Consider the following 57,671-nt stretch of genomic DNA (forward strand, 5'->3'; position numbering starts at 1 on the left):
TGCCATATATTTACATTTGTTTATGATAAAATGAAAAAACCCCAGTTTTAAGGGAAAGTTGATAACGGAATTACTTAAAAAATAGAGATATAAAAATGCAAAATTTACATTTGACAGCACAACAAATTCGCATTTTTGAGTCAGTTGCTCGTAATAAAAGCTACACAAAAGCGGCAGAAGAACTTTATTTGTCTCAACCAGCAGTTTCAATTCAAGTCAAACGTATTGAAGAAAACAACGATGTTAAATTGATTGAAGTTGTTGGAAAACGCTTATATCTGACTCGAGCGGGTGAGCAGATGTATAAAAGCTGCCAAAAAATTCTCGATGAACTGAAAGACCTCAATATCAGCATCAAATCCGCTCAGCAAAAAATTGAAGGTGAACTCACCATGGCAGTGGTCACACCTGCCAAATATTTTATGCCCTATATTTTGAAAGCGTTTTTGAACCGTTTTCCAGGTGTTATTCCTCGCATTACCGTTATCAATCGCCGCCGCATCTTGGATGAACTGAAACAAAACCAATACGATTTAGCGATTATGGGGCGCGTACCGGAAGAGTACAAAATGGAAGCCTTTCCTTTCTTTAAGAGTGATTTGGTTGTGATAGCACCGCCAAAGCATCCGCTTGCAAAGGTTAAAAACATTACCCAAGATCAGATCGCTAATGAAAACTTTATCTTGCGAGAAAAAGGGTCGGGCATTCGCATCGCAACAGAAGAACTGTTTGCACAGCATGGCGTTCAAATAGAACCTTATATGGAATTGGGAAGCACTGAGTCGATCAAACAAGCTGTGATGGCAGGATTGGGTATTTCCGTTATCCCACAGCATGCAATCCGCATTGAATCGAAACATGGGCATTTAGAAGTTTTGGATGTAGAAGGCTTTCCACTGAATCGTGACTGGTATGTTGTGAAATTGGAACAAAAAACACCGCCACCGCCAGCTCAAGCCTTTTTAGAATTCTTAAACTCGGTAGACATCAATAAACTGTTAGCTCGCTCTGACACTCGTTAAAAACCATCCTAGAAAGGCAGTTTCAACTCTGGCGCTAAGACCAATAATCTCTGCTTAAAGCGTTTTTGTATCTTTTCCAATCCCTGTTGTGTGGTCGCCTCGAAACGAATCGTTAACGTCGATGTCGTATTCGATGCTCGCACCAAACCCCAGCCATCCTTATACTCAACTCTCACACCATCAAGCGTAATGATTTCTTTGATTTCACTATCAGACTCCTTCATAAAACTCTGACACAGGTTCTCTACCAACAAGTTAGCTTCACCTTCAGGCACATCAATGTGAAGCTCCGGCGTGCTCTGCCATTGTGGTATTTTGGCAAATAACTCGGCTGCCGTTTGTGATTGACGGGCAAGCAACTCAACCAGTCTAGCTGCAGTGTAAATTGCATCATCAAACCCATACCAACGGTCTTGAAAAAATAAATGCCCTGACATTTCTCCGCCAAGTAGCGCACTGGTCACTTTCATCTTAGCTTTCATCAACGAATGGCCGGTTTTCCACATAACTGCCTTTCCATTAGACTTTTCAACTTCTTGCGCAACCAGAGCGGAACACTTCACATCAAAGATGATCTCTCCACCAGCACGATTTTTCAAAATATCTCTAGCAAATAAAATCAACTGCCGATCCGGCTCTAAAACCAGCCCTTGATTATCGATTACACCACAACGATCCCCATCACCATCAAATGCCAGCCCTAAATCTGCTTGATGTTCAAAAACAGCGGTTTTTAAATCCGTTAAATTTTCCAATTTGGCAGGGTCAGGATGATGATTAGGAAAATGGCCATCCACCTCACAAAACAACTCGATGACCTCACAACCAATAGATCTTAAAACTTCTGGCGCATAGCGTCCTGCCACACCGTTTCCAGCATCCACCACCACTTTTAATGGTCTGTACAACTGAATTTCACTGGCAATACGCTGTCGGTAATCGGAAAAAATAGAAAGGTTTTGTGCTGAGGAGTTACCCCAGCCTGGTAGATTTTTAACTTGCTTGAGCGTTTGATCAAAGCCCTCTGACCCAATGCGTTTGCGCAATGCCTGGATTTGCTGACCATACAAAGCTTGTCCTTGTGTAACAAGCTTAATGCCATTGTCTTCTGGTGGATTATGCGAGCCAGTGATGACTGCACAAGAGTTGACGCCCTCTAAAGTTTCCGCTGCGAAATAAACCATGGGAGAAGTCACTTCCCCCACATCAATAATTGAAACCTTCTGGCTGGCCACACCTCGCATAAAAGCCTGTTGTAATCGCAAACTGGATAAACGCCCATCACGTCCGACGACCAAACACGTTTCACCGTAAGCAATTAACTGTTCCGCAAAGGCAATACCAATAGATTCCGCAGCAGATTCATCAAGCGAAATATCAACCTTTCCGCGAATGTCATAGGCTTTAAAAATCCTAGAAAATGCTTCCCGCATAACAATCTCGCCCTTACAGGCCAGGCGCTTTCCACATCGAGTCGGTCAACCCTTGTTCGACCAAGGCCAGCTGCGCTTGATAGACGGATTGCCACTGCTCCGAAATATCGGTATAACGCTGAGTATGCTTAGGGTTAGGGGTAAAAGTCTTTTCCCACTTCACAACACTATTTGCCGCTTGCTTCATCGAACCATACAATTCAACCCCTACACCAGCAGCCATCGCAGCGCCGAGTGCAGTCGCTTCCTTAACCTCTGGAATTTGAATGGTTTTACCCGTCACATCTGCAAGAATTTGTGGCCAAAGCTTCCCTTTGCTCGCGCCACCAGCAAACACCAGTTGGTCACTACACACACCCGAAAAAGCTTCAATATTTTTTAAATTGATTGCCGAAACAATGCACGCATTTTCTTGCAATGAACGAAACATAGATGCTTTATTGCACTTTTCCGCATCCAAATTTAAATTAATAAAAGATGGGCTCGCATGTATCCAATGGCCATAATTCATCACATCAGAAAAAATAGGCAAAATACCATAAGACCCAACTGGTACTTGCTGCGCCTTTTGCTCTAGTAAAGCATAAGCATCTATGCCTTTTTGTTGCGCTTGAAGCACTTCCAACTCACAAAAAACATCTCGAAACCAGCGCATCACTAGACCACTAAAAAATGTAATGCCTTCGGCCTGAGATAACCCAGGAATAACATGAGGATTCACACGGATCGACATATCTTTCGGAGTAGACGTATCGGCCTCAATATTAACCACCTGTTGCCAAAAGGTGCCGCCCAAAACCGCTGATTGTCCCAGTTCTACAACCCCTAAACCTGCTGACCCAAGCTGAACATCTCCACCACCAGTAATAACCGGTGTGCCAGGCAACAATCCAGTTTGCGCTGCTGCTTCTGCAGACACCACCCCCACTTGTGTGCCAGTTTCATAGGTATTTGGAAAAATAGATTCAGGAATACCCAATCCACTCACTAGACCGGGAAGCCAATGACGTTCATTCAATGAAAAAATACCTGCGGTGCCTGCATTAGAGGGTTCACTCACGATATTGCCCGACAACTCGGTCAAAACCCAATCACTAATCATATTAATATGACGAACTTCGGCAAAAATTTCTGGGTGGTGTTTTTTTAACCATAACAACCTAGGCAAGGCGCCCAGTGCAAACGTTTGTCCAGAAGCCTGATAGAATTCTGTTTCTAGCTCTGGATATTCCTCAGTCAGCATTTTGACTTCTTCAGAAGCTCTCGCATCGACATTTGCCACAGCCCATATTGGCTGGTGAGAACCGTTATAAAGCACAATCCCTTCGCGCATTGAGGTAGAAGAAACCGCTTGAATTTGACTTGGCGACACCCCCGCTTGTTGAATGGCTTTTTGAATACAACGGCAAATCAACGCCCAGTTATTGGCACAATCAAAGGACATTGAATTGGGTACATTTTTTTCAGCGATATGAGTCCATTCTTCTTGTCCAACGCCAAGTTGACGACCAGCAACATCAAAAATAACCGCGCGCCCAGAACCGGTACCCGCATCTATCGCCAGTAATACTGCATCCATTCAATTCTCCTTATTGCCCCTGACTTTCATGCCCATGCTAAAAAACGATTCCTTACCCTTTTTTAAGCTTAGCCTGCTCTAATTCCCAATATTCCATTTCAAACAATTCCGCATCCGAAAGAGGCTGATAACCGCCAAGATCTTGTGCTCTCAAAATTGCTTCAAAAGTATGATTATTAATGTCTTGGATGATTTCGACTTCTTTTTCAGACTGTCCAAATGCTACTGAACCCACCCCTTTAATGACCGCATAATGAGGTGCTGGGTTGAGGCTAATTTCATGCGTTTGAAAACGATTAAAGTAGTCTTGATACGCAGCCACATAAGCCTGAACTTCTGTTTCAATCAACTCAATGTCTCCCGACAATACGACTGGCTTTTGCTTGGTGCGAATAATATGATCTGGCGTCAACACACTCACCTGCTCCAAAACCGCATCCGACTGTTGTGCAAACACTTGTGAAACCGTCGATTCATTGACCAATCCGATAATATTTTCTGGTGTCTCAGGCGACTTAATTTTTGCAACACAATCGGTTAGTGCCGTTAAATAATCTTCGGAAATTTCTTGCTCAGCTTTCGCTTCAGGTAAATGCGTTTTTGCGGATAGAAAATCTTCGGCCATGCCTGCCAATTCAATCATCATGTCATAGGCTTCTTTACCAGAGTCTGAAAACGTGAACAAGCCATGGTTCATCAGCACCATACCTTTGACCTTTGACCAATCCAATGTTTTGGTTTGTTCATAAACGGCTTTTGCCAAAATAAAACCAGGCATGACATAAGGAACAAATATCACAGAATCACCATAAAGCTCTTTCAATAAAGCTTCGCCATTAGGTGTGTTACTAATTGTTACCAATGCATCGGCATGGGTGTGGTCGACAAACTTAAACGGAATCACTGCATGTAAAATGGCTTCTACCGAAGGGTTTGGCGCCGATGCATCAATCATTGCTTGGCGTTGTTGCGCCACCATGTCCATATCCGACATACTGTCGAGTTCCGCCATTTTCAATAGTGCGTCTAGTTTTACCGGGGCGAAGCCTGCTGGCTCAATCGTTTCCAAATCCCAGCCAGAACCTTTGACATAAAGAATATCTTCACCATTTACTTGAGATTTAACCGAGGTATTACCTCCGCCATGCATGACAAGGTTCATGTCTTTACCCAATAAACGCGAGGTATAAACGCGCATATCTAAATCACTGCTAATCGTTGCAGCCTCAGCTTCATTCCAATAATTTTGCATTATGCTTCCTAAAAATTTTTCACTTGTTCAACAATCAATCAAACATCTTCTTTAATAAATGGCTGACCAGGTTCCCAATCAATATAAACCGAGTCTTTTTCTTCCAAATGTGGCGCTTTGATAAACACCGCTTTAAATGGCGTGTCAGTTTCATTACGGAAGTAGTGCGCTTCGTTCGGGTCGCAACGCAAATAGGTGCCCGGCTTGATAACCACACGCTCACCATCCACATACACCGCACACTCGCCTTCTAGCCCTAAAAATGATTCTTCTTGAATCACATGTTTATGGCAAGGGTGATGCTCGCCCGGCGTAATCACCACCACGCCTAAATCAACATTAGGCCCATTCGTTAGATATTTTGGGCCATGGGTTTCAAAACGATATTCATGTTCATTTTCATGAGTCATATACATAATATTTTTCCTTTTTCTTAATGCGTTCCAGTATGACCAAAGCCACCAGCACCACGTTCAGTGGCATCACCAAACTCTTCTACCTCTGTAAAAACCGGTTGTAATACAGGCACAATCACCATTTGCGCAATACGTTCACCCACTTCAACTGTATAGGGCTTATCGCTACGGTTCCAGCAAGATACTTTAAGCTCCCCCTGGTAATCGGAGTCGATTAATCCTACCAAGTTACCCAGCACAATACCATGCTTATGCCCTAAACCAGAGCGCGGCAGTAACATCGCTGCCAGACCGGCATCATCCAAATGGATTGCCATGCCCGTCGGAATCAGAACCGTTTGTCCTGGCTCAATCGTCATAGGGGCGTCAATACAAGCACGCAAATCGAGTCCGGCAGAACCTTTGGTACCATAGTGCGGCATTTCTATTTCATTACCCAAACGTTTATCTAAGATTTTATACTCGACTTGAATGGTCATCTCACTTCCCTTTCGTATAGATTTCTAATTTGCCCGTTATTTTGGCATAAAACGGCTCAAAGAGTGAATCGTCTGTACCTATAAAGTGTTTTAATTAGACCTTACGGTGTAAAACACTAGAATGGATTTATCTAGAAACACTTAGAGAGGAACAGCGAGATGCCAGGGATGTTTTCAGGTCTATTTGGATTGATATTTTTCATCTTCTTGTTAGTCGCAGGTATTTTATGGTTTTTAATGCCTTTTGCGGTTTTTGGTACCAAAAGCAAGCTGGACGAACTGATTCAGTCTCAAATACAAACCAACCAACTGTTGCACCAAGTGCAAAATGAAATTTTAGAGTTACGCAAAGCACTTTCCGAAAAGGGTTAGTGCTTTTTCATCGACCTCATGCAGCGCATACCTCAAAACATCTGGGCTCTTGGTTGGGTCAGTTTTTTTACCGACCTCGCGACGGCCATTATCAAACCGCTTATACCTATTTATGTGGTACTCGTGCTCAATCAAGGTATGGACAAACTTGGCTATATTCTTGCCATCACAACTTTCGTTTCCTATCTGTTACGCTGGTTCGGTGGCTGGTTAAGCGATAAATTTCAAGTCACGAAACCTTTGCTCATTGCTGGGTATGGCCTTTCTATGATAATGAAGCCCCTGATGGCTTTTGCAACCACCTGGCAAAGCGTTGCTTTTTTCAGCGCATCTGAACGACTTGGCAAAGCGATTAGAAGCGCTCCTAAAGATGTGCTAATTTCTGCATCAGCTTCTACTAATCGACAAGGACGAGCCTTCGGTGTACATAAAACATTGGATATTGCAGGAGAGACATTAGGCGGTGTTGTCGCTTTTGTATTGTTGAGTTGGTTAGGCCAATCTGCTGGGCACATTCAAATGATTTTTGCTCTCACGCTCTTTCCTGGCTTGGTCGGCTTATTGATTTTGATTTTCTTTGTCGAAGATCGTTTAAAAAATCATTCAAATACTACTCAAAAACCCACAACCGATTTCACCGCAACTTCAGAAGCAAAAACGACTTTCGACAAAGGTTTGTGGGGTTGGTTCTGGATTTATTTTTTAACCATGTTCTTTATGATCAATGAGTCGTTCATGCTGGTAAGAGGTCACGAAGTGGGCATTGCAACCTTCTGGCTACCGCTACTCATGGTTAGCTCTGGCTTAACACAAACTCTAATCAGTTATAGTGTCGGTAAACGTTTGGATGCAAAAGGCACGCGCTTATTAATGTTAATCAGCATTGGCTCTGCTTGTCTTTCCACTTTACTACTTCTTTCAAACATCCCTTATTTGACGGTTGTTGCATTTATACTGCAAGGCGTATTTATGGTAACTGGGCTCAATGCCTTGCGTACGCGCATTGGTCAAACGCGTCACGCAAAAGGTAAAGCTTACGGCATTTTCTACCTTGGAACAGCTGTTGCCATGGCTACCGGCAATCTTGTCGTTGGGCAAATATGGGAACACCTCGGCAACCACCAAGCATTACAATTTTCCTTAATAGGGTTGCTGCTTCTATTAAGCATTTCACTACTGAAACCCAAGCTTCTGCCCGAGAATGGAATTCATTCCAAATCAACTCATGCATAAAAAGTACATACCTTTATTTACCTGAGAGAATAATCATCCCGCAAACTCTGCTATTGATAGAGGGTATCTATTGGTTTTTTAAAAATCATTGCCGTAGAATTTAATCCAACGATAGAAAACAAATGTCCTCGACAAAGGAATATTGTCATGAACAAAACGCTCAATTATGTAATTTCAGCCAGCTATATGTTTTCAGCCCTGTCTTTGTTTGCTATAGCGGTAATGATTATGGGGTGGTCTGTGTCCGAAGTGTTCGATCAACTCTTTAATGCTAATCTACAGAAATCCGAGTTCGTCGCGATCATGCTACAAGCAGTTGGTGCAATCGTTATCGCAATTGCAATCATTGACGTATCCAAATATATGATCGAAGAAGAGATTCTTCGAGATAAAGAATTGCGTTCACCCAGAGAAGCACGAGAAACCATGACCAAAGTCATCGTTATCATTTCTATTGCGGTTGGGATTGAAGGGTTAGTTTATATCTTCAAAGCAGGAAGTAAAGACATTACACTGCTACCTTACCCTGCCGTATTGCTGGTCGTCTCGGTGGTCTTAATCGTTGGCCTGGGCATGTTCCAAAAACTCAGCTTATCGACAGAAAAATCAGTAAGAGAACCCAAGCCGAAAAAAGAATAAAACATTCACATTAGCAAGAGAAAAACTCTCTTACCTAGGTTTACCCTTCCCTTAACAGAGCTTAAAGGAAATCACCCAGCCTGGCAGATTTTTAGTCTGGCAAATCACCACTCATGCTGGCCGGCATAATAAGAAAATGCCGCCATAAAGGCTGGTTCTTGAAATTTTTTCAAGCCGGTTTCGGCAAAGGTAATCGGCAAAGGATATTTTTTCAGGTTTTCTTTTTGTTCCGTTGCCGACATCAAAGACACCGCCACATTCGGCATCAACTGTAGCGCAGCTTCTAGCTTAAAACCATTCGCTCCGCCAGCAAACTTGCCTTTTTTCAAGCGTGCGCGAATCACCACATTATCAATCTGATAATCCTGGATTAATTTAGCAAACGTTTTTTGAAAATACTTTAAATCTTCCGTCTTGTCTGGGTTCTGGCAAGTCACTCGTCGTACCCGACAATCAGGCAAATGAAAAATATCCGCTTCTACTTTCAGTAAACTGATAATCGCATCATTCCCACTCAACTCTACACCGCAAATCACCATAACCTTCTCCCAATTCGTTTAAAGCAATAAAAGAGATTATCTCAATAACCTGAACGATTCGGGAAATTCTTTCAATGAAACCGTTGTTTTAAGATTCCTGCGCCGTTTTTTGATTGTTTTTTGACCTTGCTGACGTAGAATGAAAGGCAAAAACTCACTCTGTGGATTAACCGAAATGAATGACTCTTATCGCCTCAATATGGATCTTGCCGAACAAGCTTATACGCTTGGCGATCAATTGGAATGGGTAAACAGCCCCTCTGATGGCGTCTCCCGTGTGCATCTTGAACGTGAAGCCAAGGAGTCCGGTCATACCACAAGCTTTGTGAAGTTTGCGCCAGGCTCCTCTTTTTCTCCCCATACTCACCCTTTGGGAGAAGAAATCTATGTAATGGAAGGGGTCTTTTCGGATGAAAACGGTGACTATCCCGCAGGCACCTACTTAAGAAATCCACCCGGCTCTAACCATAAACCGTTTACAAAAGAAGGCTGTACACTTTTCGTTAAACTGGATCAGTTTCAAGCCGGAGATACAGAGCAAGTGGTCATCCGCCCAGAAGATCAGCAATGGCGTCCTGGCATTGGTAACTTAGAAGTCTTGCCATTACATCAGTTCAAAACCGAATCGACTGCACTGGTTTTTTGGCCGGCCGGCGAAGTTTTCCAACCCCATACTCACTGGGGCGGAGAAGAAATCGTCGTCCTATCTGGAACCTTTATTGATGAAAGCGGGCACTACCCTGCTGGCAGCTGGATCAGAAACCCAGATCAAAGTCGTCATCATCCTTATGTTGAAGAAGATACATTAATATTGGTAAAGGTTGGTCACCTGATTCACTTAAATGATGCCGTAGGGTAAACGTTTTGAGCTCTCTTATTTCTTCTATTAGTATTTTGGTCATACTCATTGGTCTGATTAGCGCCCTGAGACATTTTGGCGTTTTGCGTAAAGAAGATGGCAATCTATTTGCCCACATCGTCACTCACATCACGCTACCGGCAGTTATTTTTGATGCGTTGTCCCACGCCCAACAACTTGAGTGGGATTATATTTTGGTCGTGATTTTTATCTTACTTGCTGAATCTTTAATGTTAATGATTGCCTGGTTTATCGGCAAAACACTAAAACTTGCTGACGCACAACTCGGCAGCCTCATGCTGGTATCTGCATTTGGAAGTTCGGCATTGCTTGGATATGCCATTATCCAAGAAGCTTTTCCTGGTAATGCCGATGCACTGTCAGAAGCGGTTGTGATTTCAGAATTAGGTGTGGGAATTGGCCTGTTTACACTTGGGACAATGGTGGCCATTTATTTCGGCAAAAAAACCTCCCATGCTTTTACGCCACTGCAAAGCTTAGTAGATTTTTCTAAGTCACCTATTTTTATTTCCATTGTGCTAGGTCTTGGCTACTGGCTTCTAGGCTTGCCAACTCATGGCGCAATCACTGAACCACTATTCGATGTCATCCATTTAATCGCAGAAGCCAACACCTTCTTTGTTGCTTTAACCGTAGGCGTATTACTGCAATTCAGTTCTTTAGCCAGCATTCTAGGCTTAACCCTAATTGTTATTTTTCTTAAGTTGATTTTGAGCCCTTTGCTGATTTGGCTACCTACCTTAGCATTGGATTTAAAAACCTGGCAAGTTCAGGTCATTATCCTAGAAGCCGCCATGCCTTCGGCAATGCTAAGCGTAGTATTGGCTACAAAATATGGGTGTGATGGGGTTTTAGCATCGAGATTGGTTTTTATGACAACCATCGCCAGTATCGTGACAACGCTATTGATGGTAAGTTGGTTGTGATACTCTCAAACAAGAGTACTAGCTTTAGATTCTTTTGCAAGTTTTGAAATATGCTTAATCGCTTTTTCTGAAACCACTTCAATCCAATTAGGTAAACTTTCTGCGGGGATTGGTCGAGCAATCGCATAGCCTTGAACTTTACAGCAGCCCATTTGATAAAGCTTATTACAGTGCTCTATGGTTTCAACCCCTTCAGCAATCACATCACGACCAAATGCCTGTGTTAGCTTTAAAACACCATCAACAATTGCCAAATCATCCTTATCGACTAACATATCCCTTACAAAACTTTGATCTATCTTAATCAGTTTTGCCGGCAAATGCCTCAAGTAAGTCAATGACGAATAGCCTGTACCAAAATCATCAAGCGCAAACTCCACACCTAGCGTCTGGCAATAACGCATTAACTCGCTAACATTACCCACTTCTTCCAGAGCTGTGGTTTCAAGAACCTCAAACTGCAATGCACGCTCTGCAATACCTGGATAACGACTAAAACACGTCTCAATACGATTTTTAAAGTCCTTTTGCTGTAACGATCTTGCACCAATATTAACGCTGATCGGCATATCAAGCCCAAGATCATGCCACTCTTCCCACTGTCGCATAGCTTCCTTCATCACCCATTCATCGATTTCTATACTCAACGAATGATCGTTAACGATTGGAAGAAATTCATCCGGATAAAGCAATCCTTTCTCAGGGTGTTGCCAGCGGATTAACGCCTCTACGCCACAGATTTCTTCTTTTTCCAAATCTGCTTTAGGCTGGTAATGTAAAACAAACTGATCCTCTCTAAGCGCAACCCGAATATCAAGTAACATAGCCGATTGCGACTTAACCACCGCATCCTGATCAACATCAAAGAAGCGGAATCGATTTTTACCTTCTTGTTTGGCTTGATACATTGCCTGATCGGCATGACGAATTAAAAGATCTGCATCAGAAAGATCATTAGGATAAAGTGCAACACCGATACTTGCCGATACTTTGATTAAAGCACCATCAATTAAGATAGGTTCAGAGACTGAATATAAAACCCTTTCCAAAACAGGTTCGCTAGCTTGCGCTGAATCTAAATCCACCAAAAGTGCGACAAATTCATCCCCACCTAAACGAGCAAGGGTATCTTCAGCTCGTAGTGATTTCTGCATTTTTTCAGAAATTTTCATTAATAACTGGTCACCCACATCATGACCATAAAGGTCATTGACCTCTTTAAAACCGTCAAGGTCTACAAATAAAACCGCTAACGAACTCTCGTTCCTATCCGCATGGATAATAGCTTGCTGCAATCGATCCGCCAGTAAAACACGATTCGGTAATTGTGTCAGAACATCATAGTGGGCAATATGCTCTAACCGTTGTTGGTTTTGCTTTATCGCGGTAACATCGGTAAAAATGCCCATATAATTCTGAGGTTGTCCATTATCATCATTGATAGCGCTAATGGTGATAACCTCAGCATATACCTCTCCGTTCTTATGACGATTCCACATCTCCCCTGTCCAATATCCTTTGCTGGATATGTCAGTCCACATATCTTTATAAAAGTCAGGAGGTTGTAAATTTGATTTCAACATTCTCGGGTTTTTACCCAAAACTTCTTCTCGGCTATAGCCTGTTATCTCTGAAAAGCCTTTATTAACATCAATAATATTCCCTTGCGAATCTGTAATAGTGATACCTTCACGAGCGTAATCAAATACATTACTTATTAATTTTAGATGATTTTGTGCCTTAACTCTCGCAGTGATGTCACGGGATAAAACCACAAAACTATAGCCCTCTTCCCGTTTTTCTTTGCATGAAACAGACAGTTCAAAATATCTAATGCCATCGCGTGTCTGCATGTGATACTGTTTACCGATAGAACGTCCTGTTAAACGAGCTTCTTCGAAAGAAGCATCGCAAACCTCTACAACATCTTGAGGCAGTATCTCTTGATACGTCTTTCCTAAAAATTCTGCTGGTTTTATATAAAGTTCTTCTACCTCTGCAGCCGTATGATAATTAAGAATGACACCATCATTGCTTACCTCAAATAAAAGGTCGGGAATAGCATCCAAAGTCGCTTTAAGCTGATTTTGAGATTCAATCAGTGCCTGTTCGGACTTTTTAAGCTCACCGATATCTCTGGCAACACCAAGGTAACCTATAACTTCTTTGCCATTTTTTGCATAAATAGGCGTTACCACTAAGCTAACAAGAATATGGTTGCCATTTTTATCGATAAAAGTCCACTCGCCTTGGTTTCCGCCCTCTTCATGTGCCTTTAAAGTAAACACCTGCATATCAGATTCAATAGGACCAAACTCTTTTTCCAGTATTGCTTTTTTTTGCTCAACTTCTTTGGTTAAGTGAAATGCTCCGGGAGTAGCTTTACCCACCATTTCATCTTCTGTGTAGCCCAAAAGCTTTTGTGCACCTGAGTTAAACTTGGTAATAATGCCTTTGGTATCAGTCGCTACAATGGATACTTCTGTTGCAGCATTCATAATCTGGCTTAAGGTTCCGGCAACACTATTCAGCTTATGCTGCAATTTTTTACGACGGCGAATGTCATACAGCAAATAACCAATCAACGCCATTTGTAACAAGATGCCACCTGACAATAGATAGATTTGCTTTTCTTTCTCCTGGGCGAGCTGATTTTTCTGAAAATGAACTATATTTTCCAATGCAGTTTGATATGCCCACAAACCTTTAGAATGACTTCTTTCCTCCGTAATATCGTTAACCATTGATAACAACAAGGTCTTTCCTTTGACCTGATAAGGTTCGGAATGAACTTCTACGGTTCTCACCTCGCCGTTCGCCAGTTTATGCTGAAAAATAAAAGTATTTTTATCTTCCGCAGACGCAGATTTTCTATCTGACGCGACTTGTTTCTTTGGTAATAAGTTAATCTGCTGAATGGTCATTTGCTCCAGACTCTGCATAGGATAACCATAGAACTTAGCTGCAGCTGGATTGGCTTCAACAATCTTTCCAGAATCTGGATCAATCATTAGCATGACAACATTTTGTTGATTAAAGACTTTTTCAAACCCCAGAGAGGTCTCATGTGCTTGGGACAAAGAAGAAAAAACGAGCAGAAGTGCTGACAAAGTCAGGAAATAGAAATTACTAGGTGCAAGCCCCCATAGCTTTTTACACCCTAAATTTTTGTATAAACAAAAGTTAAAACCACCTAGGGTCATAAAGTCCCCTTTCATCCCTAACAAGAGTAGCTTAGTGAGTTTCGATTCTAGCAGAAGCGATTCAAACTGCAAACTATTAAAAAATAAAGATTTTTTGGGGGTGCATTTCATTTTTTTACTTCTTAGCGATTCAGTTCTCCCGATAAAGTAATGGTTTAGCTATAATCTTAATAAAACCACCAACCAATTGAGTTCACTATGCCTCGCAGATCTTTTTTAAAACAATTCTTTATTTTGGTTGTCTCATTAACCGCTCTATTCAAGTTGCGCCCACTGAGAGCTGCCGTGCTGAACACCACCGAATACTCACCACAAAGCAGGTTAAACAACCCTAAGCTTCCAACCCTAAAGAACAACTACCTAGGCAACCCAATAGAAAAGGGAATTTTCATCAACCCTTACACTGAGAACACGCCGGCGGCCAAACACCGTTTTTCTGATCTCATTAAGTGGCGGTTTTCAGACAATCCTTACAAAGCCGAAAAAGAGCGGGAAAAATCTTTACCCGGGCTTGAGGTAATTCACGCAAAAGACAAACCAAATACCGACCAAGACTATATTCTCTGGTTAGGCCATGCCAGCTTCTTAATTCAAATAAACGGCAAAGTGTTGGTGACGGATCCTTGCCTCACTGCTCCACCAATGTTTACGCGACATACTGAATTACCAATCCCTATCGACAACATCAAACCGGATTACTTACTCATTAGCCACGGACATTACGACCACTTGGACAGCGACACTCTCAAGCATTTCAACCACACTAAAGCACTTATACCACTCAAAATGTCTCCGCTGATGCAAGAGCTTAACGATACGATTGACTGCCAAGAAGCGGGTTGGTATCAACAGTATTCATTGGACGATGGTTTTGAAATCATCTTTTTGCCCGCCAACCATTGGTATCGTCGCACCCCATTCGATAAAAACGAAATCCTTTGGGGCAGCTTCTTGATTAAAACCCCAAGCAAAACCCTTTACTTCGCTGGTGACACCGGCTATGCCGAACACTTTAAAGAAACCCATGAACTATTCGGCAAAATCGACATCGCTTTTCTACCCATTGGTGCTTACGAACCGCGCTGGTTTATGAAGTCTAGTCACATCAATCCGCAAGAAGCTTTACAGGCCTATCACGACTTACAAGCAGACACTCTTGTGCCCATGCACTATGGCACCTTTGATTTAACTGATGAACCTTTGAGCTTGCCGCCTAAAGTATTGAAAGAAAACACCACTACCGAAAAAGTGAAGTACCTCAAAATCGGTGAAACTTGGCTGATTTAATATGACCCCAGCCTGGTAGATTTTATTGAAAATCTGCCAGGCTGGGTAAAGAGACAACAGATGAATTAAGCCGTTCGATGACGGAATAACCAACCTGCTAAAGACATGGTCACCAAAGCGATAATCGCCATCGGCCATGTTTGCGACCAAACGACATCGACACCAATATCTTGCAAGAAAATACCACGAACAATAACCAAGAAATAACGCATAGGATCCATATAAGTGAGCCATTGAATTACTTCCGGCATATTTTCAATCGGTGTGGCAAAGCCAGATAAAATGACAGCCGGCACCATGAACATAAAAGCACCCAGCAACGCTTGTTGTTGCGTAGTGGATAAAGACGAAATCATCAGCCCCACACCAATGGACGAGGTTACAAAAAACACCATTGCGAGTTGTATCAACCAATAGTTTCCGCGAAAAGGGACGTCAAACCATAAAATAGCGATCAGGATAATCAAGTTACTTTCCAGTACGGCAACCAGCACGCCTGGCAAAGACTTCCCTATCAAAATTTCTATCGGTAAACAGGGCGTCACCAATAATTGATCAAAAGTTCCTTCTTCCCTTTCTCTCGCGACCGATAAAGCGGTAATCAATAAGGAAACAATCAACACAATCAAAGCAACAATTCCGGGGACGAAAAACCAATTGTTCTCCAAGTTTTCGTTAAACCAATTTCTCGGCACCAAATTTAATGGTGGCTGCTTAAGGTTATGCTGCTTTGCCCACTCCTGGTTAAAAGTTTGCACCACCCCCGCGACATCGTTTTGTGCCAACAAGGCGGTATTCGAGTTACGTCCGTCAACAATCACCTGTAAGTCGGTGGTACCATTTTTAAGTAACCGACTGGAAAAATCGCTTGGAAAACTCACCACCACCAACGCTTTTTTCTCATCAATCCATTTATTCACTTCTTGTTGGGCATGCAATCGCGCAACCACTTTAAAGCTATCAGACCCTTCCAGCCTGCCGATAATCTCTTGCGATTCAATACCTTGATCTTGATTCAAAATCGCTATGGGCGCTTGCTTCAACTCAAAGGTAGCGGCATAACCGAATACCATCAACTGAATTAAAGGAGGCCCGATGACAACAAAACGCGTACGCTTATCTCGAAACAATACCCGCAGTTCTTTAACCATTAATGCAAAAATTCGTGACCAAGAAATCCAACTCGACATCTCGTCTCCCGTTAATCCAAACGCTTATAGGATTTTTTTAACACAATAAAGGTTAAAACTAGCCCCATCACCAATAAAGCCGCCATATTCGGCAAAATCACCCACAAAATATCACCTGCTAAAAACTGACTTTGCAGCAAAGAAACAAAATAACGCGCAGGCACGATATGCGAAATCAACTGAATAACCAAAGGCGTGCTATGCAAATCAAAAATAAAGCCAGACAACAAAAATGCAGGTAAAAAAGAGGCCAGAATAGCAATTTGTCCTGCCACGAACTGTGTACGACCAACAGTTGAAATCAAAATTCCCATTGATAAGGCGACCCATAAAAACAAAGCGGAACTCAGCAACAAAATCCACAAAGACCCTCTAAGCGGTACATGGAACAGATAAAGCGCCATCAACAAACTCAGCAACATGCCGCCCATGCCCAACACAAAGTAAGGAAAAACCTTACTGAAAAGAATCTCATAAATACTGACGGGCGTCACCAGCAAGGCTTCCATCGTGCCGCGCTCCCATTCGCGTGCGACCACCAACGCCGTTAAAAGCGCTCCAATCAATGTCATCACAATGGCAATTAAGCCCGGCACAAGAAAGTAACGGCTATTGACCTCGCTGTTAAACCAGATACGCGTTATCTGCTGTATCGGTTGACTGAGTTTTAAACCATGACTTAACGAATAATTGGATAACCAAACCTGCCAAGTAGCCTGCACATAACCGTTAATTAAGTTCGCGGTATTCGAATTCACACCATTTACCAACAATTGTACTGGCGCAGATTCTTGAGTATAAAACCCTTGTGCGAAGTCTGATTTCAAAATTAATACCGCTTGAATCTTACCCTGCTGCATCGCATTTTCGGCTTCGGGAACATTTGGGTAAACACTGGTATCAAAATACTCCGAACGGTGAAAGTGACTAACAAAATCGGCAGATGCCTCAGAGGGTTGTTGCTGAACAACCCCCACTAGAATATGTTTCGCATCCAAAGACACGCCATAGCCAAACAATAAAAGTAATACCACTGGCATTACAAAGGCAATGCTGATACTACTTGGATCTCGCAGAATTTGGCGAAACTCCTTTATCACCAACCCTCGCACTCGCATCAAAACACGAGGCCAACCTTCCATTCGATTTTGCATGGCTTTACGACTCATGCCTGTGCCTCTTCTACTTCATTGGGCAATTGATGTTTTGCGCCTTGCACCATGCGAACAAAAGCCTCTTCCATATCCGAAACACCCATTTCATCTTTAATCTCACTCGGCGTTCCCAACGATAAAATCTTACCCTCAGCCATAATCGCCATACGATCACAATACTCCGCTTCTTCCATAAAGTGAGTAGTCACCATTACCGTCACCCCCTGGTCAGCAAGCGCATTGATTTTGTCCCAAAAATCTCGTCGTCCCAAAGGGTCGACGCCAGACGTCGGTTCATCCAAAAACAAAATATCCGGTTCATGCATGAGCGCACAAGCCATTGCCATGCGTTGCTTAAACCCTAAAGGTAAGTCATGACTTGACTGTGTCAGGTTTTCTTTCAGGTCAAAGGTTTCCACCGCCCAAGCGATACGTTGCTGTTTTTGCTTGCCTTTTAACCCATAAATTTGGCTGTAAAACGCAAGGTTTTGTGCCACGGTCATCACGCCATAGAGCGAAAACTTTTGCGACATATAGCCCAACTTAGCACGAGCTTGTGCGCGGGCATGGCGTAGGTTAAGACCAACCACTTCTAAATGCCCACTGGTGGCCGGCAACAAACCGCATAACATACGAAAAGTGGTGGTTTTACCTGCACCATTCGCCCCCAGCAATCCAAATATTTCGCCGCGTTTGACTTTAAAGGTCAAGTGATCGACTGCAACAAAATCACCAAATTTACACACCAAATCTTTAACTTCAATGGCCGGCATATCGTCTGATGGTGACTCCGTTATCTGCTTTTCGCTAGACGAATCACTGTTTTGCAAAGTCTGCTCATGAGGCGCAATATCCTCTTCTGCAAGACGGTCGACAAAGGCATCTTCAAAACGCGGAGCAACAGGTTCAACTTGGTAATCAGTAACTGCATTATTTTTCTGTAGTGCTTCGGAGAGTAGATGAGGCGATTCAAGTGTCTGTGTCGTCAGCACGCGTAATGCATCGCCAAAAATCAGTGCATCTTTTACCATGGGTAATGCATCCAGCTGCTTTTTCAACTCTCGCTTTGACACTTCTGGATGAGACACCAAAAAAGTACGCTGCCTCATAGGGTCGGAAAATTGATTTGGCGGCCCTTCTGCCAAAAGCTTACCCTGATGCAACAATTTAATATCATGGCATCGTTCAGCTTCATCAAGATAAGCCGTACTTAGAAGAACGCTCATCCCTTCTTCTTCAACAAGTTGGTAAACAATTTGCCACAACTCTCTGCGAGAAACAGGATCAACCCCAACGGTCGGTTCATCCAACAAGAGTAGCCTTGGTGCCTTAACCAATGTACATGCTAATCCTAGCTTCTGCTTCATACCACCGGATAGATTGCCTGCCAAACGGTCATAAAACGCATTCATGCCCATCATACTCAGCAAAAGCTCAAATCGTTCGACACGATCTCCTCTAGGTACGCCTTGTAAATCAGCATAAAGCGAGAGGTTTTCACGTACGGTTAAATCCTGATAAAGCCCGAATTGCTGCGGCATATAACCAATCGTCGACTGAACGGCCAACGGCTGCTCGGCAACATCAGTTCCCAACACTTGAATACGGCCCTCCTCAAACTGCAACAGTCCAGCAACCAAACGCATCAAGGTGGTTTTGCCTGCGCCATCTGCGCCAATCAAGCCAGTTACTTGCCCTGGCTTGAGTTGAAAACTCACCTCTGATAAGGCATCAATGGTTTGGTTTGGCAGTGTAAAGCGCTTACTGAGCTTTTCAATAATGATGGGAGCGGTGGAATCCGTCACAACAAAATCCGCTAATTAAAGTCAGCTTCAGTCGAAGTGTCCTGCGTTTTCACAGAACAAGTCGGCTCTTTTAAAGGTGTGCTGTGCGGGTTAATATGAACCGTTGCTGGCATACCAAGACGTAGCTCACCAGAGGTATCACAAGTATAAATTCTGACCTGATAAACCAACTGCGTCCTTAAGTCATCGGTTTGAACGGTTTTGGGCGTAAATTCAGCCACGGGAGACAGGTAACCGACCCAACCTTGATACACTTTTCCCGGGTAACTATCCGTCGTGATGGTTGCAGGTAATCCTAACTTAACATGACCCAACTGTTTTTCTGATACATAAGCACGTACCCATTTAGGGTTTTGTAATGCAAGCGTCATGACCGTTTGCATCGGTTGCGCAATATCTCCAGGCTCCAATACACGATCACGAATTACGCCATCAACAGGCGAGATTAAGTTAGCATCGGTGAAGTTTTTTTGCGCTAACGCTACTTGCGCTTGTGCCTGTGCAATTTGCGCTCTGACTTGTGCAATATCCTCTTTACGCGCACCCAGCTTGGCAACTATCCAAGCATTCTTAGCGGCAATCTCATTGTGACGGGCGGCATCTGCTTTGGTAGATGCGATATCAACATCATCTTGTGAGGCCATTTTTTTAGGTAAGAGTGAGTTCAACCGCTGATAACTTTTTTGCGCTTGTTCTGCTTCTGCCTTGGCGCCTAAGTAACGGTTTTTTGCTTGCGCAATTTCTTCTGGTCGGTTTCCTGCCAGCATTTTATCTAACTGGGCTTGCAGACTATTCACCTGTTCTTGAGCCAAATCGAGTTGTGCTTTATAGCGGGTTTTATCAACACAAGCGAGCTTTTGGCCAGCCTTAACGCGGCTACCTTCTTGAACATCAATTTTTTCAATCTGCCCAGTCACTTGGAAGGCAAGATTTACCTGACGTATATCCACATTTCCGTATAGCTTGATGCTGCCATTGGTTTCTGAGGAGCTTGTTTTCGTCACAAACCAGTAAGCACTTGCCGAAACGATTATTAATATAACAAGAAGCAAAATTCGCTTTTTCATAGTACGACTCTTCTGTCCAAATTCATCTGATATAAAATTAGCCTGTTCAGACCAGTAGCTCTAATGTTTAAGCCAACAATTAGATTTCTAGTCTCCAACCGAACAGTGTGCTAAGAAAAAGTTTACCTTACAATAAATACTAGTGGTTTCTTATTTCCTGCACTATGGACAATTTCCATGATTACTCACTGGTTAAAGCCTTTTTAACTACCCAATTATTATTTATTCTTATAAGTAACCATAACAATCCGAACAATCCATAAATAAATTTTATTTCGAATAAATAAAACTTTTGGTATTGATTTTTTTTAAACAACCCTTATTATTTACATAAGATTTAGTTATATATATATAACTAAATCTTATTACTGCTTTTACATTCATTCCGTAAAGCAGTTATCTTTCAAGTGAAACTCTAGAATGCTCCTCGACGTTTCAGAAAGATTACTCTCCTCAGATTTAAGCCTTATTCCCCCAATAAGGCTTTTTTTATGCTTTTTTTCCACTCTATCTTCTATTAATATTTTAGAAGCGCATGATAATTAAGGATTTTCTCGACAACAACCTTAAGACAGATTCACACTTGGAGGATAGCATGATGCATATAAAACAAATACTAAAAGTCTCTACCACCCCCCTTCTATTGTTTTTACTAAGCTTCTCAATAGGCGCTTTCGCATCTGAAATGACCTTGAGTAGCCCTGAAATAAAACCCTTTTCCAACCTAGATAAGCAGCAAGTATTCAATGGTTTTGGGTGCACTGGTGATAATATTTCGCCAAGCTTAAGCTGGAAAAATGCACCCAAAGGAACGCAAAGCTTTGTTTTGATGGCTTATGATCCAGACGCCCCCACTGGCAGTGGTTGGTGGCATTGGGTAGTCTTCAATATTCCTGCGGACATACACCATTTAAAATTAAATGCAGGTGACCTAACTTCTCACTTGATGCCAAAAGGTGCTATTCAAAGTCGTACGGATTTTGGTAAACCAGGTTATGGCGGTGCTTGTCCTCCAAAAGGTGATAAAGCACACCGTTACCAATTTACACTTTTTGCACTAAAAGTGAAAAGCCTTCCTCTGGATAAAAATGCCTCTGCTGCATCTGTCGGCTTTTATGCAAGACAAAATATGCTTTCAAAAGCAACGTTAATTGCAACTTATCGCCGATAACAGCAATCACAAAAAAGAAAGGCATTTGATAGGAAGAAAAATGCTCGGACAATCAAGACAGTAACCCGAGTTAGTTGGTAGCGACTCGTTATAGCGGCTTATTATTGGGCGAGTGTTCTTCTGAAGGAAAGTCTTTTTCCGAAAAGCGTTTTGCGCACTCGCCATAACGCACTTGATTGCGTCCATTACGCTTAGCTTCATAAAGGCAACCATCTGCCCGATCAATGGCATCATTCATTTTTTCGGCTGGTTGATATTCTGCCACACCTAAGCTCAGGGTTTGTTTTAAGCCTTCGGGCAGGGTAGCGCTTTCAACTGTTTTACGAATTTTTTCTGCTAAAAGTACGCCTTGCTCAATGCTGGTTTCAGGGCAAATAACCATAAACTCTTCCCCACCCCAACGTCCAAAAACGTCAGTTTTTCTTAAGTGCTCAGACACCAAGTTAGACATACTAACCAACACTTTATCTCCCACAAGATGTCCATGGGTATCATTCACTTTTTTGAAAAAGTCTAAATCCATCATGATTAAGCTTAACTTGGACTCATAACGGTCAGCTCGAACCTTTTCCACTTCCAACGACTGATCGAGATATTGTCGATTATAGATATTGGTTAGATGGTCTGTCATTGAAGAGCGGGAGAGTTTTTCATTACTTTCTTCAAGTTCAGCTTGTGTTTTGCGTAATCGATGATTGAAAAACATAATAATCGCAAAAACGATTAATATCGGAACCACATAAACCAACAGTTGCTTCCATTGATATTGAGTTTGGTAACTAACCCTTAACCAAGGTTTAATGAGTGACTCATAAGTCTCGGTTGGCATTGTATTCAAGACTTTTTGCAAAATGCTTTGCAACTCCGGCCAGTCTTTACGGACACCTATGGCAATACTGGAACTATAAGGCAGTTCGCCTGAAATTTTCAGATTGGTTAATCCCTGTGTTTTGATGTAATGCCCTATGACCGCAACATTATCAACATAACCGTAGGCTTGACCCAAACTAACCGCGTGCAACCCTTCCGCAGCATCTTTTACTAGATAAAGTTTCACTTTAGGAAATAATTGATGCATCATTTCTTCAAAAGCGTAGTCTTTGGTAACGGCCACCACTTTGCCTTGCAACAACTTCATTTGAGACAGGTAAGGCTCGTCGTTTCTCGTTGCTATAACCGTTGCAAACTTGACATAAGGCGATGTAAAACGAGCATACTTTCGACGTTCTTCTGTTGAAATGGCTGCCGAGTAAACATCTAACTGATGCTTCTTCATTTTTTCGACCGCCTGAACCCAGTCCGAGTGGGTATCCGGCTTGAATACCAAGCCTGTTTTTGCCGTTAAATAATTAAAAAATGAAGCGGAAATTCCCTGCATATTCCCCTTCGAATCGACATACTCGATTGGTGACCAATTATTGTCTATCGCTAAACGTATAACAGGATGTTTCTTCATCCAGTCTGTTTCATGCTGAGTAAACTGTAAATCCAAATTATCTTCATGGTAAATGCCGTGCTCTAAGTCAATGTCTTTAGCAATTAGACCATGCTGTTTCAGAAGGGCATTGATAAAACGCACCCGCCCTTCATCCAAAGTACCAATAGGAACGGTGCTTTCGGAGATGATATGTTCTAAAGCATGAGCTTCGTAAAGTAAGCCCGCAAGGCTTTTATGAACGGGATGGTAAGTATCTAGGATATATTGCGCCATCTTCCTCTTATGCTTCATCGCATAATGCCATCCTTTAATGACCGCACGCTTGAAACGAGCCACTCTGCTTGGGTGATCAAGCGCTTCTTTTTGGCTTGTAAACAGCATATCACCATAAAGGTCGATGCCGTAGTTCACTGGATTAATGACATTGATGGCTTGACCAGTATTTCTTAGATAGAAAGCTTCATTGGTCAAATAACCAGAATAGGCATCGACCTCCTTTCGAACAAGGATATTTGGATCCGTTTTATTTATCCTACGATCATAAACAGGCTTAACACCCAGCTGCTCCATCATCGCTAAGATTGGAAAACCATCCGAATCATTTTTATAAAACGCTAGTTTTTTACCTTGCAGTTTGTAGGGGCTGTCCAAACCGCTGGACTTTAGTGTAAAGATAGCTTGGGGAGAATGCTGAAAGATGGGCGCCACAATAACAACAGGGGCTTTTTTAGCTAAATACAGAAACAATACAGAGTCTGCTACACCGTATTGTGCGTCACCATCAATCACTTGCTGGATATTGTTTTTTCGCACATCACGTTGACGTATTTCAACTTGAAGACCTTCATCTCGAAAATAGCCTTCCTTTTGCGCAGCGTAATAACCGGCAAACTGAAATTGATGCAACCATTTTAACTGCAACACAACTTTTTCAAGTGGCTTGGGCGTCGGATTTGACTTTGAAACTACGGCATTCGCAGCATGGGCGACATGAAAGCCTACCAACAATGAAAAGACGAGCAGTCTTAACGTGTTTTGCCAAGCTCTTTTCATTCGGTCTCCGAAATACTTTCCGCAATAAATACCAACAAACTTTTTGCCAGACGCGTTTTAGGAGCTCTCAACAAGTTTTTTTGCCGGCTTTCTGTCAAAAGTAACAGTGCATTATCATCCTGCTCAAAGCCTTTGCCACCACTAACAGAATTAGCACAAATCATATCCAGATTTTTTCGTTTAAGCTTATCTTGCGCATAGGTTTCGAGCTTTTCCGTTTCCGCGGCAAACCCAACGACATAAGGCTTGGGCGTTTGCTCTGCTACCCATTTGACAATATCAGGATTTTTCACCAGGTTCAATGTCAGGTCATCCTGACCATCAGTTTTCTTGATTTTCTGCAACTTTGGTTTCGAAATACGATAATCCGCTACTGCCGCAGCACTGATAAAAACATCACAAGACGCATAATTTTCCTGAACAGACTCAAACATTTGCTGTGCACTGCGCACGGAAACTTTACGAATCGTCTCTGACACTTTTAGCGCAACAGGCCCCGTAATCAACGTAACTTCTGCACCCGCTTGAGCTGCCGCCTCAGCGATTGCATAACCCATTTTTCCCGAGCTTTTATTGCCGATAAAACGAACAGGATCAATATCTTCAAAAGTCGGACCTGCGGTAATCAGCAGGTGCTTCCCTTTCCAAAATTCGGGCAAAATCTGCCAGGCTGGGTCTGGCTGTAGCGAGGCGACTAAGGATTCAGTCGCAGAGAAAATATCCGCGGGCTCAGGCAAACGCCCTTCACCGACTTCACCACAAGCCTGTTCGCCCGATCCCGGCTTCATGATTTCAAAACCTCGGTTTGCCAGCATCTCAAGATTTTCTTGCGTTGCCGCATTCTGCCACATCAAACGATTCATCGCTGGGGCCAACAAAATAGGTCGATCAGTCGCCAAACATAGTGTCGTGAGCAGGTCGTCGGCACGCCCCATTCTCAACTTTGCAAGCGTCTCGGCAGAAGCGGGAGCGATAACGATGACATCTGGCCAGCGTGCCAACTCAATATGTCCCATACCGGCTTCTTGATTGGCATCAAACAAACTATCTCTTACCGGGTGGCCGGACAATGCCTGAAAAGATAAGGGCTGGATAAATTCTTTGGCGCCGGAAGTCATCACCACTTGAACGTCATGACCCGCTTTTACAAACAAGCGCACCAACTCCAAGCTTTTATAAGCGGCTATGCCTCCGGTAACACCTAACAGAATATTCATGCTATCGCCTACATAGAAATCGAATGGGTGAATTCATCTTGGAACAATACATCCAATTCTTTCAGCCCTTTCATCGGACGACCGTTTTGAATCGCTGCGCCATAGGTTTTGGCTGCAATAATCAATCGATCATCTTCGCTATGATAAATATTCTGTAGGAATACAATTTTGATGCGCCCTTCTCGCTCAACATCAACGGTCACATAGAAATCATCATGTGGTCTTAGAGGCGATTTATAGTCAACTTCTGCTCTTAAAACCATTAAGTCTATTCCTTTTTGCGCTAAGTCAGGAAAATTCACCTGCTTAGACAATAGAAACTCATGACGAGCATGTTCCAAATAATTTTGATAAACGGAGTTATTCACCACGCCCTGTAAGTCGCACTCATAGTCGCGAACGCGCATTTCGAGCTTAAACATTGCCAGATATACTCTTTTTAACTTATGATTCGGCTATCTTACCAAAAAACTAATATTTTACAGGCGACATTTGACTGATGGCGATTCGTGATTGGCATGAAAACGACCGACCTAGAGAGAAGCTGTTAAAGTTTGGCGCGCCATCCTTAAGCGATGCCGAATTATTGGCTATATTTCTACGTGTAGGCGTCAAAGGAAAAAGTGCCGTAGAGCTGGCTCAGGATTTATTGGATGAATTCGGGTCTTTACACGCATTGCTGAATGCCGACCAATCGCACTTCTGCCAAGCAAAAGGCTTGGGAGAAGCAAAGTACGTTCAGCTAAAAGCGGTATTGGAAATGGCACACCGTCATTTTGAATCCGGCCTCACCAAGGGGGACGCTTTTACACAACCCGAAGCTGTCGCACAATGGCTCAACTTACAAATTGGTCACACCGATAGAGAAGTATTTGGTTTAGTGTTATTAGACCAACAACACCAAGTGATTAGTTTTAAACCCTTATTTTTTGGCACCATTAATGAAGCCAACGTCTATCCTCGAGAAGTCATCAAAACCGTACTCGAGCATCAAGCTGCCGCTGTCATTTTGGCGCATAATCATCCTTCTGGAGACGCAACCCCCAGCCTGGCAGATATTGAACTCACCGACCAGTTGCATCAAGCACTTAACTTAATAGATGTGCGCTGCTTGGATCATATTATTATTGGTGATTATGGCCGTTGGTCATCCTTAGCACAGCTTGGCAAAATGCCTACGAATTAACCATTTCGTTAAGTTCCTAGTAAAAAATCAGTTATCCATCCAAAAGAAATTCATAAAACCCTTGCTATCATCGTTGATTTTATGGATAATTCCGCTTCTTGTTTTTTATGGCGAATGACTAAAGGTAACTCTTCAGCTGTCGTTATATAACTAACATAGAAATATTCGAATATTTTTAATGTGTGGTTCAGCTGATATTTGCTGGCCATTTTTGAGAGGAAAGAGAAATGTCTAGAGTATGCCAAGTAACAGGTAAAAAGCCTGCGGTCGGTAATAATGTTTCCCACTCTCATCGTAAAACTCGTCGTCGTTTTTTGCCTAACCTACAAACTCACCGTTTTTGGGTTGAAAACGAAAGCCGTTTTGTAAAACTTCGCGTTTCTACTTCAGGAATGCGCATTATTGATAAAAACGGTATTGAGTCAGTGCTTACGGAAATCCGTGCACGTGGTGAGAAAGTTTAAGGAGACTCGATATGCGCGAAAAGATTAAACTTCAATCAACAGAAAGTGCTTATTTTTATACAACTGATAAAAACAAGCGCAACATGGCTGGTAAATTTGAGATTAAAAAGTACGATCCTGTTCTTCGTAAACACGTACTTTTCAAAGAAGCAAAAATCAAATAAGTTTTACCCAAACTTTATTGATGCGACCCGACCCAAAAAGTCGGGTTTTTTTATACCTGAAATTTAAGATTCAGCAATAGAAATAGCCGAACATTCCTAGTCCGACTTTAACAACTTCATTACATCACAACGCGGTTGCGACCGGTCTCTTTCGCCTGATAAAGCTTTTGATCAACGTCATGATACAACTTGGTGGAAGTTTTAAGCGCATCTACCTCATAAAACTCGGCTCCGATTGACACGGTCAACAAATGAAAGGGCGACCCCTCATTTTTGATATTTAAGGCTTTGACGTCCTCACAGAATTTTTCCAAATAGCGCTTAAACTCTTCTTTATCTTTGAAAGATGACAAAACTAGGAATTCTTCACCCCCCATTCTAAAGACAAAATCACTCGCACGATGGAAAGCTCCTTTGAAACAATCGGCAACTTGAATTAGAACTTCATCACCCACCTGGTGACCATAGTTGTCATTGATATTCTTGAAAAAGTCGATATCAACCATCGCCACTGCCAAAGGCTGTTTCTGGCGTTTTGCGCGATTGATTTCTTGCTCAATCATGTGATTGAAGTGGCGACGATTATAGAGCCCAGTCATATCATCAATAATCGATAAGTTTTCGACTCGTTTCTTATCGGTAATATCAGTCCTTGTAGCCCAAACATGAGTCACCTTACCAAACAGGTTTTTGATCGGCGTCAAAGTCACGGCAACCCAATAGTATTCCTTGTCCTTGGTTTGCCCCTTGATTTCACCTTGCCATATCTCACCCCGAAGGATTTGTTGAATGATTTTCTGTCTCTGTTCAATGCTCACCTCATCCGATGCAAGCGACAGATAATTCATCCCTAATAATTCATCTTTAGAATAACCCGTCAACTTGGCATAGGAATCCGTAACCTTTACCAAAGAAAAATCAGACATATCAATCATGGTTGCGAAGGACAATTCATGAACCTGATTGATATAACTTTGGTGCTTATTTTTCTGGTAACGATAAACCAACACCAAAGACAGCATACTAAGCAAAATGACCGCTACCGTGGTCAAAATACTTATCAGCTGTGTTTTGTCCAATCGCTTCACTATTTCTAATTTAATCCATTTGTTGTAAATCGCTTGGCGTTCCTGCTCTGTAATGTTACTCAAGCCTTTTTGTAAAATACTAAAAAGGATGGGGTTATCTTTTTGTACCCCGATTGCAATGTCAAAGCGCTGATCGGTTTGCCCAATAATGTGCACGCCTGTAAAACCGTATTTATCTGTCGTGTAATTAATGACACCCAAATTGCCGGAAAATGCCTTCGCACGCCCATCAACGACCGATGCTATACCTTCTTTGACCGTTGAAACCGGTAGTACCGTAATTTTAGGGAAATGCTTCTTTAAATATTCTGATGACCATCCCCCCTTCACAGAGGCAATCGTTAAACCATTCAACTGGCTATAGTTACTAACATAAGACATGGATTGCTTACCCACCAATACCATCGGAAAAGAGAGGTAAGGCTTGGTGAATTTCATATACGTTTTTCTATCCGGTGTCGGAACCGCACAAGGGTATACATCTAACTTTCCGGCTTTGGTAAGTGCCACAACCTGATTCCAATCTTTACTTTTCGTTGGTACAAACTTCAAACCAAGCTTTTTACTTAATAAGTGGAAATAATCTGCGGTAATCCCTCGGTATCGCCCTTCTTTATCAATGAACTGGAAAGGGCCCCAGTTATTATCACTTGCCAGCCTAATAACCGGTTTTGTAGCGAGATAATCCATTTCTTCAGGCGTAAATTGAATCTTGCCACCGTTAAATATAAATTGGCTAGGCTTAAAGGCCTCAAACTCTTTCTCTGAGATTAAGCCTGCTTCTCTGGCCTCCGAGGCCATAACTTGTAACTTAGTGGGATCGATATTGCCAATATGCGCATAACCAGATCGCACAAAGCGTTCCATCTTACTAGCTTCATCCAATAAAGCTTCCCGTGATTTCTCAATTGGGTAGTTTGCCAATATATAATCTACCGTCTGAGCTTGGTGGTCCAATGCATATTGCCAGCCTTTGATCGTAGCTTCTTTAAATTTATGCACTACATCAGGATGTGCTCTCGCAAAAGAATCCGAAGTCACAATTAAGCCAGCATATCCTTGCACCCCAAAAGATTTAGGATCAACTACATAAAAAGGAATGCCTCTTTTGGTTAAACGATAAGGTTCATTGGTTTGAAAAGCTGCATAGAGGTCAAATTTGCCATCAACAAAGCTTTGCAAAGAGCCGTGAGAAGGGATATAACGAATTTCATCTTTGTGCGTTGAGTCATCTTTTAACCTAATCAACATATCTTTTAAATAAAGATTATTGATATCAGCAATGGTCTTGCCATCCAGGTCTTTCCAATGATTAATCGGTGTATGCGAAATATAGACCATTGGTGAAATTTGCATATTAGGCATTACAAACTTTAGCGGCGCGCCTTTGGCATAGTCAGCGATAACTGAACCATAAACCACGCCAAAATCACGTTGTTTCCCAACTACCTGCTTTATGACATCTGAATTGGGTTCCCAGTAACGAAGATTGAGCTGAATACCTGCTTTTTGGTAATAACCTTGTTTGATGGCAGCCAAAATGCCTGCAAATTCAAATTGCGGGTGCCAGTTAAGTTGTAAGGTAACAGGCATCAGTGCCTTTTTAGATAACCCGGAGGCACTTTCAGCGATAGGCGCCAACAAAGATAAACAAAGCACCAAACCCAGCATTAAATGCCTTTTCAAGCTACCTTGTTTTGGAGGGACAGTGAAACTCTTCATACCTCACATTATAATCGCGATATAAAAAATTACGTACAAAAAATTTATTTATAAAAATTGAAGGTTTCACCACAAGCCATTTGCAAAAAAGCAACATAACAGACTTACGAAGAATAATACATTTGCTTGGCGTAACGAGTCGCAGGCGGTACTCTATCCCATTCATCCGGAAAGCTCTTATGTTCAAATTCACGCATAGCTTCTACGGCGTCTTCCATAGATTCAAATTGAACAATAGTACCTTCTTCGCAAATAACGCAATAGCTCGAATCTTCAAATTCAATATGGTAATGATGAGAACTCATTCCTGCCTCCTCAACCCTAGTGGTTTCATGGCATTTTATTTATTAACGGTCTTTAGTTTATGTATCGGCAGAACATCAAACTTATCTACTTATAAATGCAACAACCTCAAACCTCTTAATGACAATATTGGCTTAACCACCTAAAATACGTGCTTAGCCACTCTATAAAACAACCTTAGTTGCCAATGTTTTGGTTACTTATTTCTAAAGAAAGATTTATGCCAGAATTACCAGAAGTTGAAACCACATTACGCGGTATAAAGCCTAAGACAGAAGGCCACTCAATCCAATCCCTTATTGTCAGAAACGGCAAACTGCGTTGGCCAGTTGACTCTCATTTAACTGATAGCCTACCAGGGCAAAAACTTACCGCCATTAACCGCCGCGCAAAATACCTATTACTGACGTTAACTTCTGCAAAAACAGGCGCAATTAGCCATTTAATTCTGCACCTCGGTATGTCTGGCAACCTGCGAGTTCTACCCCATAACACCTCGGTTCAAAAGCATGACCATATAGATCTACTTTTCGATAACGGCTATATGTTGCGCTATCATGACCCAAGACGCTTCGGCGCCTTCTTATGGACGGATCAGCCGCTAGACCAACACCCTCTTCTAGCACACCTTGCTCCAGAACCTTTATCGGATGCATTTAATGCCAGCTACCTATTCCAGCTTGCGCAAGCTAAATCTTGCTCAATTAAATCTTTTATTATGAATAACCGTTATGCCGTTGGCGTAGGCAATATCTACGCTAACGAATCGTTGTTTTTAAGTGGCATTCATCCAACCACTGCCGCCAAAAAACTCACCAAAAAACAAACCGAAGTCCTAGTTGTAAATATCAAACAGGTATTGGCTAAAGCCATTGAACAAGGCGGCACCACCTTAAAAGATTTTTTAACGCCAGATGGCAAACCCGGCTATTTTGAACAAGAACTAAAGGTATATGGCAGAGAAAACCTGCCTTGCTCGATTTGCAGCACCCCCATTCAACGCATAGTACAGCAACAGCGCGCCAGCTATTTCTGCCCCAAATGCCAACCTAAAAAATAGCGATTTGAATGCTCACAAACTGACAAAAACTTGAAATTTTCACTGCACAGATTGCAGCCATGGTCATTTCGTTCTAAGATGTGTCGCATGAAATATACTTTGCGACCATTACCGCGTTTAACACTTCGCCTCTTCTTAATGCTGACTTTTTTAGTTGGTAGTATTGGTTGCTTATCCAGCTGCGACTCACCTTTTTCTAATCAGCAAGATGATGAAGTCAATGTATGGAAAACAGATCCTAACTGCCAATTGCACCAAGGCGCATGCACCATTCGCAATGGTTCACAGAGCGTTACTTTGGACATTTCTCCAAACAACCCGATACCGGTCGCCCACCTGCTTGATGCAACCGTTAAACTCAAAGGATTTCACCCGCAGAATGTACAAATCGATATTGCTGGTATCAACATGTATATGGGCTACAACCGCACAACTTTAATACCTTTAGCCAACCAACCTAACCTCTATCACAATAAAATCATGCTGGCATTCTGCACCAGTGAAAAAATGGATTGGGAAATTTCTGTGCTTATCACTAAAAAAGACAATCACATCGTCAAAGTTCCTTTCCAACTTTCCACTCGATCACGCTAAATCTTGACTGGGTTTGAAACACCATTGGTTTTATACTGCATTTATGGCAAACTGATTTTTTAGGCGTATCTTTTGCACAGAACCTCGGGAGTGCGTTATGAAGTGGAGCCATAAAACCGCAGAATCCGTTATCAGTGAACTCAAAAGCAAATTGGAAGAAGGTTTACCCGATGAGCTCATTGCAGAACGCCAACAAACCTTTGGCCTTAATAAAATCAGTAAAGCCCAAGAGGTTTCCGCTCTACACATCCTGCTGGCGCAACTCAAGAATCCTTTACTAATCATTTTAGCGGTCGGTGCATTATTATCGACTTATACTGGCCACCACCTTGACGCAATAGTGATTGGCGTCATCATCTTCATCAACGCAGCCATCACCTTCACCCAAGAATATAAAGCGCAGAAATCCATTGATGCTCTGCGACAGATGTCCGCCCCCATGTGCTTGGTCAAGCGTCAAAACCGCTGGCAAACACGACCTGCCAGCGAACTGGTTCCAGGCGACATCATCAAGCTCAAGGCTGGTGACATCACTCCAGCAGATTGTCGCTTGATTGAAACGCATCGTCTTGAAGTCGATGAATCTGCGCTTACAGGCGAATCCGATACCGTCGCCAAACACATTCAACCCATCAGCGAACAGAACATTCCTTTGGGCGACCAGTTGAATCAACTGTTTATGAGTACATCCATCACTCAGGGTAACGGCATTGCCATTGTCACAGAAACAGGCATGCAAACCGAAATCGGTAAAATCGCCCAACTCATGCAGGCAACGGAAAACCAATTGACGCCTCTACAAAAGCGCATCAGCTCTTTGTCGAAAATCCTTATCTGGATTGCACTGCTCATCGTCGCGTTGATTATCAGTGTCGGGCTGTTGAAAGGGCTGGTTTTCACCGACCTGATCAATAGCGGCATTTCGCTTGCCGTGGCGGCCATTCCCGAAGGCCTGCTCACGGTAGTCACCATCGTTCTCACATTGGGAGCCAAAAAACTGGTGTCTGAAAAAGCGCTGACCAAACAACTGGCATCGGTCGAAACACTCGGCTCCACCACCGTTATTTGTTCCGACAAAACCGGCACCTTGACGCAAAATAAAATGCAGGTTGTGGAAATCTGGGCTGCAGGAATGGAATATCATCTTGAAGGGGTTGGTTACGAACCTGTCGGTCAGTTCAAAGACACCAAAATGGAAATGATTTCACCCCATCATCCACGCCATTTTTACCTCAAACAAATGCTGACATTTTCTGCCCTTTGCAGCGAAACCGAACTGATACATCACAACGGCCAACACAGTTTTCAAGGCATGCCCACTGAAGGCGCTATCCTCGTTGCCGCTGCCAAAGCCGACTTACATAAAAAGACATTACACCAAGACTATCAACTCATCGCCAGCTTTCCCTTTGACCCCAAGCGCAAAATGATGAGTGTCATCGTCAAAGACAAGGAGAACCGATTACTGCTAATCGCAAAGGGTGCCCCGGATATTTTACTCCAGCACTCAGAAGCCATTGACTACCAAGACTCACGGCTAGACCCACTGATGCACCCAGATATGATTGAGAAGGTGATGGAAGACTTCGGTGCAAAATCGCTCCGCACATTGGCCGTTGGCTATCGCTATCTCGAAGAGCATGAACTTGATTTGCCTCACACGGAGCTTGAAAACCAACTGATTTTTACAGGGATTCACGGCATTGTCGACCCTCCCAGACCAGAAGCCATTGAAGCCATTCAAGAATGCCATTCCGCGGGGATTCGCATCATAATGATTACCGGCGACCACGCCATCACCGCCAAGGCTATCGCCAACCAAATGCGCCTTATCCCATCGGGAGAATCTCTCGACATCATTACAGGCAGTCAACTGAATAACATGACCGACGAAGAATTGATGCAGCACGTCTCCACTGTCAGGGTTTTTGCTCGCGTCACGCCAGAACACAAACTTCGCATCGTGACGGCTCTACAATCACAAAACCATGTCGTCGCCATGACAGGCGATGGCGTTAATGATGCGCCCGCATTAAGAAAAGCGGATATTGGCATAGCCATGGGACAAGCGGGCACAGAAGTCGCCAAAGAATCGGCAGACCTTATCTTGCTAGACGATAACTTTGCCACCCTTGTCAAAGCGGTGAAAGAAGGGCGTCGCATCTATGACAACATCCGCAAGTTTATTCGCCAGGACCTCACCACCAATGTCGGTGAAGTATCCGCCATCCTGTTTGCTTTCGTTCTGATGACAGGCGAACCTTTATTGACGCTTGCGCCACTGATGATTCTTTGGGTAAACCTGGTGAGTGATGGCTTGCCCTCCTTGGCACTAGGTGTTGACAATGCTGAAAGGGATTTAATGCAGCGACGCCCCCGAACACGAACAGAAAGCTTCTTTTCCGAGCAGTTGGGCGTACGCATCATCTTACGCGGGCTGGCAATGGGAGGCGTCACCTATTGGATGTTTGAGCTGGCGCTATCTCAAGGTCAAAGTTTGGAATATGCGCAAACCTTGGCTTTCATCACCTTAATATTCGGACAACTTTTCCACGTTTTCGATGCCCGGACTTTCAGTTCACTTTACCGACGCAACCCTTTTAGCAACCCGATTCTGTTGCTTGCGGTAGTCAGCTCAGGCAGCTTGTCTCTCTTAATGGTTTATCTGCCAATCGGGCATCTATTGCTTGGCACCACGCCTTTAGGCTTGCCAGACTTAGCCTTGGCCTTTGCCATCTCTTCAATACCGACACTCTTATTGTCCGCCATCAAAGAAATTTTCAAACTGAAATGGATTTAAAAGACAGTAAAAATCTGCCAGGCTGGGGTCTATGGGCTACCCAGCCTGGCAGATTTTGATCCTTTTAGAAAGTGATGGCGACTAGGTTCAATCCAGAATGGCGACTGACTTGATGGCAGCCACCCAGTTTTGTCCAGGCGACAAACCCAATGAATGAACCGATCGCTTGGTCACTTGCGCCAACAATGGCAAGCTGGATGCCGCCAAGCGCAGTCGCAACATCACACTGTAATCATTATGCGGTTCAATGGATTCGATCAACACTGGCAGATGGTTCAACATAGATGTTTGTTCGGGTTTTGCGCTCATCAAACTGACTTGCTGAGCGGCAATGACTAGACGAACTTCGCTTCCGACAACTTGTTGTAAATGGGGGACATACAAAGAATCGCTCCCGACTTCGACTCTAGAAAGTCCTTCGGTTTCAAGTTGCTCGACCAAAGTTGCCTTCATCACACTTTTTGGTTCTTCCCCTTGATACAAAGGCGTGCCTTCTCGGTTCAATGCTTGCTCAATCGGCTCAATACTGATAATTTTGCCTTTTTCCATAAACAACACATGATCTGCCAAACGCTCTACTTCTTGCGGTGAATGTGAAATATACAGAATCGGAATATCCAACTCATCACGCAAACGTTCAAGGTAAGGCATGATGGCTCTTTTGGAAAACAGATCCAACGCGGCCATCGGCTCGTCCATCATCAAAATAGAAGGTTGCGACAACAGGGTACGACCAATCGCCACACGCTGGCGCTCACCGCCTGATAAGGTTTGCACATCGCGATTCAACAACAGCGTAAGACCAAGCCATTCAACCACCTGCTCAAAACTGATGGTTTGCTGCTTACCGGTTTTCGAGGCACGCTTTAAACCATACAGAAGGTTATCGTTCACATTTAAATGCGGAAAAAGACTGGCTTCTTGAAAAACATAGCCCAACCCTCGCTTGTGGATCGGTAATGTTTTACGGGCAGTTAACCAAGCTTGATCACCAAAGGTTACCTCACCTTTTGCTGCCGATTCAAACCCTGCCAAACAACGAATAAATGTAGTCTTACCACTGCCTGAGTGACCAAAGATTGCCGTCACACCAGACAAGGGAATCTCAAAATCACCTGTCTGCAGTTCGAACCCACCTAATTGAACTGATAGATGCCCCGATAACGAAGGGGAATTCATGGATACGTTCAATAATTGACTCATCCGACTTTAACCTCCATACGGCGATTCATGCCGTAAACAATGGTTAAAACGGTCAAGCTCAAAATCAACATAATCAAAGACAATACATGTGCCTGAGTATATTCCAACTGCTCAACATGGTCATAAATGGCAATAGACGCTACTTGAGTCACGCCAGGGATATTCCCCCCTATCATCAAGACCACACCAAACTCACCAATGGTATGTGCAAAGGCTAGCGTGGCACCGAGTAAATACTGACGTTTGGTTAACGGCAAGGTCACGGAAAAGAAACGGTCAATGGGGCCTGCACCGAGTGTCGCAGCCACTTCGGTCGGCCGTTTGCCAAGCTGCTCAAAGCCTTGCATCAACGGCTGCACCATAAAAGGCAATGAGTAGATAATCGATCCGATGACAATACCACTGACAGAAAAGGTCAAAGGCGCGAAGCCGAAAGACGCCCAAATGCTGCCCAAATAGCCTGTTGGAGACAAAAGCACTAAAAAGTAAAAACCAAGAACCGTCGGGGGCAACACCAGAGGCAAAGCGACAACCGCCTCTAAAACCGCTTTTTTCTTACCCTGTATCTTTGCTAACCACAATGCCAAAGGCGTACTCAGAACAATCAAAATTGCCGTAGTAATAAAAGCAATTTTAAAGGTAATCCAAAGTGGCTGGAAATCCACGCCTTCTAACATACTGACTTGTCTCCCAATTCAAGATATTAAGCTAAATATAGTAAAGCTATGCCAAAGAGCATAGCATAGCTGAGTTGGCTCTAAGATAACAGGCTCTTTCGACTTTGTAAGCCTATCCGCTCGAAGCTAATTACCTAACCCATAGCCATAAGCCTCAATTTGCTTTTTAGCTGCATCAGATTTGAAATAAGCCAAAAATTTTCTCACCGCATCCGAATTTTTACCCTTCAAGACCACAGCCTGTTGCGTCAACTTAGGGTACAAGTTTGCAGGAATCTCAACATAGGTACCGCCAACGGGTTTTCCTGGATTAGAAACATAAGACTTTGCGACTAAACCAATTTGTGCATTACCGGATGCTGCATATTGGAAAGTTTTACCAATGTTACCGCCAATAGCGATTTTACCTTCACTCTTTAGTTTTTTATACACGCCATAATGCTTTAGAACAGCTACGGCAGCAGAGCCATAAGGAGCGGTTTTAGGGTTGGCAATAGCAATAAAGTGGAGCTTGGAATCGCTTGGGCTTAATGTTGCCAAGTCTGCCGAAATGTTAGATGTTTTTGGTGACCAAGAGACCAATTTACCTGTCACGTAAGTAAAGCGAGAGCTTGCCTCAATCAGACCTTCTTTTTCCAATAATTTTGGACGTTTGGCATCCGCTGCAAAAAACATATCGTAAGGCGCTCCTTTTTGAATTTGCGCATACAACATTCCGGTTGCACCACTGGAAATCTCGACCGGAATCCCGGTTTTCTTAGTAAAGTCTTTTGACAATGCCGTTAATGTTGCCAAGAAGTTTGATGCCACCGCAACCTTAATATTTTGCTGCGCATAAGCAATAGAACTTGTCAGTAACAACCCTACAACCAATAAGCGTGAAATATTCTTTTTCATTTTCATTCCTTTTGTTTTCAGTTCAAAACAAGCGAGCCTACTCCCTCGCCTAAATACCTTGATACTACCTTTAACACATATAACCTTTACTACATATCGATAGCCAAAAAATTTTCAGCTTACGCGACTTAGTCAGAAACGGCCAATAAAACATGGCTAGCTTTAACCAAAGCACACGCTCTTTCACCAATTTCAAACCCTAGGTTTTCCAAACTTTGATTGGTAATGATTGCCGACATACGTTGCCCACCAGCCATCTCAATCGTCACATCAGAGTTAACAGAGCCTTTTTCTATATGAGTGATTTCCCCACAAAATTGATTACTCGCACTGGTTTTCAAAGCACCGTTCAGGTCTTCAGTCAAAATCACCCAACTGGCTTTAATCAACACATAGGCATCTGAACCAATTTCAACACCCAAACGCTCTAAACTGTCTAGCGTGATCTGCGCAACTACTTCTTCACCTTCGCCGATTGAAAGTGTGACATTACAATTTACCGACCCTTTTTCGATATGACTTACCGAGCCATGAAATAGGTTTCTTGCACTTGTTCTCATTGAGATCCTCCTCATGAGTTCTAGCTGATCCAGCATATTGGGCGAAACGGCTTCTAACTCTCGCATCCAATGCTGCATCTGCTCGTTAAATAAACGATAAGCTGCCAATAATGCCTTACCAGCATCTGTCAACAAGGTACCACCGCCTCCACTTCCGCCCTTTTGAGCAGAAACCAAATCTTTACCCGCCAATTCATTCATCGCTTCAACTGCCTGCCAAGCTCCCTTATAACTCATGCCACAAGCTTTTGCCGCAGCAGACAAGGAGCCTAAACTATCGATTTTGCTAAGCAGTTCCAAACGTCTTTGTCCTGAACGAGACTGTTTGCTGCCCATTAAAAACGACTGAACCAATTGCTCTGGAAGTGAAGATTGCATCAAAACAATACCGTTATTACCTTATTTACATAACGAAAAGATTCTAATGGAGTTTTTTTGGCATTGCAAATAAAAAACGCTAGAATCACTGCAATTTGTATTTAGCCAAGGATGTCTAAAATGGAAGGCTCGTCACAACATCGATCCAAGAGATTCTTTTCCAAAGAAGCGACAGTACGCTTTTTGGGGATTAGTCAAGCACCGACCAGCCACAGTGAAAAAATCATTTCCGCGCTGGGTGGATTTATTGCCATTTTCTGCATTATGACGGTGAGTCATCACTTTATTCCTGGCATAGCGAGTTTGGGCATTGTTGCTTCCATGGGAGCTTCTGCAGTACTTTTATTTGCCGTACCTCACGGCCCACTCTCTCAACCTTGGCCGTTAATGGGCAGCCACTTAATTTCAGCTTTTGTCGGCGTGACCTGCGCTCTTTTTATTCATGAACCTATTTTGGCGGGAAGCTTAGCTGTCGGAGTCAGCATCGGCTTAATGTACTATCTAAAATGTATTCATCCACCTGGAGGCGCAACAGCTTTGACTGCTGTCGTCGCAGGTGATGCCGTTCATCAGCTCGGTTATGGCTTTATGGTGACCCCCGTGCTATTGAATATAGTCATTATTTTCGGTGTAGCAATGCTCTTTAATAGCTTATTTTACTGGCGCCGCTATCCAGCTTACTTGCAACAAACACAGAAGCAAGTGCCCGTTGCCCACTCAGATTTCGATCCACTTTCTCATCAAGATTTTATCGAGGCTTTAAAAGAAATCGACTCGTTTGTAGACATTAACGAATATGATTTAAATCGTATTTTAGACTTGGTTTATCACAGCCAAAAAACACATTCGCTAACCCCCAAAGATATTCACCTTGGTAGGGTTTATAGCAACGGCAAAATCGGTAGTGATTGGAGTATGCGAAAAATATTGGACGAAGGTCATGACGATTATGCCAACACAGACTATGTGATTTTTAAACAAATTGCCGGACAAGAAAAGAAAAAGACCGACTGTGTGACTCGTGAAGAATTTGCCCGCTGGGCCAAATATGAAATGCACCAAGTGGAAGGGCGTTGGCAACGAGTCACTTCGGAATGAGATTGGTTATAGATTCTGTACTGTCTGTAACGCTTGGGCAACCTCTGCATGAACAAACTCAGAAACGTCACCCCCCAGTGCCGAAATCTCACGAACAAGGCTGGATGAGATAAAAGCATATTGTTCGGCAGGCGTCATAAACATGGTTTCAATATCCGGCGCGAGCTTACGATTCATGGATGCCAACTGAAACTCATACTCAAAGTCAGATACCGCACGTAAACCACGCAATAAAACATTGCCCTTCACTGATTGAACAAAGTCCACCAAAAGTCCACTAAAGCCAATTACCTCAACATTTGGCAAATCTTTAGTCACTGAACGCGCTAGTTCAACCCTCTGTTCTAACGGAAACAACGAGTGTTTGTTGCGGTTGTCGGCAACGGCAATAATCAAGCGATCGTAAAAACGTGCAGCACGCTCAATCAAATCAAAATGGCCATTGGTAATTGGGTCAAAAGTGCCCGGGTACACAGCTGTAATACTCATAATAAAACCGTCTTTATTGAATGGTGACTATCATACCGAGATTCTACACAGATTGCGATGCGGATGACGATAGTGAATAGAAAGCGTATGATAATAATTACCGGAAATCTTAATGATTAAGCAATGGAGGTAATATGGAAGTTTCAGAACATACGTTGGAAACCTTATTCCAACAGCTCGGTTTACCATATGAACAATCTGATATAGAAGCATTTGTTCAAACACACAAACCTTTGCCCTTATCAATTCCGCTTGCGGAAGCAGAATTTTGGAATGCAAGTCAAGCTGCTTTTATTATGGAGTCTTTTGCAGAAGATGCGGAGTGGATAGAAGCTGTCGATCAGCTCGATGCGTTACTACGAGATTAAGCGCTTACTGCTCGAAACGCCACACCCCCAGACGAACTTGTGAAGTGTTTTTTTCGCGATGACATTGCCAGCCATCAGGAAGCTGTGGCCAATCTAGTGTTTTTTCCTGCTCCAAGTACAACCAGGTCGATTCCGACACATAACCATTTTCAAAAAGTTTATCTATTGACTGCTGCATGAGCCCTTGATGAAAAGGTGGGTCGAGAAAAACAATATCAAAAGACTTCTCCGCTGGTTTTGACAACCAAACCAAGCTATCCGTTTGCACCACCTGTAACTTTTCTACTTTAAGCAGGTTTCGATTGGCTTTTAATTGCTCTGCATTTTGTGGTGACAATTCCAAACAGGTCACATTGGCCGCACCGCGAGATAAGGCTTCAAATCCCAAAGCGCCAGAGCCAGAAAATACATCCAGACAATTTGCTCCCGGCACTTCAAACTGCAACCAATTAAATAGCGTCTCACGAATACGGTCGGAAGTGGGGCGTAACCCTTCTGCTTGGCGAACAGGCAATTTTCGTCCTCGAAAATCACCACCTATAATGCGTACTTCACCAACTTCTCCTTTAGAACGAGTTGCGTCGTGCTTACCCAGCCTGGTAGATTTTCGAGGAAGTGTTTTTTTTGTTTTTGCCATATGTGGAAGATGATTCGTCACTTTTTTAGTAGGAGCATTTTATCATTTAGACGAAATAAAAGAGCACCCCAGCCTGGTAGTTTTTTGTATCCGTGGCTTTGCTGCATAAGATAGACAGAAAATTAGAACTAGTGAGTATCTTGTTCTTCGATCAATTTTTCGATCAGAGAAACGATCTTGTCTTTGATATTATCTAACTCAATAAGCTTCTGTTTAGCCTCGGTAACTTTTTCTTCTTGCTTTAAAGTAACTGCTTGTTCGCCTACAGCATGCACCTTTAGATGAAGTTGATCCACTTCTTCAAGATGCTCACCCAGCACGCCTTCACCCTCTCCATGCAGCCAACGACCAAAACGACACTCAGTTGCATGCAATGGCGGTAACTCTTTTGATTGGTCATCCACATAACGCTTAATCATCTTAACCCAAGCTTTATGCTCAGCGATAACAGCAACTAACACGAGTCCTTTGGCATCCTCCATTTTTTCAACGGCTTGCCAATTAGGAAACACCTCCCAAGCATCTAGCCAATCCAACACATTTTCCGCTTGCATAGGGCGCGCAATACGATAGCCTTGTGCTAGCTCATAACCCAACTTAAGCAACATGGAGGCTTGCAAATCTGTTTCAACGCCTTCAGCAATAACTTTCAAATTAAATGCCTGACCCATACTCGCCAAGCTTTGCATAATAGCCAAACTCTGCAAATCACTGGAAAGATCTTTAACAAATGATCGATCTATTTTCAGCTCATGTACCGGCAGATTTTTTAAATAGGTCAGTGACGCATAACCCGTTCCAAAATCGTCAATTGAGAAATAAACGCCGAGCTTACGGCATTCACTAATAATTTGAGAAACCGTAAATATATCTTCTATCGCAGAGCTTTCTAAAATCTCTAAAGTTAACCAACTCGGTTCTACACTAGGATACTTCTCTAAGAGCACGGAAAGGTGTGCAACAAAACTGATGTCTTGCAGCAAGGCGCCTTCTATATTCACACTGACCGAAATTTGTTTACCACTCTTTTGCCAAAAACACATTTGTTTGAGTGCTTGCTCAATAACCCAATAACCCAATTTACCACCAAAAGGGTGGTCTCCCAACAAGGGTAAAAACGCTCCCGGAAGTAGCAAACCTTTTTGCGGATGCTGCCACCTAATTAAGGCTTCGAAACCGAGCACATCTCCAGTGCGCATATTTACTTTCGGTTGGTAATAAAGGAACAACTCATTATTCTTTAAGCCATCTTCCAAGGCAATCAAGTCTGCACTTTGTGCAATTTTCTCTGAGCCTTCAAAGATAAATATTTGGTTTTTACCTTTTAATTTTGCCTGATACATCGCCTGATCGGCTTGACGCATAATTTGGTCGGCGTCAATATCAGCGCCATGCTGATAAAAGCTCACCCCAATACTTGCAGAAACACCAATCTTAGATGCGCCTATCGTTACTGGCTCATTAGCATCCTTTAACAAGCGTTCAAGCACCACTTGAAGTTCTTCTTGTTCATTAAAATCCGAAATAACTGCTACAAACTCATCTCCGCCAAGCCGAGAAATTGTGTCTGACTCTCTCAATGCGCGCTCAAAACGCTTGGCAAGTTCAACCAGCAATCTATCTCCTGCTTGATGACCATAAACATCGTTCACGGCTTTAAAGCCATCCAGATCAATAAACACCACCGCCATTCTCAAACGATGTCTATTGGTGTAAGCAATAGCCTGACTGATACGATCTGCTAACAAGGCTCTATTAGGTAACCCAGTTAAACTGTCATAATGCGCAATATACTCCAATTGTTTCTGCTGCTGCTTTTGTAAACTGATATCTGAAAATAAAGCTATATATTGATATGGTCTTCCCTCTTTGTCATGAATAGAACTAATCGTGACCTTTTCAGGATATTCTTCGCCATCTTTTCTTCTATTCCAAAGTTCACCTGACCACTGACCATTTAAAAACAAGTCTTTCCAAAGCTCGGCATAAAAACCTTTCGTTTGACGCCCAGAGTTTAAAATACTGGGTTTCTGCCCAATAACCTCTTCTCGTTCATAACCCGTAATTCGAATAAAGGCTTCATTCACGTCAAGAATTTTTGCGCTCGAATCGGTAATAATAATACCCTCTTGCGCATATTCAAATACATTGGCAGCCTGCTTAAGGTCATTTTCTGCCTTCATTTTTTCGGTTACATTTTCAACCAAACCATCCGTGCCGATTAAGTTGCCATGAACACCTCTAACTGCATGCAACATAACCTTGACAATGCGCTCTTCGCCCGTAACAGGATATGAAAAGTGCATAAAGAATTCTTTAAAATCAACATCTCCCAAGCGCATTTTTTGCTTCGTTGTCAGCGCATCATTTAATGAACCCTCATCCCATGCAGCAAGTTGCGGCCAGGAGATACCTAATGCTCTTGTTTTTGACACACCAAAAACTTTTTCAACACTGTCACTGACATATTGAATAAGGTTGTCATCTGCGCTGATACTGAAAACAACAAAATTATCACCAATTTCATTCACAAGCCGTTGATACTGTTGATGCTGCTGATTGGCTTGTTTCTGAATACGACTTTTATCAATCAAGCGCCAAACTTCATTACCTAAAATCCGAACGGTTTCATTATCAGCTTCTTGATAAGGCTCTAACTTATTTCCAAAACCAAAAACCATAATAACGTTATCTTGCGCAAAAACGGGTAGCACAATACAGCGTTGAACGTTAACAACGTCTAATGAAGAGTCATCTGGTTTCAACAAAATGTTTGCTCCCCCTTCTTTTAAAAAGAGTTCACCGCTCTCGACAACTTGATGACAAATATCCGTTAATGCAACAGAAAAAGCTTGATCAACATTCGTTTTACAGACGGGATAAGAACATTCTTGCCAATGCGCTTCTTTAGGCGTTTTGCCAGGAATAATGACATGAGCAAACGCAAGTTCGCTCTGCACTATTTCTTTAATTTTATCCAATGCATTTGATAAAAATAGCTCTTCATTTGAAGTCTCAATCATCTCCGGTAAGCGCAGTAACACCTCATCACGATTGGCATTAAGCCTTAGCAGCGCCTCATGCTCTTTCAAACTCGAAATATCAACATAGGTTCCCGCCATCTTCAACGGTTCACCTTTACTTGACCATCGCGTCACCATACCTCTATCAAGCACCCATACCCAATGACCATCTTTATGGCGCATTCTCAGCTCCACCTCATAATAATCGAGCTTTCCTGCAAAATGCTGCCTTATCAATTCATTTGATTTTTTAAGATCTTCCGGATGGGCAAAGCGTTCCCAGATGTGGATACTAATGGGTGCTAACTCATGTAATTTATAGCCCATTATTTCTGCCCAACGTTCATTGAGGATTAACCCACCAGTAGGGACATCCCACTCCCAACTACCTGAACGCGTGGCACGGATAATGCCAGCTAAGCGCTTGGACTGCTCTTTTAAGTTCGCACTTAATGCACTGGTGCCTAATAGGGCAATAACGATCACGATAAATAAAATCACCAATAGAAGAATTGGCACATGGTAGGCATTCCAAAAGCTTTGCCAACTAAACTCTGGTAAAGCATCATAAGGAGGAAGACGGAGTGCTCTTAACAGGTTTTGTACGGGTAAATAATCTAAAGGAGGAACAAAGCCTGCTATACCTGAAGCTTTCGCAACCTCACTATCCGGTCTAAGGTTAAATAATGCAACAATCAATTGACGTGTTTTGTTTGAATCCACATTTGATAAAACGACAAAAGGCCATTCTGGGTACAACGAAGTTGATACTAAATAAGGAAAACCTTTGAGTTTTCGTTTGTGGATAATCTTTATTTGACTAAGTTTAAGTTTACCTTCCGACTGCCAGCTTTCTAATATGCCTGTGCGAACAAAGCCAACTTGCGCCTTACCAGACAACACGTCTGAAACAACGGCATCATTGTTACCAACCGAAACGAACTTAAGATCATCAACCTTTAAGCCGGCCTGTTTTAACTCATACAAAGGGACACTATAAGCCCCCATATTGATCGTAGTGGGAATAGCTATAACCTTATTCTGCAGGTCTTTATAACTATTTATATCTGTTCGGTTTGCCAGTGTGAATATGACACCACCTAAACTGCTTGTCGCTTCACCATCTCTTGAGTGTTGTATCGTTGCAATTGCACCACTCAAGCTATTTTCACTACGGACAACTTCATATAGGCTCGGGTTAACTAACAATAAATCCACTTCCTGCTGCCGAAGCGCACGCTTGAGCTGTGTATTGCCCAAAACCTTTAGATGAATATGAAAACCAGAAACATTCTGATTTAAGTAATTCACTAAAGGTTGATATTGTTGTTTTACTTTTGCAGAGTCACGATAAGCATATACCCCCAGAGTTAGGGATTCGCCTGAATCAGAATAAGCCTGAGCAGACCAACTCAAAAAACTGATAAGCAAGAAAAATACGAAACAGATTTTCTTAAACAACCAGCTCATACATCCCCTTCCGGCAAATAATGACATGAAAATAGGTTAGAAAAATTATCTAACTTGGTTAGCATTCCTTTTTCATACATCAATTTATTAAGATTTTGCGCTGCTTGATAAAAAGACGACTGTTGAGTTAAATAGTGTCTATTAACCGCCAAACTCGGTAAGACAACACCTCGCAATGCAGACTTTACTGCATCCGGCTCGATTTGCTCATGGTTAGCAATTCTATAAACCGCATCGCCAAAATTAGTATTCATTCGGTTTAGCGCCAGAAAATCCGCCTTCAATAACTGCTTTACGGAAGATGAACAATTATCTAACACATCAGTTTTAACTGCCAAAACATCAAAAATCGTTTCTGGAATTTCACGACTATCAAATAATACCTGCCCACCAATGGCTTTTAGCTTGGTTGCTGTCGGCTCATAAGTGATGATTGCGTCAATTTCTTTATTTTGCCAAGCATTCAATTGCTTATCCGGTGGTAACGTATTAACACGAATAACATCATTAGGTTTTAAGCCAGCTTTCAGCAATATTTTTGACATCATTAACTCACCAACAGCACTACCTTCATAACCAATACGCTTGCCTTTTAATTGCTTCAACTCTGTAATATCAGAATGAACCAACAACATATCAGCGCCTGAAGAGCTATCAAAAACCAACACTACGGTTAAAGGAACTCCCTGATCACGAACTCTAAAGACCTCATCTAATGTTAAAGCTGCAGCCTCTACTTCACCCGCTTTTAAACGGCGAATCGTTTCGGAGGATGAGCGGCTTTTAACCAATGTTATCTGCTTAGTCAGTAAACCAAAGTCTTCAGCCAAATAAAGTGGTTCATAACCAATCCATGGAAGAACGCCAACTCTTAGAGGTTGTCTGCATGAGCACCCAGAAAGTGCTCCTAATGCAGTTGCTGCAAAAAGGCTACGAAACATAAACTGACGTCTTGAAAGCATCATACTGAAATCGTCTCTAACAGGTGGTTTTCATACTAAATCAATGTCCTATTTGCATTCTATCATAGAAATTTTCTGGCTTATAAAAGCAGGCGGTATATAAGCAAAAATGAATAATCTAATATGCCTCACCATTAAGTTACCCAGCCTGGCAGATTTTATCAATTTACCCCATCAAAGCACTTTTGCTATACAATCAAATACAGTAATGAAGGGGCAAAAAAATGAAGTATGACAGCCTTAGCCAACTAGAACAAGATCACCACCCTACAGCCATTTCTAAGCGTTTAAGCACGCCTACTAAACCGCAAATACTCCCTGACGCCATTCTTGGTGCAATAGATGGTTGCGTTACAACTTTTGCCGTGGTTTCAGGTGCTTTTGGCGCTGGATTTTCTGCTACAGTTGCATTGACATTAGGGTTTGCCAACCTGTTTGCGGATGGCTTCAGCATGGCTGTCAGCAACTACGAAGCAACTAAAGCGCAAAAAGAATATTTAGATACAATAAAAAAAACGGAAGCAGATCATATTGAACGCATTCCCGAAGGAGAACGAGAAGAAATTCGCCAAATATTCTTGCAAAAGGGTTTTAAAGACCAAACACTAGAAAAGATTGTCGAAACGATAACTCAGGATAAGAATCTTTGGATAGAAACCATGATAATAGAAGAGCATGGGTTACAAAAAAATGAACCGCATTCAGTACGTTCTGCACTATCTACTTTCTTTGCATTTGTATTCGTTGGCGCTATGCCTTTGATCCCCTATTTAATTCCATCACTAACGTTAGCTCATCAATTTATGATAAGCACCTTAATTGCGGCTCTAATGTTCTTCCTGATTGGTATCCTAAAAAGCATCGTACTGGGCAAGTTGAACCTAACTTCAGGCATCAAAACTTTAGTCATTGGCAGTGCTGCGGCAGGCATCGCATTTGCAACAGGCTATTTACTCCAAAATATTTTTGCTATCAGCGCGGTTTAATCTATGTTTTTTAACAATTTATCGCTTTTTTCATTACAATGACTCCATACTGAATTGAATCCATTTTATTGAAATCAAATTACCTCACCAATTGCTTGTGACCTCAAATGCTTGAAACTGATTTTCATACCTATATTTATGCGTTGCACTCTGTACTAATTTTCTCAACGGCAAGCATCATTCTGGTTATTTTTTCTTTACAACACAGGGAATTACCAGTCGAGTCGGTCAGGCTATTCAAAGTCTTTTTTGTATTGGGAATAATCGGTTGGATTTTATTGGCTATCAGAGACTTATTTGGCCCAACAGGGAAACTTCTTCCTCCTGGCACCATGTATATTGTCAGTAGTTATATTTTGCTCATTGCTGTCATGCAATGCTCTGACAACCTGAAAAAAAACCTTATTGTCGGAACATTACATCTAATCCCGATTTATGCCATCTTCAAAGCTCAAGGAGCTTATGAGCATATCGTCGTCGTAACGGCTTATGCAATGGTGGTTTATCCCCTCATTCTATTCTTTTCTTTAAGAAGAGCCATTAAGCTTAAGAATATCGGCAGTGGATTAATTAGCCTCGGTGCATTAATTGTCGTCATTACCGCGCCGATAGAACTTTATCTGGCCTATGAATACAACAACCTAAGAACCGCTTATACGATTGCATTTGTCGTGACCACCACCAATTTTATGCTCATTGCCATTGGGTTTTTGACCTCGATTTTGATTCATGACCATAAGCAGTTGCTAAGCATGGCATTAAATGACCCATTAACAGGGTTACTCAATCGTAGAGGTTTAAGCAGTGCTTTGCCGATGTTACTGGCTACAGCAGAGCGCAATACATCGAATCTGAGCATCATTTCAATTGATATTGATTACTTTAAGCAAATTAATGATTCCTATGGTCACAAAGTCGGTGATGGTGTTTTGGTTTCGATCGCCCAAACATTAAAAGAAGAATGCCGACTTACAGATTTAGTCGCTCGTATCGGCGGAGAAGAGTTTGTCATCATTTTGCCAGGATTAAACTTGGATGCTACCAACTTGGTTGCAGAGCGAATTCGGACAAAAATTGCCTCAACGCCAATTGAACTTGCTGAGTGTGCAATTGAGATTACCGTAAGCTTAGGCATTTCTTCCGGTACAGGTCGTATCGACATCGAAACACTACTCAAACAAGCAGATGAAATGCTCTACCAAGCCAAACATGATGGCCGAAACCGTATCTGCTGCCAGAGAGATCTATTTCAAGCTGAAGGCTGACCGACTATTATCTTTAGCATTTTGCTTGGGTGAATGTGCTTATGCCAAGCATCTAAAATATCTTGCTTACTCACTTTGCCAAGTGCTTTAGGAAAACTTTGCAAATAATCTAAAGGCAAACCATAAAATCCAATCATGGATGTGTAAGCCAAAATTTTACTATTACTATCAACTCTCAAAGGAAAACCGTCTATCAAGTTATTTTTAATTGCTTGAAGCTTTTTCTCAGAGAAACCTTTCATAAATTGATCCAGTGTTTGACGAACCACTTTATCGGCAACCTTCTCATTGGCATTTTTTGTCGAAAGGCTGATCATAAAAGGGCCTGCCACTCTCATAGGTACGAAATAACTATAAACACCATAAACCAATCCGCGTTTTTCCCGAACATTTTCCATCAATAATGAACTGAAACCACTTCCACCTAGAATCTGATTACCAACAAATAAAGCTGCATAATCTGGATTCCCTCGTTCTATCCCAACCTGAGCCAGAGCGTAATGCGTTTGCGTTGCTTTAAATGGAATTTGAATTATCTTAGCTTGCTTTAAAGATGACGGCTTAGGAAGCGGTGCAGGCTTCTGTCCTTCAGGCAGCGCTTTCGTTAACTGAGTTGCAATTTGTTCCGCTTGTTTTCTTGAAACCTTACCCACAATGGTGATTTGTGCATTATGCGCAACATAATACTGACGGTAAAATGCTTGTAACGATGTTACGGTTAAGGCCTGTATTGTCTTAGCACTCCCTTCCACGGGGTGACCATACGGGTCATTTCCGTAAAGCTCTGACCAAAGTTTGTCTGATAGTAGTGCCGAAGGTGTAACCGCTTTTTGTTTAAGTGAAAGCAGGAGTTGATTTCGTTCTCTATCCAAAATTTCAGGCTTGAATACAGGATCAGACACAACTTGAGTAAATAGAGATAATGCTTTATCAAGTATTTTTGGTCTTGTCAGTGTTCTTAAGCGCAAAGATGCCGAATCTCGCCCCGCATCAGAACCGAACTGAGCACCAATATTATTAAAGCCAGCGCTAATCGCGTTTTCATCCAACTGATTCGTTGCAGTTCCTAACAAGTCAGACGTCATAAATGCGGCACCATATTGACTACCATCTCTTGCTGAACCTGCATCAAACTTCAACTCAACATCAACCATAGGCAGTTGATTGGCCTGCACAAAATATACTCGAACTCCTTTTGAGGTTGTCCAATGTTGGATATTTACTGCTGCTTCGGCTGGCAATACAAAAATAAACGCAAAGCACAACAAGACAATCTGATTAAGCCGTTTCATTAGCGAATCCCTCCAGCATTGATTGCGGAAGCTCCGCCTTGCATCGGTGCCTGACCATTTGGCAACAAAACACCAACCGTCATCTTATCTTTGGCAAAGTACTTTTTGGCAACCATCTGCACTTGTTTAGGCGTAACACTTCGCAAGTGTTCTATCCAATGTTCATCTGTATCTACAGGCAATCCAACAGACACCAATGCACCTAATACCATAGCTTGTCCCTGAATCGAATCTTGATGATATACATATTGCGCTTCTGTCTGTGCTAACACTCTATTCAACTCCGGTTTAGTAATAGTTTTTTTCTGTAATTTATCTATCTCTTGCCATAAGTCATCTTCGACTTGCTTAGGCGATATACCTTTAGAAGGCGTTCCTTCTAATAAAAATAGTGTTTGTAGGCGTGACAACTCATCATAGCCAGCACCGGCACTTGCCAACTGCTTGCTTCCTCGAACCAAATCTTTTGACAGCCTTGAAGAGTCATCTCCGTCTAAAACATTGCTCAATACGGACAAAGCATAGATGTCTTGCTTTTCAGCGTCCGTCTTCGCTGTTGCCAAGGTTGGCACATGAAAGCCCATTAAAACGCTCGGTACTTTAGTTGCACCTTTAAGTGAAACCCTCCTTTCACCTTGCTGGGGGATTTCTACTTGTGGCTTAGGGGGCGTCACTTTTTCTGGTTTGTAATGCCCATAATATTTTTGCGCCAGCTTCAATACAGCTTTTGGCTTCACATCACCGACCACAACCAAAGTCGCATTATTTGGTGCGTACCATTTACGATACCAACGGCGCACATTATTTGCAGTATAATGACGAATATCTGTCATCCAACCAATCGTAGGGTGGTGCGGGGGACTATTCACAAAAGCTGTGGCATTAAATTGTTCATACAGCTTGCTCGATGGCTTATCCTCTATGCGCCAACGCCTTTCTTCAGTAACAACCTCTCGTTCTTTTTGAAACTCTTTATTTTTAATCACAAGATTGCGCATACGATCGGCTTCCAATCGCATTACTTCTGCCAGATGACGTTTACCAACTACTTGATAATAGACAGTGTAATCTGAAGAAGTAAAAGCGTTTTCCTGACCTCCAAGCTTTGCTACGCGTCTAGAAAACTCACCCGGCTTAAGCGTTTTTGTCCCTTTAAACATCATATGCTCTAACATATGAGAAATACCGGTCATACCGTTTTCTTCATAATTGGATCCAACTCTATACCAAACTTGTTGCACCACTACTGGTGCTCGATGATCTGGCTTCACAACGACCTTTAAACCATTTTTGAGCTGATACTGAAAAATACTGGCATCGCCTTTTGCCATGACAACAGAACTGAAAAAAACGAAAACAGCTAAGAACATCCACTTTATCGCAAGCTTCATAGCCACGAATCCCCTTAAAAAAACCTTGATTTGATTTATAATAGCCCATATTTATCAACCAAGTATGACCGAAGCTTTGAAAACACATTCTGACTATTCAAAGACATCACATTCTTGGCTAACACAAAAAACTAAGGGAACCTAATGTTCAGTTTTTTAAAACGAAAAGATAATGCAAACAAAGCGTTAGAAGAAAACGCTGAACAAACTTCTAAAGAAAATGTTTCATATGAAACACTTCCTGATAGTGAGCCTCAATCAACTACTTCCTCTAAAAGCTCACCAACAGCACCGACATCCTTTTTTACACGATTAAAATCTGGTCTGAAAAAAACCCGCCAAAGTTTTAGCGACAACCTCGCTAACCTAGTAATAGGTAAAAAAGAGATTGATGATGAATTGCTTGAAGACATCGAAATGATTCTTTTGGGCGCTGATGTAGGTGTTGAAGCAACCGACAAAATCATTCAAAACTTAACAGATCAAGTGTCTCGCAAAGAACTTAAAGACCCTGAAGCACTGATTAATTCATTAAAAATGCAACTTAGAGGGTTACTTGAACCCATTGCTCAACCATTGGATATAGAGCAGACAGAACACAAACCTTTCGTTATTTTAATGGTTGGCGTTAATGGTGTTGGGAAAACCACCACCATTGGTAAACTGGCTAAAAAATTCCAAAACGAAGGGAAATCGGTCATGTTAGCTGCCGGTGATACTTTTCGTGCCGCAGCAGTTGAACAGCTAGAAACCTGGGGAGAGCGAAACCAAGTCCCTGTTATCTCACAGAATACTGGTGCAGACTCCGCTGCAGTTATTTTTGATGCAATTCAATCAGCAACTGCCAAAAAAATTGACGTGCTCATTGCAGATACCGCAGGAAGACTCCACACTCAATCAAACTTAATGGAAGAGCTCAAAAAAGTAAAACGCGTTATTCAGAAAGTCGATGCGACAGCCCCTCATGAAGTGATGCTTGTTTTGGATGCGGGTACAGGGCAAAACGCAATGAATCAAGCTCAGCAATTCAATGAAGCAATGGAAGTCACTGGACTAACCTTAACTAAACTGGATGGTACGGCCAAAGGTGGCATCATCTTTGCACTATCAGAGAGAACCGGCATCCCAGTCAGATTTATTGGTGTTGGTGAAAGCATTGATGATTTAAGAACTTTTAACGCTAAGGATTTCTCCGAGGCATTATTTGATTAACATATTATTATGAACTTGCCCGAAACACACAATGCCAACCATCTTTATGCCTTTAAAAAAGGCTATCGCCATGCAATGGAAGGTAAACCCTTGTCTCAAATACCTAGTCAAATCAAACTTGATGGTACTATGCGAGAATATTTTCAAGAAGGCTGGCACCAATATCAAGATGACCTAGCAGAAGCATCTGAAAGTGATACCGACTCTCCATGGCGTAATAAAGTAGTTTGGTCACTAATGGGCATATTTGCTGGTTTGGCTACCGCAAGCTTAATGATTCATAACATTCAAAAAGAGAAGCAGACTTCGCATAGGCAAGCCTCTGAAACCGTTCAAAATATTGATACAAAACCCTCAAACATCTCCACAAAAGCAACCCAAACACAACCAGATGATTTTAGTTTAATCACTACAAACCAGACGCCTAACCAGGCAACACATTCAAACACTAAATCTACATCTACATCTACGACACAAGAAAACTCTAAGACGAAATCCAATAAATTAAACAAACCTACTTCTCAATCGGATACTTTATCACTACTTTCAAGCAATGAACGCCAAGACTTATCCCTAGCTAAACAGGCTTTTGACAAACCTTTGTCTAAAAGTATACTTACACCCCTTGTTAATACCTCAATACACATCTCAAGAGCAAAGCTTACCAACACAATAATAGATAAAGAACCAGGGTCACTTTTTGCTGAAACTGTCCCAAAATATGTCAGAAAAATTTACTTTTTTAGTCAAATACAAAATGCCAAAGGGCAAACACTTTACCATCGCTGGCTTTATAATGGACAAATTATGGCTACAATTCCCCTGACAGTCAGAAGCAATAACTTTCGTACTTGGTCGAGTAAACGACTCAGCAGTGCGTGGAGCGGTGATTGGGCGGTAGAAATTCTTAATAGTCAAAAACAACCTATCTTCCGTTTAAATTTTAAATACGCTCAATAAATCGTCATGAGAACAGCACTACAAACTGCCACATTACTAACTACTCTGATACTACTTTCAGGTTGCGCTACCAACCCTCCCAACCATACTCATGACAATATTTGTCGTATTTATCATTATGATTCTGACTGGGAAAAAGCGGCTAAAGCATCTTCTAAGAGATGGGGAATTCCTGAATATATTCTCATGGCATTCATTTATCAAGAATCTAGGTTTAAGGATGATGCGCAACCAGAAAGAGACTTTGCACTAGGATTTATACCGCTACCGCGTGACTCTTCTGCCTACGGTTACTCCCAAGCACAGGATCCAGCTTGGTTTGATTACCAAAAATCAACAGGAAATCGTTTTGCAAAACGTACTAATGTAGAAGACTCATTAGACTTTATCGGCTGGTACAATTATCAATCACACATCAGAAACGGCATTAGAAGAAATGATGCCTATCGTTTATATCTTGCCTATCACGAAGGCCATGGTGGCTATTCCAGAAGGACTTATGCCAATAAAAAATGGTTATTACATGTAGCCAATAAAGTAAAAAATAGAGCTTATTTATACAAAAAACAACTCATTGCCTGTCATAAATTAAAACCAGAAAAAAGTAACAAGCCTAAAGAGAAAAATAAAGGTCGTTGTACCGCGCCTTGGCCTTATTGCTAATAAACAGTAGACATAAAAAAACCGGCATTAGCCGGCTTTTTTATGTAAAGAATATACTTTCAATTAAGCTTTATACTTTTCAACAACAATACTTGCGTTAGTACCGCCAAACCCAAAACTATTACTCATAACACGATTAAGACCAGCATTTTCAACCAGCTCTCTCACTATTGGCATCCCCTCACATTCAGGGTCTAGTGTTTCGATATTAATAGATGGTGCAATAAAGTCATTTTCCAGCATGCATAGGCTATAAATAAGTTCGTGCACACCAGCAGCTCCCAGTGAGTGGCCCGACATAGATTTAGTTGAACTAATTTTTGGAATTTTATCACCAAAAACTTCACGAATTGCTGCAGCTTCTTTAGTGTCTCCAACAGGAGTTGAAGTACCATGAGGGTTAATGTAATCAACATCGCCATCAACCGTTGCAAGCGCCATTTCCATACAACGCACAGCTCCTTCACCGGATGGGGCAACCATATCATAGCCATCAGAATTCGCGCCATAACCAGTAATTTCGGCATAAATTTTCGCGCCACGAGCTAAAGCGTGTTCCAACTCTTCAACGACAACCATACCGCCACCACCGGCAATGACAAAACCATCTCTATCCGTATCATAGGCACGTGATGCTTTATCAGGCGTGTCATTGTATTTTGTAGACAGCGCTCCCATCGCATCAAACAGCACAGACATCGTCCAATGAAGTTCTTCACCACCACCGGCAAATACAACATCTTGCTTACCCAATTGAATTTGCTCTACAGCTGTACCTATACAGTGAGCAGATGTTGAACAAGCCGAGCTGATTGAATAGTTAACACCCTTAATTTTAAAAGGAGTTGCCAAACAAGCAGAAACTGTTGAGCCCATAGTACGCGTTACCATATAAGGCCCAACTCGTTTTACACCACGGCTTCTCGCAATATCAACGGCATCAGTGGCGTTTGAGTTGGATCCACCACCTGAACCAGCTACTAATCCAGTTCTTGGATTGGATACTTGCTCTTCAGTTAAACCAGAATCTTCTACAGCTTGTTGCATCGCGATATAAGCGTACGCTGCAGCATCACCCATAAAACGTAATTGCTTGCGATCAATATGATCTTTAAAATCAAGATTTTTTACTGCACCATGAACTTGAGACCGCATACCATTCTCTTCATACTCGGGAGCAAAAACAATACCTGATTTTCCATTTTTCAGAGATTCGGTCACTTCATCCTTGTTGTTTCCAAGACTGCAAACAACACCAACACCTGTGATGACTACACGCTTCATATTAGAAATTATCCGTATTTGTAAACAAGCCAACTTTTAAATCAGATGCCGAATAGATTTCTTTTCCATCGACAAATAAATGCGCATCTCCGATTCCCATGTAGAGCTTACGCTTGATAACTCTTTTCATATTAATAACATATTCTACTTTCTTAGCAGTAGGTAGCACTTGACCATAAAACTTTACTTCACCTGAGCCCAACGCTCGACCTCTTCCTGGGCCTCCAGTCCAACCTAAAAAGAATCCTATTAGTTGCCACATAGCATCTAATCCTAGGCAGCCAGGCATAACCGGGTCGTTATTAAAATGGCATTCAAAAAACCATAAGTCTTTCGTTACATCAAGTTCAGCACGAATCTCACCTTTACCAAATGAACCACCTTCTTCTGAAATATGTGTAATGCGATCAAACATCAGCATTGGAGGCAAAGGTAGCTGAGCATTGCCAGGACCGAATAACTCCCCTCGACCACACTTTAATAATTCTTCTTTTGTATAGCTAGACTGCTGTTCCATGTAGGTTCCATTTTATAAAATTGTCTCGGTATTATACAGAGGCGGGAAAACGAATACAAATTAGTAAAAACTGAGACAGAATAATCTTTTGGAGAATTGATTTCTATTAATTTCTTGTTAAAAAAAAACCACTCATAGGAGTGGTTTTCAGAATATAAGCTTGGAGATGACCTACTCTCACATGGCACCTGCCACACTACCATCGGCGCTGAGACGTTTCACTACTGAGTTCGGAATGGGATCAGGTGGTTCCATCTCGCTATGGTCCCCAAGCAATTTGGTTATGTAAGCTGATGTTTTACCATCAACTCACTGAATTTGGATCAATCTTTATTAAGAGCATATTGTTCTACAACACATGTATCTTTCATTGCGTCATTTCTCTAGCTACTCAAGCTCAAACATGCCTTCAAAAGTCACTTTTGAGTTGTATAGTTAAGCCTCACGGGTAATTAGTACTGGTTAGCTTCATACATTACTGCACTTCCACATCCAGCCTATCAACGTCATAGTCTTTAACGGCCCTTTAGAAGACTTAAAGTCTAGGGAGAACTTATCTTGAGGCGGGTTTCCCGCTTAGATGCTTTCAGCGGTTATCCCTTCCGATCATAGCTACCCTGCAATGCCTCTGGCGAGACAACAGGAACACCAGCGGATCGTCCACTCCGGTCCTCTCGTACTAGGAGCAGCCCCTCTCAATTCTCCAACGCCCACGGCAGATAGGGACCGAACTGTCTCACGACGTTCTAAACCCAGCTCGCGTACCACTTTAAATGGCGAACAGCCATACCCTTGGGACCGACTTCAGCCCCAGGATGTGATGAGCCGACATCGAGGTGCCAAACACCGCCGTCGATATGAACTCTTGGGCGGTATCAGCCTGTTATCCCCGGAGTACCTTTTATCCGTTGAGCGATGGCCCTTCCACACAGAACCACCGGATCACTAGAACCTGCTTTCGCACCTGCTCGACGTGTCAGTCTCGCAGTCAAGCACCCTTTTACTCTTGCGCTCATTGCACGATGTCCGACCGTGCTGAGGGTACCTTCGCGCTCCTCCGTTACTCTTTAGGAGGAGACCGCCCCAGTCAAACTACCCACCATACACTGTCCCTGACCAGGATTCACTGGCCTAGGTTAGAACCTCAATAATATCAGGGTGGTATTTCAAGATTGGCTCCACAATAACTGGCGTTACTGCTTCAAAGCCTCCCACCTATCCTACACAGATAGTATCAAAGTCCAGTGCAAAGCTATAGTAAAGGTTCACGGGGTCTTTCCGTCTAGCCGCGGGTACGCAGCATCTTAACTGCGAGTTCAATTTCGCTGAGTCTCGGGTGGAGACAGTGTGGCCATCATTACGCCATTCGTGCAGGTCGGAACTTACCCGACAAGGAATTTCGCTACCTTAGGACCGTTATAGTTACGGCCGCCGTTTACCGGGGCTTCGATCAAGAGCTTCGCATAAGCTAACCCCATCAATTAACCTTCCGGCACCGGGCAGGCGTCACACCGTATACGTCATCTTTCGATTTTGCACAGTGCTATGTTTTTAGTAAACAGTTGCAGCCACCTAGTCTCTGCGGCCCACTCGCGTGGGCATA

49 protein-coding genes and 2 rRNA genes (1 of these 51 cut by a window edge) are annotated in these 57,671 nt (G+C 42.4%); 21 read left to right on the forward strand and 30 right to left on the reverse strand.

The genetic code is table 11. From position 1 onward, the window contains the following. Positions 1–95: 95 nt before the first annotated feature. Entirely contained in the window at positions 96–1,022 is a 927-nt protein-coding gene (locus tag N745_RS0109530; protein ID WP_024851898.1) for a LysR family transcriptional regulator, read from the forward strand. 8 nt (positions 1,023–1,030) lie between these two features. On the opposite strand, the gene N745_RS0109535 is transcribed toward N745_RS0109530, so the two are convergent. The 5 genes from N745_RS0109535 to dut are packed head-to-tail and all read right to left on the reverse strand — an operon-like array spanning position 1,031 to position 6,181. Next, positions 1,031–2,455, reverse strand: coding sequence for a phosphomannomutase/phosphoglucomutase (locus N745_RS0109535; protein ID WP_024851899.1), 1,425 nt, complete (start codon positions 2,453–2,455; stop codon positions 1,031–1,033). A gap of 13 nt (positions 2,456–2,468) precedes the next feature. Further along, positions 2,469–4,034, reverse strand: a complete 1,566-nt coding sequence (lsrK, locus tag N745_RS0109540; protein WP_024851900.1) for an autoinducer-2 kinase — start codon at positions 4,032–4,034, stop codon at positions 2,469–2,471. A gap of 52 nt (positions 4,035–4,086) precedes the next feature. Then, complete coding sequence (locus tag N745_RS0109545) at positions 4,087–5,286, reverse strand: class II aldolase/adducin family protein (protein ID WP_024851901.1); 1,200 nt, start codon at positions 5,284–5,286, stop codon at positions 4,087–4,089. 38 nt (positions 5,287–5,324) lie between these two features. Beyond that, positions 5,325–5,702, reverse strand: a complete 378-nt coding sequence (locus tag N745_RS0109550; RefSeq protein WP_024851902.1) for a cupin domain-containing protein — start codon at positions 5,700–5,702, stop codon at positions 5,325–5,327. A 17-nt stretch (positions 5,703–5,719) separates the two neighbouring features. After that, the gene (gene dut, locus N745_RS0109555) at positions 5,720–6,181 is read right to left on the reverse strand and encodes a dUTP diphosphatase (RefSeq protein ID WP_024851903.1); all 462 of its coding nucleotides are present in this window, start codon (positions 6,179–6,181) and stop codon (positions 5,720–5,722) included. 159 nt (positions 6,182–6,340) lie between these two features. Between dut and N745_RS0109560 the strand changes: the two genes are divergently transcribed. The 3 genes from N745_RS0109560 (at position 6,341) to N745_RS0109570 (ending at position 8,425) form a co-directional block, all read left to right on the forward strand. Continuing rightward, the gene (locus N745_RS0109560; protein ID WP_024851904.1) at positions 6,341–6,553 is read left to right on the forward strand and encodes a hypothetical protein; all 213 of its coding nucleotides are present in this window, start codon (positions 6,341–6,343) and stop codon (positions 6,551–6,553) included. Positions 6,554–6,571: 18 nt separating this feature from the next. Further along, the gene (locus N745_RS0109565) at positions 6,572–7,786 is read left to right on the forward strand and encodes an MFS transporter (protein WP_024851905.1); all 1,215 of its coding nucleotides are present in this window, start codon (positions 6,572–6,574) and stop codon (positions 7,784–7,786) included. Between the two features lie 147 nt (positions 7,787–7,933). Continuing rightward, positions 7,934–8,425, forward strand: coding sequence for a hypothetical protein (locus N745_RS0109570; RefSeq protein ID WP_024851906.1), 492 nt, complete (start codon positions 7,934–7,936; stop codon positions 8,423–8,425). A 104-nt stretch (positions 8,426–8,529) separates the two neighbouring features. Here N745_RS0109570 and N745_RS0109575 read toward each other — a convergent pair whose 3' ends face one another. Further along, the gene (locus tag N745_RS0109575; protein WP_024851907.1) at positions 8,530–8,964 is read right to left on the reverse strand and encodes a DUF3010 family protein; all 435 of its coding nucleotides are present in this window, start codon (positions 8,962–8,964) and stop codon (positions 8,530–8,532) included. Between the two features lie 175 nt (positions 8,965–9,139). Between N745_RS0109575 and N745_RS0109580 the strand changes: the two genes are divergently transcribed. Together N745_RS0109580 and N745_RS0109585 are read left to right on the forward strand one after the other, a co-directional pair. Further along, positions 9,140–9,823, forward strand: coding sequence for a cupin domain-containing protein (locus N745_RS0109580; RefSeq protein WP_024851908.1), 684 nt, complete (start codon positions 9,140–9,142; stop codon positions 9,821–9,823). A 5-nt stretch (positions 9,824–9,828) separates the two neighbouring features. Continuing rightward, complete coding sequence (locus tag N745_RS0109585; RefSeq protein ID WP_024851909.1) at positions 9,829–10,770, forward strand: AEC family transporter; 942 nt, start codon at positions 9,829–9,831, stop codon at positions 10,768–10,770. Between the two features lie 5 nt (positions 10,771–10,775). Here N745_RS0109585 and N745_RS12355 read toward each other — a convergent pair whose 3' ends face one another. Continuing rightward, complete coding sequence (locus N745_RS12355; RefSeq protein WP_169729909.1) at positions 10,776–13,973, reverse strand: EAL domain-containing protein; 3,198 nt, start codon at positions 13,971–13,973, stop codon at positions 10,776–10,778. A 198-nt stretch (positions 13,974–14,171) separates the two neighbouring features. Between N745_RS12355 and N745_RS0109595 the strand changes: the two genes are divergently transcribed. Then, positions 14,172–15,260: an MBL fold metallo-hydrolase gene (locus N745_RS0109595; protein WP_024851911.1), complete on the forward strand. Its 1,089-nt coding sequence runs from the start codon at positions 14,172–14,174 to the stop codon at positions 15,258–15,260. Between the two features lie 65 nt (positions 15,261–15,325). Here the strand turns inward: N745_RS0109595 and N745_RS0109600 are convergent, their stop codons facing one another. The 4 genes from N745_RS0109600 to N745_RS0109615 are packed head-to-tail and all read right to left on the reverse strand — an operon-like array spanning position 15,326 to position 20,476. After that, positions 15,326–16,450: an ABC transporter permease gene (locus N745_RS0109600; RefSeq protein ID WP_024851912.1), complete on the reverse strand. Its 1,125-nt coding sequence runs from the start codon at positions 16,448–16,450 to the stop codon at positions 15,326–15,328. Positions 16,451–16,461: 11 nt separating this feature from the next. Further along, positions 16,462–17,619, reverse strand: coding sequence for an ABC transporter permease (locus N745_RS0109605; RefSeq protein ID WP_211239102.1), 1,158 nt, complete (start codon positions 17,617–17,619; stop codon positions 16,462–16,464). Next, positions 17,616–19,409, reverse strand: a complete 1,794-nt coding sequence (locus N745_RS0109610; protein WP_024851914.1) for an ATP-binding cassette domain-containing protein — start codon at positions 19,407–19,409, stop codon at positions 17,616–17,618. The genes N745_RS0109605 and N745_RS0109610 overlap by 4 nt, the downstream gene beginning before the upstream one ends. A gap of 11 nt (positions 19,410–19,420) precedes the next feature. Further along, positions 19,421–20,476 carry an efflux RND transporter periplasmic adaptor subunit gene (locus N745_RS0109615; protein WP_024851915.1) on the reverse strand — a complete coding sequence of 352 codons (1,056 nt, stop codon included), beginning with the start codon at positions 20,474–20,476 and terminating at the stop codon, positions 19,421–19,423. Positions 20,477–21,071: 595 nt separating this feature from the next. Here N745_RS0109615 and N745_RS0109620 point away from each other — a divergent pair. Continuing rightward, positions 21,072–21,647: a YbhB/YbcL family Raf kinase inhibitor-like protein gene (locus N745_RS0109620; protein ID WP_281171883.1), complete on the forward strand. Its 576-nt coding sequence runs from the start codon at positions 21,072–21,074 to the stop codon at positions 21,645–21,647. Positions 21,648–21,735: 88 nt separating this feature from the next. Here the strand turns inward: N745_RS0109620 and N745_RS0109625 are convergent, their stop codons facing one another. Genes N745_RS0109625 through N745_RS0109635 form a run of 3 tightly spaced genes read right to left on the reverse strand, consistent with a single transcriptional unit; the run spans position 21,736 to position 25,777 of the window. After that, positions 21,736–24,138 carry a transporter substrate-binding domain-containing diguanylate cyclase gene (locus N745_RS0109625; protein WP_024851917.1) on the reverse strand — a complete coding sequence of 801 codons (2,403 nt, stop codon included), beginning with the start codon at positions 24,136–24,138 and terminating at the stop codon, positions 21,736–21,738. Further along, entirely contained in the window at positions 24,135–25,355 is a 1,221-nt protein-coding gene (coaBC, locus tag N745_RS0109630; RefSeq protein ID WP_024851918.1) for a bifunctional phosphopantothenoylcysteine decarboxylase/phosphopantothenate--cysteine ligase CoaBC, read from the reverse strand. The genes N745_RS0109625 and coaBC overlap by 4 nt, the downstream gene beginning before the upstream one ends. 8 nt (positions 25,356–25,363) lie before the next feature. Next, positions 25,364–25,777 (reverse strand): acyl-CoA thioesterase, encoded by a 414-nt coding sequence (locus N745_RS0109635; protein ID WP_024851919.1) that lies wholly within the window; start codon positions 25,775–25,777, stop codon positions 25,364–25,366. A 77-nt stretch (positions 25,778–25,854) separates the two neighbouring features. Between N745_RS0109635 and radC the strand changes: the two genes are divergently transcribed. From radC to rpmG, 3 genes are all read left to right on the forward strand, one after another. Beyond that, positions 25,855–26,541, forward strand: coding sequence for a RadC family protein (gene radC, locus N745_RS0109640; RefSeq protein ID WP_024851920.1), 687 nt, complete (start codon positions 25,855–25,857; stop codon positions 26,539–26,541). 227 nt (positions 26,542–26,768) lie between these two features. Beyond that, the gene (gene rpmB, locus N745_RS0109645) at positions 26,769–27,005 is read left to right on the forward strand and encodes a 50S ribosomal protein L28 (RefSeq protein WP_024851921.1); all 237 of its coding nucleotides are present in this window, start codon (positions 26,769–26,771) and stop codon (positions 27,003–27,005) included. An 11-nt stretch (positions 27,006–27,016) separates the two neighbouring features. Next, entirely contained in the window at positions 27,017–27,169 is a 153-nt protein-coding gene (gene rpmG / locus N745_RS0109650; RefSeq protein ID WP_024851922.1) for a 50S ribosomal protein L33, read from the forward strand. A gap of 119 nt (positions 27,170–27,288) precedes the next feature. Here rpmG and N745_RS0109655 read toward each other — a convergent pair whose 3' ends face one another. Then, complete coding sequence (locus N745_RS0109655) at positions 27,289–29,979, reverse strand: diguanylate cyclase (RefSeq protein ID WP_096761360.1); 2,691 nt, start codon at positions 29,977–29,979, stop codon at positions 27,289–27,291. Positions 29,980–30,083: 104 nt separating this feature from the next. Then, the gene (locus N745_RS0109660) at positions 30,084–30,284 is read right to left on the reverse strand and encodes a hypothetical protein (protein ID WP_024851924.1); all 201 of its coding nucleotides are present in this window, start codon (positions 30,282–30,284) and stop codon (positions 30,084–30,086) included. 218 nt (positions 30,285–30,502) lie between these two features. Between N745_RS0109660 and mutM the strand changes: the two genes are divergently transcribed. The 3 genes from mutM (at position 30,503) to N745_RS0109675 (ending at position 34,736) form a co-directional block, all read left to right on the forward strand. After that, a complete protein-coding gene (gene mutM, locus N745_RS0109665) occupies positions 30,503–31,342 on the forward strand; it encodes a bifunctional DNA-formamidopyrimidine glycosylase/DNA-(apurinic or apyrimidinic site) lyase (protein ID WP_024851925.1) in 840 nt (279 codons plus the stop codon). 87 nt (positions 31,343–31,429) lie between these two features. Next, a complete protein-coding gene (locus N745_RS12360) occupies positions 31,430–31,936 on the forward strand; it encodes a hypothetical protein (RefSeq protein WP_024851926.1) in 507 nt (168 codons plus the stop codon). Between the two features lie 97 nt (positions 31,937–32,033). Continuing rightward, positions 32,034–34,736, forward strand: a complete 2,703-nt coding sequence (locus N745_RS0109675; RefSeq protein ID WP_024851927.1) for a cation-translocating P-type ATPase — start codon at positions 32,034–32,036, stop codon at positions 34,734–34,736. Between the two features lie 87 nt (positions 34,737–34,823). On the opposite strand, the gene modC is transcribed toward N745_RS0109675, so the two are convergent. The 4 genes from modC to N745_RS0109695 all read right to left on the reverse strand — a co-directional run bounded on the left by modC (position 34,824) and on the right by N745_RS0109695 (position 38,451). Next, positions 34,824–35,939 carry a molybdenum ABC transporter ATP-binding protein gene (gene modC / locus N745_RS0109680; protein WP_024851928.1) on the reverse strand — a complete coding sequence of 372 codons (1,116 nt, stop codon included), beginning with the start codon at positions 35,937–35,939 and terminating at the stop codon, positions 34,824–34,826. Next, on the reverse strand, positions 35,936–36,616 hold the full coding sequence (modB, locus tag N745_RS0109685) for a molybdate ABC transporter permease subunit (protein WP_024851929.1): 681 nt from the start codon (positions 36,614–36,616) through the stop codon (positions 35,936–35,938). Before modB ends, modC begins: the two co-directional genes overlap by 4 nt. A 126-nt stretch (positions 36,617–36,742) precedes the next feature. Further along, entirely contained in the window at positions 36,743–37,513 is a 771-nt protein-coding gene (gene modA, locus N745_RS0109690) for a molybdate ABC transporter substrate-binding protein (RefSeq protein ID WP_024851930.1), read from the reverse strand. A gap of 128 nt (positions 37,514–37,641) precedes the next feature. Further along, entirely contained in the window at positions 37,642–38,451 is an 810-nt protein-coding gene (locus N745_RS0109695) for a TOBE domain-containing protein (protein ID WP_024851931.1), read from the reverse strand. Positions 38,452–38,571: 120 nt separating this feature from the next. Between N745_RS0109695 and N745_RS0109700 the strand changes: the two genes are divergently transcribed. Further along, complete coding sequence (locus N745_RS0109700) at positions 38,572–39,549, forward strand: HPP family protein (protein WP_024851932.1); 978 nt, start codon at positions 38,572–38,574, stop codon at positions 39,547–39,549. A gap of 6 nt (positions 39,550–39,555) precedes the next feature. Here N745_RS0109700 and coaD read toward each other — a convergent pair whose 3' ends face one another. Then, complete coding sequence (gene coaD, locus N745_RS0109705) at positions 39,556–40,038, reverse strand: pantetheine-phosphate adenylyltransferase (protein WP_024851933.1); 483 nt, start codon at positions 40,036–40,038, stop codon at positions 39,556–39,558. A gap of 134 nt (positions 40,039–40,172) precedes the next feature. Between coaD and N745_RS0109710 the strand changes: the two genes are divergently transcribed. After that, a complete protein-coding gene (locus tag N745_RS0109710; protein ID WP_024851934.1) occupies positions 40,173–40,406 on the forward strand; it encodes a DUF2789 family protein in 234 nt (77 codons plus the stop codon). A gap of 4 nt (positions 40,407–40,410) precedes the next feature. Here N745_RS0109710 and rsmD read toward each other — a convergent pair whose 3' ends face one another. From rsmD to N745_RS0109725, 3 genes are all read right to left on the reverse strand, one after another. Then, on the reverse strand, positions 40,411–41,043 hold the full coding sequence (gene rsmD, locus N745_RS0109715) for a 16S rRNA (guanine(966)-N(2))-methyltransferase RsmD (protein ID WP_024851935.1): 633 nt from the start codon (positions 41,041–41,043) through the stop codon (positions 40,411–40,413). Positions 41,044–41,171: 128 nt separating this feature from the next. Then, complete coding sequence (locus N745_RS12365; protein ID WP_024851936.1) at positions 41,172–45,536, reverse strand: EAL domain-containing protein; 4,365 nt, start codon at positions 45,534–45,536, stop codon at positions 41,172–41,174. Continuing rightward, on the reverse strand, positions 45,533–46,477 hold the full coding sequence (locus tag N745_RS0109725) for an ABC transporter substrate-binding protein (protein WP_169729910.1): 945 nt from the start codon (positions 46,475–46,477) through the stop codon (positions 45,533–45,535). The genes N745_RS12365 and N745_RS0109725 overlap by 4 nt, the downstream gene beginning before the upstream one ends. Before the next feature lie 245 nt (positions 46,478–46,722). Here N745_RS0109725 and N745_RS0109730 point away from each other — a divergent pair, with 245 nt between their 5' ends. Together N745_RS0109730 and N745_RS12370 are read left to right on the forward strand one after the other, a co-directional pair. Continuing rightward, a complete protein-coding gene (locus N745_RS0109730) occupies positions 46,723–47,484 on the forward strand; it encodes a VIT1/CCC1 transporter family protein (protein ID WP_024851938.1) in 762 nt (253 codons plus the stop codon). Positions 47,485–47,591: 107 nt separating this feature from the next. Beyond that, entirely contained in the window at positions 47,592–48,749 is a 1,158-nt protein-coding gene (locus N745_RS12370) for a GGDEF domain-containing protein (RefSeq protein WP_024851939.1), read from the forward strand. Here the strand turns inward: N745_RS12370 and N745_RS0109740 are convergent. After that, positions 48,734–50,041: a M16 family metallopeptidase gene (locus tag N745_RS0109740; RefSeq protein ID WP_024851940.1), complete on the reverse strand. Its 1,308-nt coding sequence runs from the start codon at positions 50,039–50,041 to the stop codon at positions 48,734–48,736. The two genes, N745_RS12370 and N745_RS0109740, sit on opposite strands and share 16 nt — an antisense overlap. Then, entirely contained in the window at positions 50,041–51,432 is a 1,392-nt protein-coding gene (locus N745_RS0109745) for a M16 family metallopeptidase (protein ID WP_024851941.1), read from the reverse strand. The genes N745_RS0109740 and N745_RS0109745 overlap by 1 nt, the downstream gene beginning before the upstream one ends. Before the next feature lie 144 nt (positions 51,433–51,576). On the opposite strand from N745_RS0109745, the gene ftsY reads away from it, so the two are divergent. From ftsY to N745_RS0109755, 3 genes are all read left to right on the forward strand, one after another. Then, the gene (gene ftsY, locus N745_RS11985; RefSeq protein ID WP_038070717.1) at positions 51,577–52,644 is read left to right on the forward strand and encodes a signal recognition particle-docking protein FtsY; all 1,068 of its coding nucleotides are present in this window, start codon (positions 51,577–51,579) and stop codon (positions 52,642–52,644) included. A 90-nt stretch (positions 52,645–52,734) separates the two neighbouring features. Then, entirely contained in the window at positions 52,735–53,604 is an 870-nt protein-coding gene (locus N745_RS11990) for a DUF2914 domain-containing protein (RefSeq protein WP_157833760.1), read from the forward strand. Positions 53,605–53,610: 6 nt separating this feature from the next. Next, positions 53,611–54,267 carry a transglycosylase SLT domain-containing protein gene (locus N745_RS0109755; RefSeq protein WP_024851942.1) on the forward strand — a complete coding sequence of 219 codons (657 nt, stop codon included), beginning with the start codon at positions 53,611–53,613 and terminating at the stop codon, positions 54,265–54,267. Positions 54,268–54,330: 63 nt separating this feature from the next. On the opposite strand, the gene fabB is transcribed toward N745_RS0109755, so the two are convergent. The 4 genes from fabB to N745_RS0109775 all read right to left on the reverse strand — a co-directional run. After that, entirely contained in the window at positions 54,331–55,551 is a 1,221-nt protein-coding gene (gene fabB / locus N745_RS0109760; protein ID WP_024851943.1) for a beta-ketoacyl-ACP synthase I, read from the reverse strand. 1 nt (position 55,552) lies between these two features. Next, positions 55,553–56,068 (reverse strand): 3-hydroxyacyl-[acyl-carrier-protein] dehydratase FabA, encoded by a 516-nt coding sequence (gene fabA / locus N745_RS0109765; protein WP_024851944.1) that lies wholly within the window; start codon positions 56,066–56,068, stop codon positions 55,553–55,555. Positions 56,069–56,226: 158 nt separating this feature from the next. Beyond that, positions 56,227–56,341: ribosomal RNA gene (rrf, locus tag N745_RS0109770) — 5S ribosomal RNA — on the reverse strand. Positions 56,342–56,499: 158 nt separating this feature from the next. Further along, positions 56,500–57,671 (reverse strand): 23S ribosomal RNA (locus N745_RS0109775); it runs 1,662 nt beyond the window's last position.

This window comes from Hydrogenovibrio kuenenii DSM 12350 (assembly GCF_000526715.1).
In the GTDB taxonomy this organism is placed as follows: Bacteria; Pseudomonadota; Gammaproteobacteria; order Thiomicrospirales; family Thiomicrospiraceae; genus Hydrogenovibrio; species Hydrogenovibrio kuenenii.

What these genes read in the sequence shown, in the direction of transcription:
- N745_RS0109530 (WP_024851898.1), top strand. Translation starts at nt 96, where the DNA reads ATGCAAAATTTACATTTGACAGCACAACAAATTCGCATTTTTGAGTCA.
- N745_RS0109535 (WP_024851899.1), bottom strand. Translation starts at nt 2,455, where the DNA reads ATGCGGGAAGCATTTTCTAGGATTTTTAAAGCCTATGACATTCGCGGA.
- lsrK (WP_024851900.1), bottom strand. Translation starts at nt 4,034, where the DNA reads ATGGATGCAGTATTACTGGCGATAGATGCGGGTACCGGTTCTGGGCGC.
- N745_RS0109545 (WP_024851901.1), bottom strand. Translation starts at nt 5,286, where the DNA reads ATGCAAAATTATTGGAATGAAGCTGAGGCTGCAACGATTAGCAGTGAT.
- N745_RS0109550 (WP_024851902.1), bottom strand. Translation starts at nt 5,702, where the DNA reads ATGTATATGACTCATGAAAATGAACATGAATATCGTTTTGAAACCCAT.
- dut (WP_024851903.1), bottom strand. Translation starts at nt 6,181, where the DNA reads ATGACCATTCAAGTCGAGTATAAAATCTTAGATAAACGTTTGGGTAAT.
- N745_RS0109560 (WP_024851904.1), top strand. Translation starts at nt 6,341, where the DNA reads ATGCCAGGGATGTTTTCAGGTCTATTTGGATTGATATTTTTCATCTTC.
- N745_RS0109565 (WP_024851905.1), top strand. Translation starts at nt 6,572, where the DNA reads ATGCAGCGCATACCTCAAAACATCTGGGCTCTTGGTTGGGTCAGTTTT.
- N745_RS0109570 (WP_024851906.1), top strand. Translation starts at nt 7,934, where the DNA reads ATGAACAAAACGCTCAATTATGTAATTTCAGCCAGCTATATGTTTTCA.
- N745_RS0109575 (WP_024851907.1), bottom strand. Translation starts at nt 8,964, where the DNA reads ATGGTGATTTGCGGTGTAGAGTTGAGTGGGAATGATGCGATTATCAGT.
- N745_RS0109580 (WP_024851908.1), top strand. Translation starts at nt 9,140, where the DNA reads ATGAATGACTCTTATCGCCTCAATATGGATCTTGCCGAACAAGCTTAT.
- N745_RS12355 (WP_169729909.1), bottom strand. Translation starts at nt 13,973, where the DNA reads ATGACCCTAGGTGGTTTTAACTTTTGTTTATACAAAAATTTAGGGTGT.
- N745_RS0109595 (WP_024851911.1), top strand. Translation starts at nt 14,172, where the DNA reads ATGCCTCGCAGATCTTTTTTAAAACAATTCTTTATTTTGGTTGTCTCA.
- N745_RS0109600 (WP_024851912.1), bottom strand. Translation starts at nt 16,450, where the DNA reads ATGTCGAGTTGGATTTCTTGGTCACGAATTTTTGCATTAATGGTTAAA.
- N745_RS0109605 (WP_211239102.1), bottom strand. Translation starts at nt 17,619, where the DNA reads ATGAGTCGTAAAGCCATGCAAAATCGAATGGAAGGTTGGCCTCGTGTT.
- N745_RS0109615 (WP_024851915.1), bottom strand. Translation starts at nt 20,476, where the DNA reads ATGAAAAAGCGAATTTTGCTTCTTGTTATATTAATAATCGTTTCGGCA.
- N745_RS0109620 (WP_281171883.1), top strand. Translation starts at nt 21,072, where the DNA reads ATGATGCATATAAAACAAATACTAAAAGTCTCTACCACCCCCCTTCTA.
- N745_RS0109625 (WP_024851917.1), bottom strand. Translation starts at nt 24,138, where the DNA reads ATGAAAAGAGCTTGGCAAAACACGTTAAGACTGCTCGTCTTTTCATTG.
- coaBC (WP_024851918.1), bottom strand. Translation starts at nt 25,355, where the DNA reads ATGAATATTCTGTTAGGTGTTACCGGAGGCATAGCCGCTTATAAAAGC.
- N745_RS0109635 (WP_024851919.1), bottom strand. Translation starts at nt 25,777, where the DNA reads ATGTTTAAGCTCGAAATGCGCGTTCGCGACTATGAGTGCGACTTACAG.
- radC (WP_024851920.1), top strand. Translation starts at nt 25,855, where the DNA reads ATGGCGATTCGTGATTGGCATGAAAACGACCGACCTAGAGAGAAGCTG.
- rpmB (WP_024851921.1), top strand. Translation starts at nt 26,769, where the DNA reads ATGTCTAGAGTATGCCAAGTAACAGGTAAAAAGCCTGCGGTCGGTAAT.
- rpmG (WP_024851922.1), top strand. Translation starts at nt 27,017, where the DNA reads ATGCGCGAAAAGATTAAACTTCAATCAACAGAAAGTGCTTATTTTTAT.
- N745_RS0109655 (WP_096761360.1), bottom strand. Translation starts at nt 29,979, where the DNA reads ATGAAGAGTTTCACTGTCCCTCCAAAACAAGGTAGCTTGAAAAGGCAT.
- N745_RS0109660 (WP_024851924.1), bottom strand. Translation starts at nt 30,284, where the DNA reads ATGAGTTCTCATCATTACCATATTGAATTTGAAGATTCGAGCTATTGC.
- mutM (WP_024851925.1), top strand. Translation starts at nt 30,503, where the DNA reads ATGCCAGAATTACCAGAAGTTGAAACCACATTACGCGGTATAAAGCCT.
- N745_RS12360 (WP_024851926.1), top strand. Translation starts at nt 31,430, where the DNA reads ATGAAATATACTTTGCGACCATTACCGCGTTTAACACTTCGCCTCTTC.
- N745_RS0109675 (WP_024851927.1), top strand. Translation starts at nt 32,034, where the DNA reads ATGAAGTGGAGCCATAAAACCGCAGAATCCGTTATCAGTGAACTCAAA.
- modC (WP_024851928.1), bottom strand. Translation starts at nt 35,939, where the DNA reads ATGAGTCAATTATTGAACGTATCCATGAATTCCCCTTCGTTATCGGGG.
- modB (WP_024851929.1), bottom strand. Translation starts at nt 36,616, where the DNA reads ATGTTAGAAGGCGTGGATTTCCAGCCACTTTGGATTACCTTTAAAATT.
- modA (WP_024851930.1), bottom strand. Translation starts at nt 37,513, where the DNA reads ATGAAAAAGAATATTTCACGCTTATTGGTTGTAGGGTTGTTACTGACA.
- N745_RS0109695 (WP_024851931.1), bottom strand. Translation starts at nt 38,451, where the DNA reads ATGCAATCTTCACTTCCAGAGCAATTGGTTCAGTCGTTTTTAATGGGC.
- N745_RS0109700 (WP_024851932.1), top strand. Translation starts at nt 38,572, where the DNA reads ATGGAAGGCTCGTCACAACATCGATCCAAGAGATTCTTTTCCAAAGAA.
- coaD (WP_024851933.1), bottom strand. Translation starts at nt 40,038, where the DNA reads ATGAGTATTACAGCTGTGTACCCGGGCACTTTTGACCCAATTACCAAT.
- N745_RS0109710 (WP_024851934.1), top strand. Translation starts at nt 40,173, where the DNA reads ATGGAAGTTTCAGAACATACGTTGGAAACCTTATTCCAACAGCTCGGT.
- rsmD (WP_024851935.1), bottom strand. Translation starts at nt 41,043, where the DNA reads ATGGCAAAAACAAAAAAAACACTTCCTCGAAAATCTACCAGGCTGGGT.
- N745_RS12365 (WP_024851936.1), bottom strand. Translation starts at nt 45,536, where the DNA reads ATGAGCTGGTTGTTTAAGAAAATCTGTTTCGTATTTTTCTTGCTTATC.
- N745_RS0109725 (WP_169729910.1), bottom strand. Translation starts at nt 46,477, where the DNA reads ATGTTTCGTAGCCTTTTTGCAGCAACTGCATTAGGAGCACTTTCTGGG.
- N745_RS0109730 (WP_024851938.1), top strand. Translation starts at nt 46,723, where the DNA reads ATGAAGTATGACAGCCTTAGCCAACTAGAACAAGATCACCACCCTACA.
- N745_RS12370 (WP_024851939.1), top strand. Translation starts at nt 47,592, where the DNA reads ATGCTTGAAACTGATTTTCATACCTATATTTATGCGTTGCACTCTGTA.
- N745_RS0109740 (WP_024851940.1), bottom strand. Translation starts at nt 50,041, where the DNA reads ATGAAACGGCTTAATCAGATTGTCTTGTTGTGCTTTGCGTTTATTTTT.
- N745_RS0109745 (WP_024851941.1), bottom strand. Translation starts at nt 51,432, where the DNA reads ATGAAGCTTGCGATAAAGTGGATGTTCTTAGCTGTTTTCGTTTTTTTC.
- ftsY (WP_038070717.1), top strand. Translation starts at nt 51,577, where the DNA reads ATGTTCAGTTTTTTAAAACGAAAAGATAATGCAAACAAAGCGTTAGAA.
- N745_RS0109755 (WP_024851942.1), top strand. Translation starts at nt 53,611, where the DNA reads ATGAGAACAGCACTACAAACTGCCACATTACTAACTACTCTGATACTA.
- fabB (WP_024851943.1), bottom strand. Translation starts at nt 55,551, where the DNA reads ATGAAGCGTGTAGTCATCACAGGTGTTGGTGTTGTTTGCAGTCTTGGA.
- fabA (WP_024851944.1), bottom strand. Translation starts at nt 56,068, where the DNA reads ATGGAACAGCAGTCTAGCTATACAAAAGAAGAATTATTAAAGTGTGGT.